The organism is Protaetiibacter mangrovi, assembly GCF_024752305.1.
In the GTDB taxonomy this organism is placed as follows: Bacteria; Actinomycetota; Actinomycetes; order Actinomycetales; family Microbacteriaceae; genus Homoserinibacter; species Homoserinibacter mangrovi.
Genome location: NZ_JANTHX010000004.1, coordinates 224,686 through 282,018 on the forward strand (window position 1 = coordinate 224,686; position 57,333 = coordinate 282,018).

Below are 57,333 nucleotides of genomic sequence, written 5' to 3' on the forward strand. Positions count from 1 at the left end.
GGTTCGGGGTGGCGAGCTCGGGCGCGCGGGCGATGCTCAGCGCCTCGTCGGCGTGGCGATGCCGCAGCGCGCGGCCGAGGGGGGTGAGCAGGGTTTCGACGGGATGCATGGGTTCCTCCGGGGTCAGGAGTCGCCGAGGCGCAGCAGCAGCGGCGCGGCGCGGGCTATGTCGGCGAGCTCGTCCTCGGTGAGCTCGGCGAGGCGGGCGTTCAACCAGTCGCGACGGTGGCGCAGCGATGCGTCGGCGGCGCTGCTGCCCTGGGCGGTGAGCTGGAACACCACGCGCCGGCGGTCGACGTCGTCGCGGCTCTTCGTGAGGTGGCCGAGCGCCTCCAGCCGGCGCACGGTCTGGCTCATCGAGCCGAGCGTGACGTGAGCGCTCGCGGCGAGCTCGGTCAGGCTCATCCCGCCGCGCTTCTCGAGCACGACGAGCACCTGCAGCGCCGCATCCGGCACCTCGCCCTCGAGCCGCTCCGAACGGAAGCGGCTCGCCAGGCGGGTCACGGCTCGACGCAGCTCGGCGCCGACGTCGTCGGTGTGCTCTGCCATGGCTCCTCCAATTGCTGAGTACACCATAGCATTTACTTAGTGTTACTAAGCAAATCGGACGCTAGCCGATGAGCCCCCGCCGCACCATGCTCTCGGCTGCGGATGCGATCGCCTCGACCGCGGGGCGCGCGGTGTAGCCGAGCATGCGGCGTGCCTTTTCGGTCGTGAAGCGCTTGCGGTAGCCGAGGTCGGGCGCGAGCGCGCGGAACTGCGGCGAGAAGAGGGCGCCGAGGCGCACCACGACGTTCGGGATCGCGCGGGTCGGCACCTTCGCGGCCGCGTCGCCCACAGCGGCCCGCACCGTGGCGCCGATCTCCCGGAGCGACATGACGGGGTCGCTCGCGATCAGGAAGCGCTCCCCCGCCGCCTCCGGGGTGGTCATCGCCGCGACGTGGGCGGCGGCGACGTCGCGCACGTCGACGACCGGGATGTACAGCGCGGGGTAGCCCGGCATCCGTCCGGCGAGCATGTTCTGGATGATGTGGTTCGAGCCCGACACGGCGTCGCCCATGACCGGCCCCATGACCGCCACCGGCAGCAGCGTCGTGAGCTCCATGCCCCGCCCCTCGGCGGCGACGAAGTCCCACGCGGCGCGCTCCGCGAGCGTCTTGCTCTTGCCGTAGGCATCGACCCCCGGTCCATCGATCACCGTCCAGTCGTCGTCGGTGAAGACGTGGTCGTCGTGAAGGTGGCCCCAGCTGACGGCGTGGAACGCCGACGTCAGCACGACGCGACGCACCCCCGCATCGCGGGCGGCCCGCAGCACGCGCAGCGCGCCGTCCCGGGCGGGCGCGATCAGCTGCTGCTCGTCGTCGACGTGCCCGGGCATGACCGGCGAGGCCACGTGCATCACGGTGTCGACGCCCGCGACCGCGGCATCCCATCCGGCGTCGTCGAGCAGGTCGGCGGCGACGAACTCGAGGGCGTCGCCCCGGGTCATGCCCGCGTCGGTCAGCACCTCGCGGACCGCGGGCTCCTTCGCGAGCGAGCGGACGGTCGCGCGCACCCGGTACCCGGCGTCGAGCAGCTGCAGGATGACGTGGCCGGCGATGAAGCCCGAGCCACCGGTGACGAGAACGGTCGGAGAGGTCATGCTCCGAGTGTGCGAGGCCGCCGTGCGGGCAGCGAGAGCCCCCGCGATCCTGGGAGTCGGGGGACCAGGATCGGCGCGTTCCGCGGGGTTACGGTGAGACGGTGAGCGACGAGCCGAACCCGCTGGGCGGGTTCCTGCGCGCCCGGCGGGAGCTCGTGACCCCCGACGACGTCGGCATCCCCGTGCTCGGCACGCGGCGCGTCGCCGGATTGCGGCGCGAGGAGGTGGCGATGCTCGCGGGCATCAGCGCCGACTACTACCTGCGTCTCGAGCAGGGCCGCGACCGGCACCCCTCGGCCCAGGTGCTCGAGTCGATCGGGCGGGTGCTGCAGCTCGACGACGAGGGGATGGCGTACCTGCTCGGGCTGGTCGCCGAGAAGCCCCGGCGCACCCGGCGGGTGCGCCGCGAGGTGGTGCCGGCGGGCACGCTCACGCTCGTGCGGCAACTGCCGCTGCCCGCATTCGTGGAGGGCCGCTACCTCGACGTGCTCGCCTCGAACCCGCTCGCGCTCGCGCTGTCGCCGCGGCTGCGGATCGGCGGCAACCGGCTGCGCGACGTCTTCCTCGACCCCGAGGAGCGGGCGATGTTCCCGCAGTCGGAGCAGGCGGCCGCCGGGCTGATCGCCGGATTCCGCGCCTCGATCGGCGCCGACACCGACGACCCGCGGGTGATCGAGCTCGTGGGCGAGCTCTCGGTCGCGAGCCCGCTGTTCCGTCGGCTGTGGGCGCGGCACGACGTGGGACCCCGGCAGGGCGCGGTCGTGCCGTTCGAGCATCCGCAGCTGGGCGAGCTGCGGCTCAACCGCGAGAAGCTGCTGATCGGCGGCACCGATCGCATGACGCTCGTGATCTACCACGCCGATCCGGGTTCGGATGCGGCGGAGAAGCTGGCGCTGCTCGCCTCGATGGGCGCGGAGTCGCCCGCCCGCTGACGGGGCTTGCGGCGTATCGTCGCGGGCATGTGCCGCAACATCCGCTGCCTCCACAACTTCGAGCCGCCCACCACCGACGACGAGGTGCGCGAGGCCGCGCTCCAGTTCGTGCGCAAGGTGAGCGGGTCGACGCATCCGTCGCGCGCCAACACCCCGGCGTTCGAGCGGGCGATCGACGAGATCGCGGTCGCCACCCGCCGGATGCTCGACGAGCTCGTCACGAACGCGCCGCCCAAGAACCGCGAGGCCGAGGCCGTGAAGGGGCGCGCCCGCCACGAGAAGCGCATGGAGCGCGAGGTGCGCATCCGCACCGGTGTCGCGTGAGGCGGGTGCTGCGCGCGCAGAGGCGAGAGGATGAGGAAATGCACGCATCCCACTTGGCGACCCCGGTGCAGACCCTGCCGGCATCGTCGACCGTCGCCGAGGTCGCGAGCCGGGTGCTCGACGCCGCGCTGCCCGGTGTGGTCATCGACGGACCCGAACCTCGACGGGTGCGCTGGGTGTCGACAGCCGACCTGATGCGCCTCATCGCCCCGCGCTACGCCCGCGAGGACCTCGCCGTCGCGGCGGTGCTCGACAGCGCCGACTCGCGGGGCATCGAGGGGGTGCGCGCCTCGCAGATCGGCGCGGTGCTCGACGACGACGACGTGCACTACGAGATCGAGCAGGTCGAGGCCGATGCCGGGCTGCTCGAGCTCGCGTTGCGTCTCGTGCACTCCCGCGCACCGCTGCTGCTCGTCGAATCCGGCGACGACCCTCCCGGTTTCGTGACCGACGCGCAGGTGCTGAGCGCCCTCACAGAGGTGTCCGACGGCGGGGCGGGGAGGCGGTGACGGCGCTCGCGATCGCCGCCCTCGCGATCTTCATCGTCGCCTACATCCTCATCGCGACCGAGAGGGTGCCCCGCATCGCGGTGGTGCTCGGCGCATCCGCGCTGCTCGTGATCCTCGGGGCCACGGACGATCAGGCCATCTTCTTCTCGGAGGAGACCGGCATCGACTGGAACGTGATCTTCCTCCTCTTCGGGATGATGGTCATCGTCGGCGTCGTGCAGCACACGGGCGGGTTCGAGTTCCTCGCGATCTGGGCCGCGAAGCGCGCGCGGGGTCGGCCGATGCGCATCATGATGGTGCTGCTCGTGCTCACCGCGGTGCTCTCGGCGTTCCTCGACAACGTCACGACGGTGCTGCTCATCGCGCCGGTGACGCTGCTCATCTGCGAACGCCTCGACATCCCCCCGGTGCCGTTCCTCATCGCGCAGGCGATGGCGAGCAACATCGGCGGCACCGCCACCCTCATCGGCGACCCGCCGAACATCATCATCGCCAGTCGCAGCGGCCTCACCTTCAACGACTTCCTGCTGAACCTCGGGCCGATCGTGGTGATCCTGCTCGTCGTGTTCCTCGGGTTGTGCTGGCTGCTGTTCCGCAAGCAGCTCCGCTACGACCCGGAGCGTGCCGCGCTCGTGATGGCGCTCGACGCCCGCGAGGCGATCCGCGACCTGCGGCTGCTCATCATCTCGCTCGTGGTGCTCGCGCTCGTGCTCACCGCGTTCGTGCTGCATTCCGCGCTCAACCTCGAGCCGGCCGAGGTGGCGCTGATCGGCGCCGGGCTGCTGCTGCTCGTGTCGAGGTTCGACCCGGTGAAGGCGCTCGCCGAGGTCGAGTGGCGCACCCTGGTGTTCTTCGCGGGCCTCTTCATCATGGTGGGGGCGCTCGTGAACCTCGACGTGATCGGCGTCGCCAGCCGGGCCGTGACCGACGCGGTCGGCGACCAGCACGCGCTCGCGGCGAACGTGCTGCTCGTCGGCTCCGCCGTGCTCTCGGCAGTGGTCGACAACATCCCGTACGTCGCCACCACCGCGCCGCTCACCGCCGACCTGGTGGCCGCCGGCGGCGATCAGGCCGAGCCGCTGTGGTGGGCGCTCGCCCTCGGGGCGGATCTCGGCGGCAACGCGACGGCGATCGGCGCGAGCGCCAACGTGGTGATGCTCGGCATCGCGCGCCGCAACGGGCACCCGATCTCGTTCTGGACGTTCACCAAGTACGGGCTGATCGTCACCGCCGTGACCATCGCGCTCTCGGTGCCGTACCTGTACCTGCGCTACTTCGCCTGAGCTCAGGGAACCGAGCGGATCGCCGCGTCGAGCACCTCGAGGTCGATGTCGGCAAGCTTGCGGAACTTCACGCAGTAGCCGGTGACGGTCGCCTTGCCGATGGTGTCGCCGATCGTGCGCGGCAGGTGGGTGCGATCCTCGAACCCCATCAGGTACACCGAGATGCCGCTCGTGTTGGCGCTGATCCCCACCCGGTAGAAGTCGCGGTCGGCCTGCCGCCCGTAGCCGACGTTCGGGTTTGAGACGACCTTGCCGCTCGCGTCCGTGCCGTCGAGGAACCACAGCTCCGCGTCGGGCATGAGACCCCGGATGCGCTCGTGCAGCTGGGTCAGTTCGGTGCGCTTCGGCTCGGGCTGGCCCGCGAGGTAGGCCTCGATCTGCGACTCGACCGTCATGGGTCTCGGTCTAGCAGATGCGGGAGGGCTACGGTGCGGTCAGATATCGAACCGAGGAAGTCAGACCCGCTCAGCCACGGGCAGGATCGCGACGGGCGCGGTCGCGGGAGCCATGGCGTGCCGACGGCGCGCGAGGCGCCCGGAGCTCAGAGCTGCGGCGGCCAGCGCGACGATCCCCAGCAGGATCGCGTAGCCGGATGCGGCCGGGGCGGCACCGACCAGCCCCACGAGGAGGCCGCCGCCGATGATGGCGCCCGCGAGAGTCACGTACGCGACCGCGAAGAACGCCGCGAACATCCCGGCCCGCTCGTGCGGCTCGACCTGCGGTACCAGCCCGCGGGTGCCGCCCGAGAGCGCCGAACCCGACCCCGCGCCGGCAACGACGGCCGCCACCCAGAGCAGCGGCATCGCATCCGCGGCGAGGCTGCCGAGCAGCAGGATCGCGGCGAGGCTCAGCGCGAGGCCGCCCGCGACCCGCAGCACGTGCGGGCTCACCGCGCTCGTGAACCCGGCCGCGGCCGTCGCGACCGCGAACATCACGAAGTTCAGCCCGCCGCTCACGATCGGGTCGGGCTCGCCGGACACCGTGCCGAGGATCACGGGCAGCAGCCCGAGGAACAGTCCGGTTGTGAGGAACGTGGCGATGATCGTCGGCACGGTGGTGGCGAACAGCCGGCGGGCCGACGCGGGTACCGAGATGCGGGGGAGCAAGGATGCGAGGGCGCCGGGGCGGCGGGTCGACGTCTCGGGGGTGAGCACCGCCAGCACGGTGCCGACCGCCATGAGCACGACCAGCACGGTCCAGACGGTGAGGGCCGCGGCATCCGGGATCGCGAGCGACACGACTCCCGCGAAGAGCGCGCCGAGTCCGAGTCCGGCGGTCGTGGCGAGGCTCGTCATGACCGCGCCCAGCTTCTTGCGACGCTCGGGGGCGAGTTCGACGACCGCGGCGCCGAAGGTAGCGGATGCCACTCCGGTTGCGAGGCCCTGCAGGATGCGGCCGACGATCAGCCAGGTCACCGACGGCGCGACCAGGAAGATCACCATGGCGGCCAGTTCCACCGCGAGCGACGAGATCAGCAACGGGCGACGCCCGACGTAGTCGGAGAGCGAGCCGAAGACCAGCAGCGCCGCGATCAGGGCGATGGCGTAGACGCCGAACGCGAAGGTGAGCGTGGCGGGCGTGAAGCCCCAGTCGTGCTCATAGAGCGGGAAGATCGGGGTCGGCGCTCCCGCGGCGATGAAGAAGGCGAGCAGTGCGCCGGACATACCGACGAAGGCGGCGGTTCGAGAGAGCATGACGAACAGTATGCGCTTCAATCATTGAACTTGCAAGCTTCAATGAATGAATCTTGGTGATAGACTCAGGCCATGCCTCTCGGAACCGACTACGCGGGTCAGGACTGCTCCGTCGCCCGCGCCCTCGAGGTCGTCGGCGAGCGTTGGACGCTGCTGATCGTGCGCGACCTCTTCTACGGCATCCGCCGCTACAACGACCTGCGCAAGCACATCGGCCTGCCGCCGGCCACCCTCACCGACCGCCTCACCTCGCTGATCGCCCACGGTGTGGTGGCGCGCGTCGCGGGCGAGGGCGCGCGCGACGAGTACGAGCTCACCCCCAAGGGCGTGAGCCTGTGGCCCGTCATCTACGGCCTGTCGCAGTGGGGTGGCGCCAACTACGTCGAGGATGACAAGCGGATGCGCTACACGCACCGCTCCGACGGTGGCCTCATCCGCCCCGACGGCATCTGCCCCGGGTGCGGCGAGATCCCCGAGCCCACCGACATCGTCATCCAGAAGCGCTCCACCGCCGACACCGACCCGATCTCTGTCGCCCTGCGCGAGCCGCACCGTCTGCTCGAGCCGCTGCGCAGGTGAGAGCCTGCGCTACATGACGAGAGCCCCGGATCTCGACGATCACAGGGCTCTCCGTGGCGGTACCGGGAGGATTCAAACTCTTTCCCCTTGCGCGCCGGAGTCGGACGACTATTGACCGGGCATGACTCGATTGGAGTCGCTCACGAGCGGCCTCGATGACCACCGTTGGCGCCGAATCGTGGGGACAATGCGGCAGACCCGGATGCGCTACCAGCGGGTGAAGATCTTGGTGTATTCGTCCCGAACCTCCGCAGGCGGCGTCACGGTCCACCCGTGCTGCGCAAGCACTGCGGCAGCTTCTGCCTGAGCGTCCCGCACCGCGGTGCGGAGTTGGAATCGACGCCACTGCACTCGTCCGCTCTCGACTGCGTCCAGCCAATTGGGCTGGGCGTCGATGCCGCATTCGTGCACCAGGAACTGAAGCACGTCCTCCAGACAAGGGCGAAATCTCTCGCCGCCAACCGGAAAGTGAAGGGACGACATGTCGTGAGGCTTCGCTACGACGTCAGGTCGAACGTGATGAGCGCGGGCGAGGAGATGCGACATCGAACCGCGCTCAGCATGGATCTGCCAGTGCGCGATGGGATCGCTGTGCATGTCGGCTCGATACTCAAGCCGGAGAAGAGGAGTGCGATCGAGCGTGGAATGAACTGCGAAATCGGTACGAACTGCCTTGAGCCAGGTTTCGACGCTGTCCATCTCTAGATAGAAGACGACGCGAAGGCTAGCAAGCTCGACACCGCCGACGAACAGTGGGATCTTCTGAAGGTTGTTGTGCGGGTCAACCGGTTGTACGATGTATCGCTCGCCACCCGGCCCGGCGGTCGACGTCACGGTGATTGTTCCCGGCAATACGCCGCGAAGGGTCGTCTGAACCTGATCCGCGAACGCGGCGGACTGCTCCCGTAGCGTTGGCCGCGTCACTCGCCCGTGTCGTCCTCACCCAGAAGAAACGCGATCGCGTCCAGCTCCTCCTTGGCGTCCAGTTCGTCCTCGCTAAGGGTTGTAGTTGCATCGCGCTTGCGCAACTCGATCTCGTCGAATCCGATGCTCGTGAGTATGGCCTGCCGCCGTCCAAGAAGCGCGTCCCGCGAAACGTCCATCACTGGTGCCATCTCAACCTCCCCTTTGTTCGCTCAAGTGAAGCACGACCCGCAGACAAACCAGCGGCTCCCGGTCGAGGAGGGCGCGATCTGGGACAAGTCGGCCTAGAGCCGCGAAACCCCGAGTTACCAGCAGATGCGGGCTCGTGGGCTTCGCGTGGCGGTACAGGTGGCTTCGCGGTGCGCGCCTGCGGCGCGGCACGCTCGTGCCACGTTTCCTGGCGGATAGCACGAAACGCCCGCCCCGAGGGGCGAGCGTTTCGTCCTAGACGCGGTACCGGTGGGATTTGAACCCACGGATGGCGTGAACCATCACATGTTTTCGAGACATGCTCCTTCGGCCGCTCGGACACGGTACCGCCGACGAGTCTAACGGACTCCGCGGGGTGGTCGAGACAGAGGTGTCAGGCCAGGCGCTCGCGCATCCGCTCGAGGTAGGCCACCTCGGCGGTGTTGGCAGCTAGGGCGATCGCCGCGGTGTACGCGGCGCGCGCATCGAGGGTGCGGTCGAGGCGGCGCAGCAGCTCCGCGCGCACCGCGTGGAAGCCGTGATAGCCGTCGAGCGCCGGGGCGAGCGCGTCGACCAGCGTGAGGCCCGCATCCGCGCCGTCGCGCTCCGCGATCGCCACCGCGCGGTTGAGGCGCACGATCGGCGAGGGGTCGAGTCGCGCCAGCTGGTCGTAGAGGGCCACCACCTGCACCCAGTCCGAGCGCTCGCCGTCGGTGTGCACGGCGTTGATCGCGGCGAGCAGCTGGTAGCGGCCGGGGGCCTCGCCGGATGCCAGCCGCGCCCGCACGAGCGCGTGCCCCTCGGCGATGCGCGCCGCATCCCACAGGCCGCGGTCCTGCTCGTCGAGCGGCACGAGCTCGCCGAGCGACGACACCCGCGCCGAGCGGCGGGCGTCGGTGAGCAGCATCAGGGCGAGCAGGCCGGCGGTCTCGCCGTCGTCCGGCAGCAGCTGGTGCAGCATCCGGGTGAGCCGGATCGCCTCGCCGCTCAGCTCCTCGCGCACCGGCTCGGTGTCGGCGCCGCTCGCGAGGTGCCCCTCGGTGAAGATCAGGTACAGCACCGTCAGCACGCCCGCCAGCCGCGCGGGCAGATCGGATGCCGCGGGCACCCTGTACGGGATGCCGGCCGCCGCGATCTTCGCCTTCGCGCGCGTGATGCGGGCCCCCATCGTGGTGTCCTGCACGAGGAACGCCCGCGCGATCTCGGGGACCGAGAGCCCGCCCACCATCCGCAGGGTCAGCGCCACCCGCGCCTCCATCGCGAGCGCGGGGTGGCAGCAGGTGAAGATCAGCCGCAGCCGGTCGTCGTCGATCGCGCCGAGCGGCTCCGTCGCGGTGTCGTACACGAGCATCGCCTCCCGGTGCCTGGCGTCGCGCGTGCTCTCGCGACGGATGCGGTCGATCGTGGTGCGGGTCGCGGTGGTGCTGAGCCAGGCGCCCGGGTTCGGCGGGATGCCGTCCCGCGGCCAGCGCTCGGCGGCCGTCGCGAACGCCTCGGCGGCGCCCTCCTCGGCGAGGTCGAGGCTGCCGAAGCGCTTCGCGAGCGTCGCCACCACCCGCGCCCACTCCTCGCGGTGGGCGCGGGTCAGGGCCTCGCCGGCATCCATCCGGGATACTGCGGGGGCGCCAGCAGCGGGCGCACCTCGAGCTTGCGGTTGCAGGCCCGCGAGCCCTCGGTCATGAGCGCGATCGCCTCGTCGAGGTCGCGGGCCTCGATGATCCAGAACCCGGCCGCCCACTCCTTCGTCTCGACGAACGGCCCGTCGGTCAGCACCGGCGTCTCGCCGCGGTTGTCGATCACCGTCGACACGGTCGGGTCGGCGAGCCCCCCGGCGAACACCCAGTGCCCGCCCGCGATGAGCTTCTCGTTGAACGCGTCGATCGCCACCATCTCCTCGGCGGTGCCCGAGTTGGTGCGGCTGTCGATGACGTTGATGAGGTACTGCATGGTCCGATCCTCCTCCTCGCCGCTCCGGGTGGGCGGCCTCACCTCTGCAACGAACGGGGTGGGGCCATTTCGACACGGATGCCGGAATCCGTCGAGACGATCAGCGGCGGATCGACGCCGTCACCGTGAACTTCGGGCCGCGCGCGAGCTGCCGCGTCGGCCCCACGAGCCGCTCGAGCACCGGCCGGTAGCCGAGGTGCGAGTTCCACACCACCCGCAGCTCGCCGCCCGGGCGCAGCACGCGGGCGGCATCCGCGAACAGCCGGTGCGCGATCTCGGTCGTCACGGCGGCGCCCGCGTGGAACGGCGGGTTCAGCACCACCAGCTCGGCGGATGCGTCGGCCTCGCCCGACAGGCCGTCGTCCTGCCGGGTCTCGACGGCTACACCGTTCGCTGCGGCGGTGAGCGCGGCCGACTGCACCGCGATCGCCGACACGTCGCAGGCGAGCACCCGCGCCCGCGGCAGGCGCCGGGCGAGCTCGACCGCCACGATGCCGGTGCCGCACGCGAGGTCGACGGCGCGGTCCGCATCCGGCAGGGCGTCGAAGGTGGCGAGCAGCGCGCGGGTGCCGATGTCGAGGCTCGCGCCCGCGAACACCCCGGGCACCGCGACCACCTCCACGCCGTCGACGGAGGCACGGCGGGGTTCCGCCGCCTCGACTGCGCGCGGCTCACGGGCGACGATGATGCGCGACTTCGCGCGGGCGTGGCCCACGTCGATGCGGTCGAACGCGGTGGCCAGCACCTCGTTCTGGGTGGGGGTCATGTGCTTCACGCGCCCGCCCGCGAGCACCACCACCTCGGGCCCCGCGGCGCGCGCCACCGCTCGCGCGACCGCGTCGAGGCGGTCGAGCGAGCGCGGCATCCGCAGCAGCACGAGCGAGGTCGCGGGCGTCACGACCGCGGCGAGCGGATGCGGCGCCCACCCGGCCGCGCCGGTCACCTCCGCGTTCCGGGCGAGCGCGCGCTCGCCCACGACCGAATCCTGGTGCACCCGCACGCGGGCGGCCCCGAGCGCGAGCGCGCTGAGCGTCAGCGCGCCGTGGGTGTCGTCGACCACCGCCACCTCGCCCGCGAGCGCGTCCGGGAACTCGCCGGCCGCGTAGTCCAGCAGGTACCGGTCGGCGGCATCCCACGCGCGCAGCCCGGCACCGCCGACATCCGGTTCGCGCGCGAGCGCGTCCAGCAGCGCGTCGAGCTCGTCCACGCCCTCGACGCTAGCCGGGCACCGCACTCAGGACTGCACGTTGCGCACGAAGTTCGCCACGTGCTCGCGCAGCGTCGCGATCCGCCGCTCGCGCTCGGCGTCCAGGTCGAAGCCGACGTAGGCGAGCGTCGGTCGCTTGCGCACGTTCGCCGAGCACTGGAACTCGGCGCACACCAGGGTGCCGACCGTGTCGCCCTTGCGTCCGGCGGCGCCGGCGCGCTTCGTGCTGAACAGCACCACGTCGTTCGGCAGCTGCACGTCCTCGCACCACGAGCACTGGGCCCCGAGCTGCGGCGACTTGCGGTCGCGCCAGCCGAGGAAGTCGAGGCGATCCCAGTCGAGCTCGCCGAAGTCGGCGGGCAGCAGCAGGTTCTGTCGCTCACGGAGCGACGCGTTGAGGAACGATCCGCGGATGGCGGACTCGTCGATGGGGTGCATGGAGGTACTCGTTTCGTGTGGTCTCGCTGCCGCGAGAGGGTGAGGGTGTCGTGCGAAGAGGGCAGCGACTACCTCGTGCCGACGCGGAAAGCGCCGACGACCTCCTGACGCCCTGCGGGCTGAGACGGAACACGATGCACCCGACGAGCCTACGCGGGCCCGCGCTCAGGCGCCCGCGCGCAGCCCCTCGACGAGCGGCGTGGTCGGCCGGCCGATGAGCCGCGAGAGCTCACCCGTGACCTCGCCGAGCAGGCCGTCGCGGATGTTGGCGTCCATCGTCACCACGAAGCCGATCGTTCCGGCGTCGAGCCCGGCCGCCTCGAGGGCCGCGCTCTGCTCCTCGGGGGTCTGCGCCACGTATGCGATCTCGCGCCCCAGCACCTCGCCGATGGCGGATGCCAGCTCCGCGTGGGTCCAGGCGACGTCGCCGCCCAGCTCGTACACGGCCCCCAGGTGCCCGTCCTCGGTGAGCACCACCGCTGCGGCCTCGGCGTAGTCGACCCGCGAGGCGCTCGCCACCTGACCCTCGCCGGTGCTCGACGCGACCACGCCCGACTCGCCCGCCTGGGCGAGGGTGCCGAGGTAGTTCTCCGTGTACCAGTTGTTGCGCAGGATCGTCGCGGGGATGCCGGATGCCGCGATCGCCTCCTCCGTGCCCTTGTGCTCGCCCGCCACGACGAGCTCCGAGGTGGTGGCGCGCGGCGCGCTCGTGTAGACGAGCTGGCCGCCGCCCGCGGCGGCGGCGGCCTCGATGACGGCGGTGTGCTGGGCCACCCGCTGCCCGAAGTCGGTGCCCGAGATCAGCAGCACCTTGTCGGCACCGGCCACGGCATCCGCGATCGAGGCGGCATCCGCGTAGTCGAGGTGCACGGTCTGCACGCCGCGGTCGGCGAGGTCGGCGAGCTTCGCGGTGTCGCGGGCTCCCGCGCGGATGTCGGATGCGGCGACGCCGCGCGCGAGCAGCGCGTCGATCACGAGGCGGCCGAGGTGCCCGGAGGCGGCGGTGACGAGGATGGTCATGGGGTGTCCTTTCGACGGTTCGCGGGGTGCAACCGCCCGGATCGCCCGGTACTTCCCAGCGGAGAGTACCCACTTTTCGGTAAGGTACTGGCATGACGGTAAGCGTCTCCGAGCTGCGCGCCCTTCCCGGCTTCGACGACACCCTGCTCACCGAGGGCTGCCCCACCCGCGTCGTGCTCGACCACGTCACCAGCAAGTGGGGCGTGCTCGTGCTGCTCGCCCTCAGCGACGGCACCCACCGCTGGGGCGAGCTGCGCCGCGCCGTCGACGGCATCAGCGAGAAGATGCTCGCCCAGACCCTGCGCGTGCTCGAAGGCGACTCGCTCGTGCTGCGCGACGCGCACCCCACCATCCCGCCGCACGTCGAGTACTCGCTCACCGCGTCCGGGCGCGAGCTCGTCGACCGCCTGCTGCCGCTCGTCGAGTGGATCGCCCGCAACACCGACCGGATGCTGCCGCCCGCCGAGCGAGCCGCCGGCTGACGCTCCCAGCCGCCGCACGGCATCCGCACAGCGCCCCCGGGGCGCCCGACGCCTAGCGTCGGAGGGTGACCGACATCCTGCCCACCACCGGCACCCCCACCTCCGCCGACCTCGCCGTCTACCGCGGCCTCTTCCAGTCGATGACCGGCTACGACGCCACCACCGCGGGCGCCGACGGCGAGGTGCCGCTGCAGGTGATCAAGAACCTGCAGAAGCGGGTCGCCGCCTTCCACCTCTCCTACAAGTTCGCGATCGACGAGCTCACCACCAAGATCGAGATCCTGCAGGAGGAGTTCGAGCACACCCACGACTACAGCCCCATCGAGCACGTGCGCACGCGGCTGAAGTCGATGGACTCGATCATCGAGAAGGTGCAGCGCACCGGCACCCCGCCGGATGTCGACAGCGTGCGCGCCCGCATCCGCGACATCGCCGGCGTGCGCATCACCTGCGCCTTCGTCGCCGACGCCTACTGGGTCGCCGACATGCTCATGGCGCAGACCGACCTCGAGGTGCTCGAGATCAAGGACTACATCGCCCACCCGAAGGCGAACGGCTACCAGAGCCTGCACCTCATCGTGACGGTGCCGGTGTTCCTCTCCGACCGCACCGAGCTGGTGCCGGTCGAGATCCAGCTGCGCACGATCGCGATGGACTTCTGGGCGAGCCTCGAGCACAAGATCTACTACAAGTACGACCGCGAGGTTCCGGCGCAGCTGGTGGCCGAGCTCACGGCTGCGGCGGATGCGGCGCGCGCCCTCGACGCGAAGATGGCGCGGCTGCGCGAGCAGGTGCGCGCGCTCCCCGAGTGACCGTGTGACGGTGCCGCCTGACACGATGGGGGCATGAGCACCAGCGTCGGCGTCATCTTCACCCCGTCCCGTGAGCCGGAGGCGCTGCGCGACTTCGTGGTCGAGGCCGAACGGCTGGGCCTCGACGAGGTGCTGCTCTTCGAGGACTGCTTCCGCGAGTCGGGCATCGCCACGGCGGTCGCGGCGCTCGCGGCGACCAGCCGCATCCGCGTCGGGATCGGGGTGCTGCCGATGCCGTTCCGCAACGTCGCGCTGCTGGCGATGGAGGTGTCCACGATCGAGCGGCTGTTCCCGGGGCGCCTGCGGCTCGGCGTCGGCCACGGGGTGCAGAGCTGGATGGGGCAGGTCGGCGCACGCCCGGCCTCGCCGCTCACCCTCATGCGCGAGTACGTGCCGGCACTGCGCGCGCTGCTCGCGGGGGAGCGTCTCGACGTCGCCGGTCGCTACGTGACGCTCGACGGCGTGCAGCTGAACTGGCCGCCCGCCTCGCCGCTGCCGGTCTGGGCGGCCGGCGAGGGTCCGAAGACGCTCGTGCTCACCGGCGAGGTCGCCGACGGCACCATCCTCACCACCGGCACCCCGCCCGAGGCGGTCACCGCGGCCGCCGCGCTCGTCGCGCAGGGCCGCGAGTCGGTGGGGCGCGGCGGCATCCAGCCGCTCGCCGCGTTCGTGATGACGGCGTTCGGCGACCGGGCGGATGCGCGCCTCGCCGCCGAGCTCGCCGCCTGGGGCTACGAGGGCGAGCGCGCCGCGGGCGTCGCCGGGTCGGTCACCGAGGTCGCCGAGCAGCTGCGCCCGTGGGTCGACGCGGGGGCGTCGTCCCTGCTGCTGCAGCCCCTCGACGACGAGACCGACCTGCCCCGGTTCCTCGCGAACTGTGCCGAGGTCGCCGCCCTCGTGCGTTAGGGCGCCGGGTACGGCGACGCCGCCAGCACCCCCGCGAGGTGCGCCGCGTTCGCGGCGGCGGTCGCCGTGGCGGCATCCGTCGACTCGCGCGGCGTCTGCAGGTCGACGTAGTCGGTGCCGTGCATCGCCTCGCCGTTCCAGTAGGTGCAGCCCTGGGCGGGGATCGTGAAGCCCACGTCGCCGAGCGCCTGGAACACATCCGCGCAGATGTGGTGCGCGCCGTCCTCGTTGCCGACGACCGCCACGATCGCCACCTTGCCGAACATCGTCGGGCGCCCGGCGGCATCCGTCTCGGCGAGCTCGGCGTCGAGCCGCTCGAGCACCCGCTGGCCGACGCTCGCGGTCTGCCCCATCCAGGTGGGGGTGGCGAAGACCAGGATGTCGGCCGCGAGCACCTTCTCGCGCAGCGCCGGCCACGCGTCGCCGTCGCCCATGTCGGTCTCGACCCCCGGGCGGATGTCGTGGTCGACCACGCGCTCGAGCTCGCCCTCGACGCCGTGGTCCGCGAGGGCGGCGAGCACCTCGCGTGCGAGCTTCTCGGTGCTCGAGGTCTCGGGGCTGGGCTTGAGCGTGCAGTTCAGGGCGAGTGCGGTGAGAGCCATGCCCCGACGCTAGGCAGGGCGTCGGCGCGCGACGAGGGGGTTGACGTGCGCGGCGTCAGGTGAGACCTTCCGCCGTCTGCTCGAGCTCGGACGCCGGGGCCGGCCGCTGCGTGGCGATCGCCGTTCCGGCCGCCGCGCACACCAGCAGGATCGCCACGAGCTGCACCGGCCCGAGGCGCTCGCCGAGCACGATCCACCCGAACACCGCCGCCACGACGGGGCCGAACGAGGTGATGATCGCGTACAGCCGTGCGGTGATGCGGCGCAGGATGAAGGTGTCGAGCGCGTAGGGCAGCGCCGACGACAGCACCCCGATGCCGAGCAGCAGGCCCGCGACCGGCCACGAGAACTCGGCCGACGGCAGGGTGAACGCGGCGATCGGCAGGATCAGCGCGAGGCTCACGATGCTCGCCACGGTGAGCCCCTCGAGGCCCGGCAGGCCGAGCGCCACCCGCCGCGTCAGCAGGATGTAGGCGGCCCACCCGGCGGCGGCGACGAGCGCGAGCACCACACCCCACACGTCGATCGTGCCCTCGAGCCCGGTGAGCAGCACGACCCCCGCACCCGCGACCACGACGCAGCCCACGTCGAGCAGCCGCCGCGAGGTGGCGAGGGCGAGCAGCAGCGGCCCGAGGAACTCGACGGTCGCGGCGATGCCGAGCCCCAGCAGGTGCACGGCCTCGTAGAACGACAGGTTCATGACGGCGAGCGACACCCCGAGCGCGACCGCCGGCCAGAGCCTCCGCCAGGTGAGCAGCGCGCGCCGCGGGCGGTAGAACGGCAGCAGCACGACCACCATCACGAGCTGCCGCGCGGCGACCACGATGGGCGAGCCCACGAACGGGATGGCGACGCCCGCGAGCGCCGACCCCAGGTTGATCGACACCTCGGTGCCAACCTGGGTGGCGGCGCCGACGGTCGTGCGTCGTCTGCTCGCCCCGGGCACCTCGTCCACCTCCCCATTCTGGTGCCCGCCGGTGACGTCGCCCGCACGGGTGCCTATGCTCGGATGCATGGCAGAGGAGCCCGCTCTCGACCCGCGATACGACCCCGCCTTCCAGCGCGGCTACGGCGATCGGCCGGTGAGCACCGGAACCCGTTCCGCGGCGGCGCCGCACGTCACGAGCGCGCTCCAGCGCCCCGCCGTGCGCGAATTCGGCGCGACTCCCGAGCCGGACCGCCCCGAGGCGATCCCGGATGCCGCTCCCGCCGCCGCGCCGCAGACCGCGACCGAGGCGACCCCCGCATCCGTGGTGCAGGTGGCACCCGCGCTGCGCCCGCCGTGGACGAACCCCTTCGCGATCGCGGTGACGATCATCGGCATCGCGGTGTTCGGGGTGGGGGTGTGGCTGCTGCAGGAGACCTACCAGCTCACCCAGTCCGAGACCGGATTCCAGACGCAGGCCGACTACTGGTTCCTGCAGTGGGGCATGATCGGCGGCCCGATCTTCGCGGGCCTCGGGGTGGCGATCCTCGTCGCGGTGCTCGTGCTGTGCGCCGCCTACTGGGCGCGGCGCCCGCTCCCCGACGAGCGGGACTGACGCGCCCCCGTTCTCGCTCTTCCGCTCGGCGGTGCGACGGGCCATGATCTGATCCAGATCCTCGCAGCACCCGTTCGCATCCGCTGTCAACCTCCGAGAGGCTGTCGGCCGTCATAGAGACGTGAGCATCGCCGTGGCCGAGAGCACCCAGGTGGACCTGGATGCCTTCGTCGCGACCGAGTACCCGAAGGTCGTGGCGGCCGTCGGGCTGATCACGGGCAACCGGCAGGATGCGGCCGACGCCGTGCAGGACGCCCTCGTGGGCTTCCTCGCGAAGCCGCCCGCCCGTCCGATCCAGAACCTCGCCGCCTGGATCACCGTGGTCGCCTCGAACCGCGCCCGCGACCTGCAGCGCTCCCGCGCCGCCGAGTCGCGTGCCCTCGAGAAGGTCGGCGTGACCGACGAGTCGGTCGACGCGGAGCTCGCCGGACTCGACATCGACGTGCAGGCGGCGCTCATGGCGCTGCCGCCGCAACAGAAGGAGGTGTGCGTGCTGCACTACCTGCTCGACCACTCGGTCGAGCAGATCGCCGAGGGTCTCGGCGTCAGCATGGGCACCGTCAAGACCCAGCTGCATCGGGCGCGCAAGGCGCTCGCCGCACGATTGGGACCCGACCGGGGAGAGGAGGAGCACGATGGCTGAGCTCGACGAGCTGCTGCGCGATTCGTTCGCACGCATCAGCGAGCAGACCACCACGCCGGCGCGCGACTCCGCCGGTGTCGCCGAGGCCATCCGTGCGCGGGTGGCGGCCGGCGACACCGGCGCCCCGGCCGCGGGGTCGACCGCACCCGGATGGGGCGGGATCGGCCTCGGCGGCGTGCTCGGCGCGATCGGCCTGGTCGTGGTGGCCGGGGTCGCCGGAGCGTCGCTCGGACTCGCGGGGGTCTTCGGGCACCCGCTCGTCGAGCAGCCGACGGTCGCGGATGCCGCGCTCGCGACCACGGCATCCGCCCACCGCTGCGTGGGGGGCGACGTGATCGGGCAGGTCGCCGCCGACACCCGCGTGCTCGCGGTCGCGCGCAGCGACGACGCGAGCTGGATCGGCGTGCGCAACCCGTCGACGCTCACGGGCACCCTCTGGTTCCCGGCGGCGGTCGTCGCGGGCGACTCGGGCACCGACTGGGAGGCGCTGCCCGTGGGCGGCGCGTGCCCGACCACCGTCGTGGCACCGCTGCACCCGACCGAGTCCCCCGCTCCCACCGAGGAGCCCGCACCCGCGCCGAGCCCGACGCAGAAGCCCGCTCCGGCGCCTCCGGCTCCCGCGCCCGACACGACGGCGCCGACGCTGCAGGTCGGCGCTTCGCGCTCGGCGATCGACTACAACTCGTCGACGCAGGCCAACCGGGTGAGCGTTATCACCGCATACGTCACCGACAACGTGGGCGTCACCTCGGTCACGGCCACCTGGGCGGCCTCAGGAAGCGCGCCGGCGGGGAGCGCCGCTCTCACGCCGTCCGGAGGCAACTGGGCGTTCACCTACGGACCGGTCTTCGTTCCCACCGGGACAACGCAGGTCGTGACGATCCTCGTCACGGCGAAGGACGCCGCCGGGAACAGCACGACCAAGTCCATCCCCATCACCGTCGAGGCGGTGCTCGGATGACTCCCCGTTGGCTCCTCCCCGTCGTCGCATCCGGCGCCGCGATCGTCGTCGGCGTCACCGCAGCGGTCGTCGGGGCGCAGTTCGCCGCACCCGAGACGCGCGCGGTGGCGGCGCCCACCGTCGAGGTGCCCGTGCTGGCGCCCGTCACCTCCGGCCTGAGCCTCGCCGACACGATGGCCGCCGCGGGCGACGACGGCATCCCGGTGAGCGTCGAGACCGGCACCCGCGAGGTCGCCGACGCGGGCGCGACCAGCCCCGCGATCCCCGACGATCTGGCGACCCTGCTCGACGACCTCGCCACGGCCGACGACCCGGCCGAGGTGCCGCTGTCGGATGACGCGGGGGGCATCGTGGGCGGCGGCCCGGCGGGCGACCCGTGCGCCGACGGCGGCGCCGACTGCCCCGAGGGGGTGCCCGGCACGATCCTGCCGGTCGACGGCGATCTGCCGCTCAGCTACAGCCTGTACGTCGACACCCGACCCACCTCGAGCTGCCCGAAGGCGACCGCACCCGATGCGGTGCAGTTCACGGTGTTCGTGAGCGAGCCGTCGACCTTCACCGTCACGAGCTCCGACGGCTGGCACCACCCCACCGCGACCATCACCACGACCGACGCCCAGGCCGAGCGGTGGGCCGACGACGGCGGCCCCGCCATCGGCGGGGGGACGCCCGTCTGGATCCCCAACTGCGTCGAGCTCGACGGCTTCCTCTCCGACACCCTCGTGATGATGCGGGCCGTCGGCACCACCGACGACGGCCGCACCAAGGCGTTCGCGTTCTCGCAGCGCACCGACGACGGCCTCGACATCCCGCCGACGCGCATCGTGACCGTGGGCGCGAGCACCGTCTTCGTCTCCGCCGCGCACACCCGCAACGAAGACGTGCAGATCCTGGTGCAGAGCTCGCCCGACGGCACGCCCGCGTGCACCTACGGCGAGGATGCGCCCGGCATCCGCTCGATCGACGGCGTGCGCACCGAGGACGTGTCGGACGACTACCTCGCCGCGCACTCCTACGAACCCGACTACACGAAGCGCACGAGCGCGAGCTTCATCGTGCCGCCGGGCACGAACGTGATCGTCTGCGTCGGCTGGTTCCCGAAGACCGATCACCGCTTCTTCACCCGCCAGCACCCCACGCGCGTGAGTGAGCTGCCGCTCGTCAGCCCGAGCCCGTCGGCGCCGACCGTCACCGTCTCGGCCGTGGAGTACACCCGCGAGGTGGCCGCCCGCACCGCGCGGCTGAGCGCCCGCACCGAAGACGGCACGCCGTGCGGCCTGTGGAACGCGGGCGACGCCGTCGGCAACGTGCTGTGCTCGTTCGGAACGCTGCTCGGCTGGCAGGACGCCGACGGCGCGCTCGTGGTGCGCACCGAGGTCGACACGGCATCCGGCACCGCCGCCAACGACGTGCTGCTCGACATCGGACTGCTCTCGTGCGACGGCGGCTGCGCGGCCCGCGAACGCGACTACGACGTGCCGCTGTCGACCTACATCCGTCCGCGCGGCATCTGCTCGGGCGACTGCCCCGTCGACCCCGGCCAGATCGTCGGCGTCGTGCGCCTCACCGCGAGCTGGCCCGCCAACGACGGCGCACACCCCGGCTGGACGTTCGGCGACTGGTACGAGGGGGGCAACCGCGTCGCCCACGACCCCGCCCCGCCGCTCGACATCACCCAGGAGGTGCGCCTCGGCGCCGTCGACACGGCCGACCGCAGTCAGGATGCGACGCTCAGCGTCGTGAGCGACCGCCCGGTGTCGGTCTCGGCGCGGCTCGAGGACGGGTTCGGGGGTGCGGCCTGCGTGCGGGCCGGCGGCTCGGCCGTCTGGGAGTCGACCTTCGCCTCCGCCACCCAGACGGTGGTGTTCCCGAAGCTCTGCACCGGGTCGGGGTTCGTGCTCACGCTGACGCTCACGGATGCCGCCGGAGGCACCTCGGTCTACTCCTGGCACCGCGACGGCACCCGCAACTGGTGGCCCGCCCAGTTCCAGACCGCATCCGTGCCGAGTCCGGTCGTCATCGACGACCTCACGATCAGCGACGGCACCGACGCGGCCTGGTGGGTGGAGTCGGCGCGCGTCGAGGTGAACTACGACGACGCCCGCCTCGGGCTGCCCGCGGAATCGCAGCGCTGCTGGGTGGGCGGCATCCACGGACTGCACTCCGGCTACACGACCATCGCGCTGTCGGAGCGGTTCCCGGTGCGGGTGCGCGCCTCGCTCCGACCGGCCACCGCCGCCCCGGGGGTGACGACGCCCGACTTCCCGACCCACGCCTGCACGACGGACTGGGACTACCGCAACCGGGTGAGCGTCGAGCTCGAGGGCTGGATCAGCTACGACGACTACCTCGTGGGCTCCGAGGTGACCCTCACCGATCCCGACACCGGCTGGACGGCCGTCGTGCGTCTGAGCCCCGAGCTCTGACCCGCGGGCCGCGGGCGCGAGCTGTCGAGACCCCTCAGCGGGACTCGGGCGTCTCGTCCGTCGGCGCCGGCTCCTCCGCGAGGGGGGAGGGCATCACGAATCCGGGCGGGGCCTGCGGAACCTGCGGAGCCGGCGGTCCGGCGAACCCCGCCGCGGGCTGCTGCGGGGCGACGACGTCTGCGGCCGGGGCGGGCGGGGTCGCCACGTAGGGTGCAGCGGATGCCGCGGCGGCGTTCGCCTGACGGAAGGCGGAGCGCAGCACGGCGAAGCATCCGATCGCGCCGAACAGCAGCGCGAGCAGCAGGTCGCCCACGTAGTCGCCGAGGGCGGAGGGGAGCACCTCCCCGAACCAGCTCCAGAAGTCGGGCAGCGTCACGATCTCGACCCAGCCGAGTCCGGTCTCCTCGGACACGATCTGCACGGCGTCGAGCACGATGCCGGCGAAGAACGCGATCAGGAGCGTGCCGGCGGTGATGCCGGTCACCACGAAGGCGCCGGCGCGGCTGATCGGACCGCGGGCGCCGAACCGGTAGAGCCACAGGGCCGCGAACGCGACGCCGAACGCGACGATCGACGCGATGAAGCCGAAGCTCCAGATGAGCAGCCAGACCGCGACTCCCACGGGAAGCGCGATGAGGGCGAACAGGGCCCCGCGCAGAACCTCCTCACGCGGTTCGAAGGGAGGGAGGTAGCCGGGTGCGGTGGATTCGTAGCTCACGCGTTGAGGCTAGGGTCACCGTGTACCCGAGGGGTACCAGGCGCTGTACCCCATTGCTGGGGTCAACTCTGGCAGCTCGGGCACCAGGTGACGACGCGCTCCTGGCCCTCCACGCGTCCGAGCTCCCCGCCCTCGAGTCGTGTGCCGCACCGCAGGCAGGTCTGGCCGGTGCGGCCGTAGACCCAGCTGCGACGCCCGGGTCGCAGGTCGCCCGTGGTCGAGCGGGTCCAGCGGCCGCTGTTGGCCAGCAGCATCCGGTGCGCGAGGGCGGCCAGGCCCGGCACGTCGTCGACCTCGCCCATGGGGCGGGTCGGCAGCACACCGCGCACGAAGCACAGCTCGTTCGCGTAGACGTTGCCCACCCCGGCGAGGTTGCGCTGGTCGAGCAGGGCGGTGAACACCGTGGCCGACGGGTCGGAGGCGAGCCGCCGGGCGGCCTCGTCGGCATCCCAGTCGGCCCCGAGCAGATCGGGGCCGAGGTGGCCCACCGCCCGGTCCTCCTCGGCGGTCGGCAGCACCTCGAGCACGCCGAGCTGGAAGCCCACCGACTGCGTCTCGCCCGCCGTCAGCACCGCGCGCGCCTGGTGGGCGGGGCGCGTCCACCGTTCGCCCCCGCGGAACAGACGCCAGGCGCCCTCCATCTTGAGGTGCGAGTGCACCGTCCGGTCGCCGATCCGGTGCAGCAGGTGCTTGCCGCGCGAGACCACCTCGCGCACCGTCTCGCCGGTCAGGTCGATCGTCGCGAAGGCCGGAACCCGGAAGTCGGATGCGGTGAGCACGCGCCCCGCGAGCGCGTCGTGCTGCTGACGCGCGGTGCGGTAGACGGTGTCCCCCTCGGGCATGTTCGCACCGTACCCCACCTGCCCGCCGTTGCTGCATTTCTGGGGCGTGCGCTCGGCACCGGATGCGCGCCCCGCCGCCCACGGCGGATCCGCCCCGGGCGGATACCGCCCCACGGCCGCGCCCGGCCGCGCAGCATGGCCCCATGAGCGACGAACCCCGCCCCATCCGCTTCACCGACACCGTGCGCCGCGAGCTGTACGAGCAGCGCGTCATCGTGCTCGACGGCGTGCTCGACGACGACAACGGCACCCTGCTCGCCACCCAGCTGATGGGGCTCGCGTCCGCCGACCCGGCATCCGACATCGCGCTGTGGATCAACTCGCCCGGCGGCTCGGTGCCGTCGATGCTCGCCATCCGCGACCTCATGCGGCTCGTGCCGTGCGACGTCTCGACCCTCGCGATCGGGCTCGCCTGCAGCGCCGGGCAGTTCCTGCTCTCATCCGGCACGCCCGGCAAGCGGCGCGCGCTGCCGCACGCGCGCATCCTGATGCACCAGGGCTCGGCGGGCATCGGCGGCACCGCGGTCGACGTCGAGCTGCAGGCCGCCGACCTGCGCTACACGCGCGACGTCGTGCTGGGGCTCATCGCGGCCGACACCGGCCAGAGCCTCGAGCGCGTCTTCGACGACTCGCTGCACGACCGCTGGTACTCGGCCGAGGAGGCGCGCGACTACGGCTTCATCGACGAGATCGTCGACGACTTCGCCCGGATCGCACCCCCGCGTCGCACGCGCGGCACCGGCTTCACGGTGGGGAGCGCGGCATGACGAGCTACACGATCCCCAACGTCATCGCCCAGCACCCGCGGGGCGAGCGGATCATGGACGTCTACTCGCAGCTGCTCACCGAGCGCGTCGTCTACCTCGGCACGCCGATCGACGCGGGCGTCGCGAACGTGCTCGTGGCGCAGCTGCTGCACCTGGAGGCCGACAACCCCGACCGTGACATCCAGCTCTACATCAACTGCGAGGGCGGCGACCCGAGCGCGATGCTCGCCGTCTACGACACGATGCGCTACATCCGCCCCGCCGTCGCGACGACGGTCGTCGGGCAGGCCGTCGCCGTGGGGGCGGTGCTGCTCGCCGCCGGCGCTGAGGGCAAGCGCGCGGCGCTCCCGCACGCGCGGGTGGTGCTGCACCAGCCGGTGTCGCAGGGGCGGGGGGCGATCCCCGACCTGATCCTGCAGGCGGATGAGGTGGTGCGGGTGCGCGCCGACATCGAGGGCATCCTGGCCCGCCACACCGGGCAGACCGTCGAGCGGCTGCGGGCCGACACCGACCACGACCGCGTGTTCACGGCATCCGCCGCCCGCGACTACGGCCTCGTCGACGTCGTGATGGAGGAGCGCGGTCAGGCGGCGAGCGCGAGGGTCGCCCGCACGTCCGCCTGAGCCGGTTGCGCGGGGGCGAGCTCGCGCAACCGCTCCGAGACGCCGAGCGTGAGGTCGACGAGGCCCGTGTCGAGGGCGCCGGCGACGGCCGCGATCATCTCGCTCGAGGGCTCCTTGAGCCCCCGTTCCATCTCGGAGAGGTACTGCGGTGAGACGCCTGCGCGTCGTGCCGTCTCGGTGAGGGTCTGCCCGCGGTCCTGACGGATGCCGCGCAGCTGGTCGCCGAGGAGGTGCCGCCACAGCGGCTCGGGGTCGGTGCTCGCCATGGCCTCACCCTAGGCGCGGGGTCGAGGCCGCGTCCCGCCCGTCCGCTCACAGCAGACGCCGCATCCGTGCCGCGCGACGCCGCATCCGGTCGCCGCATCGGGCAGACCACCCTCACCGCCACCTCAGAAATGCAGGAGATCCTGCCGCAGACCCCCGCAGCTGCAGGGACGGGTGCCCGGAGCACGAGGGATCTCCTGCATTTCTGTGGGTGAGGTCAGCGCAGTCGCAGGCCCTGGGGGGTGGGGGCGAAGCCGGCGCGCTGCAGCGCGTCGCCGAGCGGGGTGCCGACCGCGAAGACGCCGTCGATGCGCTCGACCCGCAGTCGCCCGCCCGCGGCGCGCACGGTGCCGGCGAGGGATGCGGCGGCGGCCTCGATCGCCGCCTCGGCATCCGGATCGAGGAAGTTCAGCACCGTCTTGCCGCCCTTCTCGACGTAGAGCCCGAGCGCCCCGTCGACGAGCACCACGAGGGCGCCCGCCTTGCGACCGGGGCGGTGGGATCTCGATACGCCGGCTTCGCCGGCTACTCGATCGGCGGGGGCGCCGTTCGCCGGCGATCGATCAGCGGGGGTGCCGTTCGCCGGCGATCGATCAGCGGGGGCGTCGCGGGACGGCCACCCGAGGGCCGCGCCGTAGGGGTTCGCGGGATCGGTCGCCCCGAGCGTCACCGCGACCGGCGGCGCCTCGTCGTCGCGGTCGCCGTGGAACGCGCGCAGGCGGTCGACGGTCGCCGGCGTCGCGAACTGCGCCGCCCCGAGGCCCTCGACGAAGTAGCCGCGCCGCACCCGCCCGGTCTCCTCGAGCGTCGACAGCACCTTGTAGACGAGAGCGAACCCGCCCTCGACCCCCTCCGCCTGCACGGCGCCGCGGGTGACGACGCCGTAGCGCTCGAGCAGCTGCTCGACGAGCGCCGTCGCGCGGGCGGTGGGCACGGCATCCGGGGCGGGCAGCATGCTCCAGCGTCCGGCGACGGTGGGGGGCGCGGATGCGGCGAGCGATGCCGCCACGCGTGCGCGCGCCCGGTGCGCGCGGCTGCGCGGGGTCGCCCGGGTGCGCGTGGTGGTCGCGCCGAGCCGCGCCCGCAGGGCCGTGAAGGTGTCGCCCGTCACGCGGCCCGCCCACACCAGCTCCCACAGCGCCCGCGCGACATCCGTGTCGGTGAGGGGCTCGGCACCGGGGTCGGCCACCGCGGTCGCGAGCTGGCGGAAGAAGTAGCCGCCGCCGCCCACGAGCGCCTGCTCGAGGCGGTCGCGCAACGGGTCCGGTTCGAGCGCGAGCGGTTCGGGGAGGGTGAGGGTCGCCGCGTCGGCGAGGTGCAGGCTGACCCAGCCGTCGCCGCCCGGCAGCTCGCCCCGCCCGGCCCAGATCACCTCGCCGGATGCCATCAGCTCGTCGAGCATCGCCGGGCTGTAGTCGCGCACGCGGCCGGGCAGCACGAGGCTCTCCCAGCTGGTCGCCGGCAGCGGCAGCCCCGCGAGCTGGTCGATCGCCGAGACGAGCCCGTCGATGCCGCGCAGGCCGCCGGATGTGTGCTGCCAGTCCGGCAGGAACCGCCCGAGTGCCGCCTGCGGCACGGGCTCCACCTCGGCGCGCAGCGCGGCGAGCGAGCGGGCGCGCAGCCGCCGCAGCACCTCGGGGTCGACCCATTCGGTTCCGGATGCGCCGGGCCGGAACTCGCCCTCGACCGCCCGCCGGTCGGCGGCGAGGCGCCGCAGCGCATCCGCGACCACGGCGACCCCGAGGCCGAGGCGCGACGCCGCATCCGCCGCCGTGAACGGGGTGTGGGTGCGCAGGTAGCGCGAGACGAGGTCGCCGACGGGGTCGGCGACGGGCTCGAGGAAGGCGGTCGGCACCCCGATCGGCAGCGGCACCCCGAGCGCGTCGCGCAGGCGGGCGGCGTCTTCGACGACCGCCCAGCGCTCGACGCCGGCGAGCTGCACCCGCAGCACGCGATTGGCGCGGGCGAGGTCGTGCAGCCACGTGGCGGGGTCTCGAGACGCGTCCGGCTGCGCCGGGCGCTCCTCGACCACCTGAACCCGCTCCGCCACCTCATCCACCGAGAGCGGGCCGAGCACGCGCAGCAGGTCGACGACGCCCTCGGCGTCCTTCGCCCGGCGCTCCGGATCGAGGCGCTGCAGCTCGCGCTCGACCTGCGCGATCACCTCGGGGTCGAGCAGCTCGCGCAGCTCCGCGCGCCCCAGCAGCTCGGCGAGCAGCGACGGGTCGAGCGAGAGCGCGGCCGCCCGCCGCTCGGCGAGCGGCGAGTCGCCCTCGTAGAGGAACGCCGCCACGTAGCCGAACAGCAGGGTGCGCGCGAAGGGGGAGGGCGCATCCGTCTCGACCTCGACGAGCCGCGCCTGCCGGTTCTCGATCGAGGTCGCGAGCTCGTGCAGAGACGGCAGGTCGTAGACGTCCTGCAGCACCTCGCGCACCGTCTCGAGGATGATCGGGAAGCTCGGGTACTTGCGCGCCACCTCGAGCAGCTGCGCGGAGCGCTGCCGCTGCTGCCAGAGCGGCGAGCGGCGTCCGGGGTTGCGGCGCGGCAGCAGCAGGGCGCGCGCCGCCGACTCGCGGAACCGCGCCGCGAACAACGCCGAGCCGCCCACCTCCTCGGTCACGAGCGTCTCGAGCTCGCCCGGCTCGAAGGCGAACAGCTCCGCTCCCGGCGGGTCGGCATCCGTCTCGGGCAGTCGCACCACGATGCCGTCGTCACCCGCCATCGCCGAGCCCTCCACGCCGAGGCGCTCGCGGATGCGCGCCGTCACCGCCAGCGCCCAGGGCGCGTGCACGGGGGTGCCGAAGGGGGAGTGCAGCACGAGCCGCCAGTCGCCGAGCTCGTCGCGGAACCGCTCGACGAGCAGCGTGCGGTCGCTCGGCACCACCCCGGTCGCGGCCTTCTGCTCGGCCACGAACGCGAGCAGGTTGCGGGCGGCCCGCTCGTCGAGCCCGTCGGCCTCGAGCCGGTCGGCGCCGACGGTTCCGGATGCCAGCTCGGCCTGGAACGCGCCGATCGCGCGTCCCAGCTCGGCCGGTCGCCCCAGCCCGTCGCCCTTCCAGAACGGCACCCGCCCGGGCTGCCCGAACGCGGGCGAGACCAGCACGCGATCCGAGGTGATCTCCTCGATGCGCCAGCTCGTGGCGCCGAGCGCGAACACGTCGCCCACGCGCGACTCGTAGACCATCTCCTCGTCGAGCTCGCCGACTCGGCGCGCGCCCTCTTCGCCGCCCACGATGAACACCCCGAACATGCCGCGGTCGGGGATCGTGCCGCCGCTCGTCACCGCGAGCCGCTGCGCGCCTGGGCGCCCGGTGATCGTGCCGGCCACCCGGTCCCACACGATGCGCGGCCGCAGCTCGGCGAACTCGTCGGACGGATACCGCCCCGCCAGCAGGTCGAGCGTCGCCTCGTAGGCGCTGCGCGGCAGCGTCGCGAAGGGCGCCGAGCGGCGCACCGTCTCGAACCACTCCTCGACGTCTAGGCCCTCGAGCGCGACCGCCGCGACGGTCTGCTGGGCGAGGATGTCGAGCGGGTTCTGGGGAACGGCGATCGCCTCGATGAGCCCCTCGCGCATCCGCTCGGTCGCGATCGCGGTGTGCAGCAGGTCGGCGCGGTGCTTGGGGAACAGCACGCCCTTCGAGATCTCGCCCACCTGGTGGCCGGCGCGGCCGACGCGCTGCAGGCCGCTCGCGACCGAGGGCGGCGACTCGACCTGGATCACGAGGTCGACGGCGCCCATGTCGATGCCGAGCTCGAGCGAGCTCGTCGCGACCACGCACCGCAGCCGGCCCGACTTCAGGTCGTCTTCGATCTGGGCGCGCTGCTCCTTCGACACCGAGCCGTGGTGGGCGCGGGCGAGCACGGGCTCGGCGCCGCTCGTGGAGCCGGATGCCCCCATGAGCGCTGCAGGCGGTCTTTGCGGGGCTGGTTTCGACACGCGATCCTGCGGATCGCTACTCAACCAGCGGGGTGTGCCCCCACCCGCTGGTTGAGTAGCCCGCGCAGCGGGCGTGTCGAAACCAGCCCCTTCGGTCTCGAGCTCCTCCTCGTAGATCTCGTTCATCGACGCCGTGATCCGCTCGGCGAGCCGCCGCGAGTTCGCGAACACGATCGTCGAGCGGTGCCGCAGCACCTCCTCGACGATCGCCCGGTCGACGTGCGGCCAGATCGACCCGCCCGAGGCGAGGGCCTTCTCGTCGTCGTCGAGCTCGGCATCCGTGGCGCGCGCGCCGAGCTCGGTCATGTCCTCGACGGGCACCACGACCCGCAGCTCGAAGGTCTTCTGGATGGGCGGCGACACGATCTCGACCCGCTCGCGCCCGCCGAGGAACCGCGCCACCTCCTCGAGGGGACGCACCGTGGCCGACAGCCCGATGCGCTGCGCCGGTTTCGGCAGCATCGCGTCGAGCCGCTCGAGCGTCACCGCGAGGTGCGCCCCGCGCTTGGTCGCGGCGACGGCGTGGATCTCGTCGACGATCACCGTCTCGACCCCGGCGAGCGTCGAGCGGGCCGCGCTCGTGAGCATCAGGTAGAGCGACTCGGGGGTCGTGATGAGGATGTCGGGGGGCTCCCGCACGAGCAGCCGCCGGTCGGCCGAGGTGGTGTCGCCGGAACGCACGCCCACCCGCACATCCGGCGGCGCCGTCCCGAGTCGTTTCGCGGTCTGGGTGATGCCGACGAGCGGTGAGCGGAGGTTGCGCTCCACGTCGACCCCGAGCGCCTTGAGCGGGGAGATGTAGAGCACCCGCGTCCGTCGGGCCGGGTCGGCGGGCGGCGAGGTCAGCAGCCGGTCGAGCGACCAGAGGAACGCCGAGAGCGTCTTGCCGGATCCGGTGGGCGCCACCACGAGCGCGTGCCCTCCCGACGAGATCGCCTCCCACGCCCCCGCCTGTGCGGCGGTCGGCTGGGGGAACGCCCCGGCGAACCACTCCCGCGTCGCGGGGGAGAAGCGCTCGAGCGCGGGGTCCATCCCCCTATCTTCGCGCCCGCCCCCGACGCGCGTCAGAGGCTGAGGTTCAGCCCCACCTCCTTGGCCTTGATGCGCGCGAGGGCGAGGTTCGCCTTCTTCGAGTCGAGCACGAGGTACAGGAAGGTCTCGGGGTGCGCCGCGAGCGGGCGGATCACGTGGTACTGGCTGCTCAGGGTGATCAGGATGTCGTCGATCGCGTCGTCGAGGCCGAGGGCCTTCATGGTCGAGAGCTTCGCCCGCACGACCTCGGTGTTGCCGGCGGCGGCCACCTCGATGTCGATCCCCCGGCCGGCGTCGCCGAGGATCATGCCGCTGCCGCTGTCGACCACGGCGGCGACCATGGCGCCGTCGAGGGTCAGGAGCGAGTCGAGGGATTCGGGGATCGTGGGCATGGCTGTCTCCGGGTACGTGCGGCTTCGGGTGGGTCGCGCGCCTGCGGGGAGGGAGCATCGCGGCAGCGTGCGGAACTCCACGCTACGGAGCGGCCCGACCCGGGTGCAGGGCCGGGACCGCCCCCGTACGGGGTCGTCCCCCGATCGCCTCGTCGGCACCCGAACACACTTCTGACTTGGGGTTTCTTGCCCCACGCGGCACAGATTCCGCAGATCGCTAGTTAAGTTGACTATCGATTCCCCGGCGCGGGTGCCCTCATCGACCGACTCCGACGGGTCGCGACACGTCCGGCGACGCCGGGGGCCAGTCGCGTTGGATCCGCTCGACGAGGTCTTTCGCCACGCGATCCAGTCCACGGAGGTCGTCGAGCGCGGCCCCCTCCACGGCGCCGACCACCGCCTGGTGGAAGGCCCCGTAGCTGGCCTGGATCTTGGCGGCGCCCGCGGGGGTGGGCATGAGCAGACGCACCCTGCCGTCGGTTCCGTGCGGCATGCGGCGCACGTCGCCCTTCGCCTCCAGATGGTCCACGATCTTGGTCACCGATGCCGTGGAGACGTCGAGCATCACGGCGAGCTCGGACGGGCTCGCGAAGCGTCCCTCGCGCTGGGCCTGCAGGAGGAAGCGCAACGCCAGGAACTCGTTGTGCCCGAGGCCGCTCGCCGCGCGAGCATGCTCGACCTCGAGCTCGGTGACCCGGATGAGGTCGAGGATCGTGTGCAGCACGTCCTCGACGAAGGGGCTCGCGGGCGGGTCCGCGTACAGGTGCTGGGACTCCCGGCGAACGAGGTTGCGTGGCACCGGCGACTCCCTCTCCCGGCGGACCGGCGCGTGTCCGCCACCCGATCACAGGCTATCGCGAGCCATCCCGCACCCGGCCGCGCGCGGCCCGCGTCGCGCTCGTACGATGAAGCCCATGCTGGAGCCGGATGCCGTCGCCGCCGGCGAGGGCTGGCGGGCGGATCCCGCGGATGCGACGCGCGAGCGCTGGTGGGACGGCGTGGCCTGGACGGAGTTCACCCGCGACGCCCCGCGTCCCGTCGAGGGGCCGGCCCGCCGCATCCCGGTGCGCGAGACGTTCCACCGTCCGCCCGACCCCGACACCCGGGCCGTCGCGTGGATCGCGTGGTCGCCGGGCTGGGTGACCTTCGGGCTGCTGCCGTTGGCGCTGCTGGGCCTCGCGAGCGCGCTCGCGTCGTTGCTCGTGCCGGTCACGGCGGGCCTCGTCGTGGTGGTCCTCGCGGCGCTCGCGGTGCGCGATCGGCGACAGCTCTACGATCGCGGGTTCCCCCGGCGACCGGCGCTCGCCTGGATGCTGCTCGGACCGGTCGGCTACCTGGCGGCGCGGTGGCGTGCCATCGGCGAGGGGCGCGCGCACCTCGTGCTGTGCGTGGTGCTGCTGGTGCTGATCGGGGGAGGGGTGTTCCTGTACCAGGCCATCACCCTGGGAATCGGCGCGCTGGCGGAGCTGCAGGGCACCGAGGTCTGATCAGACCCGCGCCCGCAGGAAGTCGACCACGTCGCCCAGCATGTCGTCCGACACGGAGTGGCCGAGACCGGAGTAGACGGCGCTCTCGAGGGCGGTGTGCATCGGAAGCCACGACTGCGCCCGCGCGACCAGCTCGGGGGTGAAGAACGGATCGACGCTGCCGCGACCCCAGTAGACGGGCGGCAACTCGGCGATGAGCGCCGCATCCGAGCGGTGCGCACCCGAGACGACGAAGCCCGACATGTTGACCGCGAACGACACGACGCCGTGCCCTTCGCGCAGCAGATGGGTCGCCATCGCGCCGCCCTGCGAGAAGCCGAGCGCGCCCACCCGCGTCGGATGCCAGGGCAGCTCGCGCAGCCAGTGCAGCACCGCCTGGGCCATCGCGTCGGCCGACACGATCCGCGGGTTGCCCGCCTCCTCGACCGCGTCGTCGAACCACGCGAAGCCCGGTCCGAACCCGAACGGCGCCCGCAGCGAGGCGTAGACGAAGTCGGCGGGCAGCAGGGGGAACAGCGACGCGAGGTCGCGCTCGTCGGAGCCGCGACCGTGCATCACGACGACGAGCGGATGCTGGTGCCGGGCCTCGGGCTCCACGCTCCAGACCACCGCTCCGGGATCGATCGACAGCTCCGTCACCCTTCCATGGTGCCCCGTTCCGCCCTCGCGTGGTGCAGAAATGCAGGAGGTCTCTCCACCGACGGCAGCATCCGCGGGTGCGTCGGATGCCGGATCCCCGTTTCTCCTGCATTTCTGCGACTCGGGGCGGGCGCCGAGGCGGGCCCGGCCGCACGGTGCGACACAATGAACGCATGAGCACCGTGGGCGCCGGCATCCCCGAACCTCCGCGCGACGAGCCGAACTCGGCGTGGCTGAGCGACGGCGAGCTCGACTGGGTGCGCGGTCGCATCCCGCTGCTCTACGTCGAGGCGGTCCCCGTGCGGGTCGACGGGCTCGGCGTCGTCACCCAGGTGGGCGTGCTGCTGCGGGCCAACGCGGCGGGCGAGATCACGCGCACCCTGGTGTCGGGCCGTGTCATGTACGGCGAGACGATCCGCGACGCGCTCTTCCGCCATCTCGAGAAGGACCTCGGTCCGATGGCGTTCCCCCAGCTCCCGCCGAGCCCGGTGCCGTTCCAGGTGGCCGAGTACTTCCCCATCCCGGGGCTGTCGGCGTACGTCGACGATCGGCAGCACGCCGTGTCGCTCGCCTTCGTCGTGCCGGTGACCGGCACCTTCGAGCCCCGGCAGGACGCCCTGGAGCTCACCTGGGTCACCCCGGCGGAGGCGTCGAGCCCGGCGTTCCACGCCGAGCTCGAGGGCGGTCGCGGCACGCTGCTGCGCGCGGCGCTCGCCTCGGTCGGCGTGCTCGGCTGAGACGGGGGACAAAGCCCCGGATTCCGGGGGAAGACAGCCGGGTCTGCCCACCCCCTGGGGGCTTCGGGGACGTGTCAACGGTCGATAGGTTCTGATCACCGGCACCCGAAGCCCGGCGACGCGCCGCGTCGCACCTCGGTCGGTTCCCTCCCGACGTCCTCGGGGCTCTCGTGTGCCGCGAGGTAGGGGCTGTACTTCTGTGATCGCTGGGCGTCGTCGTCTGAGATTCTTCGCCGCCGTCGCGGCGTTCACCGCCGTGATGGCGGGCGTCGTGGCCGCACCGGCCGCCGCGGCCGAGATCACCGCGGTGCTCGACATCACCAAGTCGGTCGACAAGTCGACCCCCGCTCGCGGTCAGGTCTTCACCTACACGATCACCGTCGACTGCTCGAGCGACGACTGCGTCGACGCCCAGGTCGTCGACCCGATCCCGGCCGAGTTCTCGACGTTCGCGCTCAACCCGACCGTGGTCGTCACCGGGGCGCCCGCGAGCTACGCCTGGGGCGGCTCGGACGGGCGCACCCTCACCGTGTCGTTCACGCGTGCGCTCGACTCGGGCGGCGTGGGCCTCGCCTCGGGCGACGGCCCCTCGATCCAGGTCTCGCTCACGGTCCCGGCGGGGCTCTCGCCCGACTGGCCCTCCAACGGCGTCCCGGTGGTCAACACGGCGACCGTGTCGGCGGACAACGCCCTCCAGAAGCCGGCGGACGCGCCGGTCACCATCACGGTGCCCTACACGGTCGCCACCTCGGTGGGCGTCGACTGGACGCCGCCGTCGGCGCAGTTCAAGGTGGGCGAGCCCTCGACCGCGACCGTGACCACCCGCAACACCTCGAACGCCCGGGCGACCTCGCTGCAGGTGCTCGCGCCGACCGACCCCACGGCATCCGGCAACCCCTTCGACCTGGTCGACCTCACCGGATTCGGGACCCTCACGTTCCCCGAGGGCGCCGACCTCGTGCAGATCGACGCCTACGTCGCCGGCGCCTGGGTCACCGGCACCCCCGCGGCCACCGCGACGCTCCCCGCCCTGACGGGCGGCGCGACCATCGCCGACGTCACCGGACTCCGGGTGACCTTCACCTCCTCGGCCGGGACGACGCTCGTCGCCGGCGGGACCGCCGGCTCGCTCGTGCTCGAGGTCGCCCAGCGCGCGACCAACCGCAGCACCTCCGCCTCCCTCGTGCTCGGCGACTCCACCACGCTGAACGTGCGCGGCACCGTCGCCGTCCCGGGCCACGGGACCGCGAGCGCCACCGCCTCCGACGGCTACGTCATCCAGCCGCTCACGGTCGCCGTGACCGGCACCACCTCGTTCGGCGCCTCGGTCATCGCCGCGGGCACCGGCACCACCGCGACCCTCCGCGGCACCAACACCTCGAACGGGCCCGTGGGGGTGCTGCGCCTCACCCAGCAGCCGGCCGAGCTGCTCGCCGACACCCACCTCACCTTCACCCGCCTGGTCGACACCGGTTCGGGCTGGCCCGACGGGGCGACCGCGGCCACCATCACCTGGATCGTCGACTCGGGCACCGCCCCCGCCGCCGACACGATCGCAGAGGGCGACCCCTGGCCCGCGACGCCCGCGCTCGCGTCCGGGCAGCGCATCGTCGGCTTCACGGTCGACTACACGGGCGCGATCGCGGCCGGCGAGACCGCCGTGGTGCCGTTCCGCTTCGAGGTCGCTCCCGACATCGTGGCCGATCCGTCGGACGTCGCGACCCTCTCGAACACCATCCGCGTGGACGCCCACAACGACGCGGGCGACGCGACCCCCGCGTATCCGAACGCGACCATGCAGGTGATCTACCCGCAGATCGACGTGGCGCTGAAGAAGACCGTCACCCCGTCGGCGGCCGTTCCGCCGGGCGGTCGCTCGGTCACCCAGCTGCGCGCCTCGGTGGGCACCCAGTCCGGATTCGTGTCGCCGACGAGCCTCGTCATCACCGACGTCGACGCGTCCGGCGTCGACTACTGGGATGCCTTCGACGTCGTCGCGATCGCGCCCACCCAGGTTCCGGCCGGGGCGACCCTCGTCATCTGGACCACGACCGACGGCACGAGCTGGTCGGTCTTCGACACCGTCGTCGCCGGCGCCGTCGCGACGACCTACGCGTCGGCGCTGCCCGGCGGCCTCGTCGGCGTGCGCTTCGCCTTCAGCAACGAGGACGGCTTCGCCCAGTCCACCTCGGTGCAGGGCAACCTCGCGTTCGTCGCGCGCGCCACCCTCCGCGGCACGAGCGACCCGGTCGCGAGCGGCGCGACCCCCACGAGTTACCCGAACGCCGCCACGGTCGACGCCGGCGGCGACGTCGAGCTGCCGGGCGGCGGCACGGTCAGCGCGGGAGACGGCGACACCGGCGCCGGCCCGGTCAAGGAGCTGCCGGGCGGCGGCGGGCTGCAGGCGTCGAAGAGCTGGCAGCTCGTGAACGGATCCGCCACCGTGTCGAGCCAGTCGGGTCAGCAGCGCACCGCGACGCTCGGCTGGGGAACCGAGATCACCGGCCACCCGACCGTCGTCGTGTCCGACCCGGCCGACCCGGATGCGCCGGTCGCCTCGACCGTGTTCCAGGCGTTCGATCTCGTGCGCATCGGCGCGATCACGCCCGCGAGCGACCCGTACATCGCCTACGACCAGGTGCAGGACATCCGGCTGTACGACGGAACCTCCTGGACCTCCGTGATGGGCGCGGCCTGCGCCACCGCGAGCGACTGCCAGGGGCGTTTCGCCGGGTACACGCTGACCGCGGCGCAGCGCGCGAGCACGGTCGCCGTGGAGATCACCTTCGCCGAGTGGGACGGCGGGCGCGGCACCGCGACCACCGACCCGCTCGCACCGCCGGTCGGCTCGGGCGTCGCCTCCTCGCCCGAACTGCGCCCGATCGACCTCGTGTTCCAGCTGCGCAACCGGCTGCGCGACGCGACGGCCACGCCGAGCGACCCGTGGGTCACCGACGAGCGGGTCTACAACCGCGACCCCGACGCGGGTCTCGTCGAGAACTCGGTCGAGGTGCGCGCGGGCTCCGACGCCACCACGGCGGCCGACACGATCATGATCCTCGACCGGCCGCCGGGGGTCGGCCTCACCAAGACCGCGAGCGCCACGAGCCTCGCGATCCCCGTGCTCGGCGACGTCGCGGCGAGCGGCTACCCCACGACGAACTTCGTGCTCACCGCGCGCAACACCTCCGACGCGCGCGCCTGGTATCTGCGGGTGACCGACCAGATGCCGTGCTCGAGCTCCGACATCACCAGCTGCGTCCACGCGACCACGGGCGGGGTCTCCGGGTCGACGGTCAACCCGTACGCGGGGCGCGCCTGGGACCCGACGACGAGCCCCTTCGACGCGTTCACGATCACCGGCATCACGATGCCCACGACCTCCGAGCTGTCGTCCGCGGGAGTGACCGGCGCCGTCATCACCGTCTGGCATCAGGACGGCACGACGACCGACTACACCTACAACGTCTCGACGGGCGGCGGCAGGCCGAGCACCGCGCAGCTCGCCGACGCGGTCGGCGTGAGCGTGCTGTTCACGGGCGTCACGGTCGACGGCGGCACCATCGCGAGCGGCGCCGACCTCAAGATCACCCTCGCCACCCGCCTGCGCGAGTACCTGCGCAGCGACTCCGCGGCGCGCCCGCAGCCGGGCGTCGTCACCAACAGCGCGTTCACCCAGGTGTGGGACGGCGTGCTCGACGACACCGGCGTCGACGCCTATGCGTCCAAGAGCGCCACCGTCACCCTCGCGAACGCGATGATCGACGTGACCGCCACCAAGGCCATCTCGCCCACCACCCTGCTCGAGAGCGCGCGCGCGAACGACGTGACGGTCACGCTGAGCGCCACCCGCGGGACCTCCACCGCCTCGCCGAACCTCGTGGCGATGGAGGACACGGCCGCCACCTTCTGGAACGTCTTCGAGCTGCGCGGGCTGGCCGCGTCGAGCCCCGTGACGCTCCCGACCGGGGCGACGCAGGTGCGGGTGCTGCTCGACACCCCGGGCGGACGCGTCGCCGGCCCGTGGGGGGCGACCCCCGCCCTGCCCGCGACGACGCTCGCCGACGTGACCGGCATCCGCTTCGAGTTCCGCAAGGCCGACGACTCGATCTTCTCGAGCACGACGAACGTGAACTGGGGCACCGCGCAGGCGAAGTTCGTGGTGGGCGTGCGCGCCGGCTACACCTTCGGCTCGGCGAGCGCCGCCGTCGCCGACTCGATGACGACGAGCGCCACCAACCCGAGCTGGGGCACCGACACCGCCACGGCGTCGGCCTCGATCACCCTCGACCCGGGCACCTTCCGCGTCGCGATCTCGAAGACCCCGGCGGTCACGAGCTCGCCCGCCGGCGAGACCGTCGACTTCACCCTCGTCGCGCGCAACACGGGCACCGGCTACCTCGACAACCCCGTCGTGGTCGACCAGCTGCCGACGGATGCGTCGATGCCGTTCGGCGGCTCGCTGCTGTACGACCCGACGAGCGAGATCACCTACTCCACCTCGAGCGGCGGCATCCTGCCGGTCACGGGGCAGACGGTGAGCTACGACGACGCGGCCCGGCGCATCACGATCACCTGGCCCGCCGGGGCGCGCCTGGCGCCCGGTGAGACCTACACGATCGTCATCCCGCTGCAGCTCGCCCCGGGGCTGCGCACGATCGACCCGGCCGCCCTGAACACCTACACCTTCTCGAGCGACCGCACGCTCGCCGCCTGCACGCTCGCGACGGCGAACGGGCGCACGGTGAGCTTCGCCTCCGGGTCGAAGAGCTGCCGCACCGATGCGCTCGTCACCACCTACGACGCCTCCGCGATCAGCTCGTTCAAGGGCGTGAAGGGCGACGTCGGCACCGGCACCACCTCGACCCGCGGCGCGATCAACGTCAACAACGCCGCGACCCCGTGCGTCTCCGACAGCCAGGGCTTCTACCGGCAGCCCTGTGCGGCGAACACCGTCGTGGGCGGCACCGACCTCTGGAAGCTCCAGTTCACCAACGGCGGCAACATCGACGCCTCGAGCGCCTCGCTCGTCGACGTGCTGCCGACCCCGGGCGACGCCTACCTGCGCTCCGGTCTGCCGCGCCTCTCGACGTTCGACCCGGTCTTCGCGGGCGACGTCGTGCTGCAGACCTCCGGCGAGTCCGTCGGCACCACGATGACCTGGCAGGTCACCACCTCCGCGAACCCGTGCCCGAGCTTCGAGAGCGACTCCACCTGCTCCACCGCGAGCTGGGTCGACGGCGCGAGCTTCCCGACGGCCGACTACGGCCTCGTCACCGCGGTGCGCGTCGTCTTCGACTTCACGGGGGCGACCGGAGGCGTGCTGAAGCCCGGCGCGACCGTCGGGGTGACCTACCGCACCGTGAACACCCCCACGACCGCGGCCGGCGACAACCGCGCCCCGGTCACGGCGAGCACGGCGCCCGCGCGCGCCTGGAACAGCTTCGGCGTCTACGCCCGGTTCACCAACGGCGACTCGCGTCGCGTCGAGCCGATCCGTGCCGGCGTGCAGCTCGCCACCGGCCCGATCCAGGTCGCGAAGGCGATCGCCGGGGTCTCGGCCGCCTTCGCGCCGACCAGCTACTCGGCCACCGCGAGCTGCACCGTCGCCGGGGTCCCGGTGCCGCTGCCGGCGAGCGGTGCGCTGACGCTCGCCGCCGCGAACGCCGTGCCCTACACGGCGCGCATCGACGGCATCCCGGTCGGGGCGGTGTGCCGCATCGTCGAGGGCGCGACCGACGCGGTGACGGTCGACTACGCACCGGCCGCCTCGAGCGGCGCGGGCGCCGAGCTCACCGTCGGAACGGCCGCGACCGCGAGCGCCGCCGTGCCGACGGCTCAGCGCGCGACGATCACCAACACCTTCGGCACCACGTCGCTCACCATCGTCAAGTCGGTCGACACCGAGGCGACCGTCGGCTCGTTCGGTCCGTTCGACTTCACCCTGTCGTGCGCATCGGACACCGGCTCGGGGGTCGTCGACGTGGTGCTCGACCCGGCGGATGCCGCGTTCACCCTGGGCGGCGGCGAGTCGAAGACCGTGACGAGCATCCCCGCTCCCGCGGACTGCACGCTCACCGAGACCGACAGCGACCACGCCGACAGCATCACGGTGAGCACGGGGTCCGACTCCGACACCGTCGCCGAGGGCGAGGCGGCCGCGGTCGTGCTCGGTTCGGCAGCCGCCTACACGACGACCGTCGCGAACCGCTATGAGGCGGGCACCCTGTCGGTGCGCAAGGTCGTCACCGGCGGCACCTCCTACGGCGACGCCGAGTTCGACTTCGACGTCACCTGCACCTACGACGGCCAGACCCTGCTCGACACGTCGATCACCCTGCTGGCCGACGAGACCCACGACTTCACCGAGCTGTTCCCGGCCGGCACCTCGTGCGCGATCTCCGAGACCGACGCGGGCGGCGCGAGCGACCCGGCCGACGACGCCACGGTCATCATCCCGGCGCCCGGCTCCGGCGACACCGTCGGCGCCGTCACGGCCGTCATGACGAACCAGTTCGACACCGGCAGCGTGCGCATCACGAAGGAGCGCACCGGCGACGGGGCGGACGCCTACGGGGACGGTCCCTTCACCGCCCAGCTCAGCTGCAGCTGGGTGCGCGGGGGCGACGCCCTCGCCATCCCGCTGCCGGACGGCGGCCGGGTCGTGCTCGACGCGGGCAACTCGTACACCGCGACCGTCACGGGGCTCATCGCGGGCGCGTCCTGCGTCGTCACCGAGCCCGAGGCCGGCGCTGCGACGGCGACGACGATCGGCACGGTTCCCACGGTCACCGACGGCGGCACCGCGGACGTCACCATCACCAACCGCTTCGACGTCGCCGGGCTGCACATCACCAAGGTGCGCACGGGCGAGGGCCTCGACCGCTGGGGCGCGGGTCCGTTCACCGTCGAGGTGGTCTGCGGGTACGACCGCGACGGCACCTGGGTCGACATCGACCTGGGCGCGGATGCGACGCAGCAGCTCACCGCGGCGAACGGCTACGAGGCGCAGCTCGACGACCTGCTCGTCGGCGCCGAGTGCACCGTCACCGAATCGGATGCGGGCTACGCCGTCGCGAGCGAGGTCAGCACCGACGACGCGCCCGCGGTGATCCCGGCCACGGGTTCGGCGACGGTGACCGTCACCAACACCTTCCTCCTCGGCTGGCTGCACATCGAGAAGACGTCGTCCGCCGCGATCGTGCAGGGCGACGACACCTTCGACTACTCCCTCGCCGTGTCCAACCCCGGCCACATCGACGCCGCCGGCGTGCACGTCGACGACGAGCTCGACGCCGATCTCTCGTACGTCGACGTCGTGGCCCCCGGGTGGACCTGCGCGGTGACCGGACAGGACGTCGACGGCTACGGCGGCACCCTCGACTGCGACGCCGACACCGTGCTCGTCGCGGGAGCCTCGGCATCCGCGATCGTCGTCACGGTGGCCGTGCGGGCCGGCATCGCGAAGGACGAGCTGCCGAACGCCGCGGTCGTCACCTCGACGACGCCCCAGGTGGACGGCGACGACGACGACATCGTGACGCCCGTCAAGTGGCTCGATGTGACCGCGACCCCGCAGTGCCTCCGCGACGCGCCGTGGCTGTACTACGACATCGACGCGCGCAACGTCGACCTCGACGGCAAGACGCTGACGATCGACTGGAACGACCCGGACGGCGCGGTCGTGCACACGGATGTCATCCCGATCTCGTCCGACATGCTCGACGGCGACGGGGTCATCCACGGACGCATCCTGTGGCCGGGCGCGACGGTCGACGCCGACGACTACGGCATCGGCTGGCCCGGATACCGCAAGGCGCTGCCCGGCGAGACCCCGGACTTCGAGGAGCTCGTGTACGACCCGACCCTCGCCGAGGCGGCGCTGCGCACCGGTGCCACCGTGACGCTCAGCATCAACCCGACGACCACGGTCACGGCCGAGTACCCGCCGGAGTCGGCGACGTGCCCCGAGACGCTCGGGTCGCGCGACGCCGGACTGTGGATCCAGAAGGACGCCGACCGCCCGGTGGTCGCGGCGGGAGACGACTACCGGTACACGATCGTGGGCGGCAACGACGGCTACGGCGCCGCGCAGGATGTGGTGCTCGAGGACCCGATCCCGTCGGCCCTGAAGGTGCTCGGCGTGGTGCCGGCGGCCGCGGCCACCGTCGACGACCCGGCCTGGCTCGGCTGCGCGGTCACCGGCCGCGACGACGACGGGTACGGCGGCGTGCTGCGCTGCGTGCTCGACCGTCCGCTCGGGGTCGGCGAGCGCACGCCCGAGGTCGCCCTCGCGGTGCAGCTCTCCACCCGGGCGGGGCTCGGTCCGATCGTCAACGTGGCGACGCTGAGCGGCATCGAGGTCGAGGCGGATCCGACGCGTGCGGCCACGCTGCCGACCCTCGCGGTCGACGACGACGCCGTGACGATGAGCCTCGGGCTCCCCGACACGGGAGTCGAGGGCGTGCTCGCCGGAGCGGCAGCTGCTCTCCTCGCCCTCCTGCTCGGGATCGGAGTGCTGCTGCTCGTCGGACGCCGCCGCCGGGCGGGCTGATCCGGGGTCAGCCCGCGGGGCGTGCGGCCCGACGGCCGCCGCGCCGCGGGTTGCCCTGCGGGGCGCCCGACGACGAGCTGTAGACGGGCGTGCTGCCGCCGCGCGTGGCGGCGCCGCGACCGGAGCCGCCGCTGCGGCCCTGACCCGCGCGCGTCTGAGCGGATGCGCCGCCCCCCTGCGCCTTCTGCGCGGGCCGGCCGGAGCGGTCGCGCCGCGGGCGGTCCGAACGCGGCTGCTGCGCCGTGTCGCGGGCCTCGCGCGCCGCGCGCTTGCGCTGCGCGTTCGCACCCTGGCTGCGTCCGCCGCCCCCCTGCTGCTGCCGGGGCGCACGCGGCTCGGGCTTCACGTACGCGGCGACCTCGCCGACGAGCGCCGTGACGGCCGCGGCATCCGCGGTCACCTTCTGCGCCGAGGCGGTGATGCCGGCCTTGCGCATGAGCTGCGCGACGTCCTTCTCCTGCGCGGGCAGCACGAGGGTGACGACGTCGCCCTCCGACCCGGCGCGGGCGGTGCGTCCCGAGCGGTGCAGGTACGCCTTGTGCTCCGTCGGCGGGTCGACGTGCACGACGAGCTCCACGTCGTCCACGTGCACGCCGCGCGCCGCCACATCCGTGGCGACCAGCACGCGCACCGAGCCGTCGGCGAACGCCGCGAGGTTGCGGTCGCGCTGCGGCTGCGAGAGGTTGCCGTGCAGGTCGACGGCCGGGATGCCGGACGCGGTCAGCTGCTGGGCGAGCTTCTTCGCGTGGTGCTTGGTGCGCATGAACAGGATGCGGCGCCCGCGCCCCGAGGCGAGGGCCTGCACGAGCGCCTTCTTGCTCTCGACGTCGGCGGTGCCGAAGACGTGGTGGGTCATCTTCACCGGCGGCTGGTCGATCTCGTCGACCGAGTGCAGCACGGGGCTCTGCAGGAAGCGGTTCACGAGCTTGTCCACGCCGTTGTCGAGCGTCGCCGAGAACAGCAGGCGCTGTCCGCCCGCGGGCGTCGCCGCGAGGATGCGGGTGACCCCCGGCAGGAAGCCGAGGTCGGCCATGTGGTCGGCCTCGTCGATGACGGTGATCTCGATCGCGTCGAGGCGCACGAGCCGCTGGCCCATCAGGTCCTCGAGGCGGCCGGGGCACGCCACGATGATGTCGACGCCGTCGCGGAGCGCCGCGACCTGACGGTTCTGCGAGACGCCGCCGAAGATGGTCGTCACGCGCAGGCCGTACGCGTCGGCCAGCGGGGTGAGGGTCGCGGCGATCTGGGTGGCGAGCTCGCGGGTGGGGGCGAGCACGAGGCCGAGCGGCAGGCCACCGCGGCGGCCGCCTCCGGCGAGCTTGGTGCCGAGACGGGCGACGAGCGGCAGCGCGAACGCGATGGTCTTGCCGGAGCCGGTGCGGCCGCGGCCGAGCACGTCGCGTCCCGCGAGCGTGTCGGGCAGGGTGTCGGCCTGGATGGGGAAGGCCTCGGTCTTGCCGTCGGCCGCGAGGGCGGCGACGAGGGGAGCGGGCACGCCGAGCGTGCGGAAGTCGGTGGTCATGGAGGTGCTTTCGGGTGGTGTGCGCGCGAGCGCACGATGGGCGAGCGTGCCGGACGGCACGTCGGTTTCGCCGTGAAGAGATGTCAGCCGCGCGGCGATCCGATCGGATCGGGCGGCGAGGGATGCGTTCGACGACGCGGGCGCGGAACTGCGCCGGAGCAACCCTAGCGGGTTTCATCGTGTGACGACGCGTTTCGGGGCGGATGCTCAGCCGTGGATACCCTCGATGGCATGAGCTCGCACCGCGCCCAGAGCAGCTACCAGGTCCGCTTCGAGTGGGGGGCCGACGGCGCCCGCGCGATCGCCGACGGCGTGCACGCCGTCGTCTGGGTCGACGAGCTGGGCGTCGAGCAGGTGCCCGAGCTCGGGGTCGAGGTGGTGGCCGGGGCCCTGCGCAGCGCGGATGCCGTCGCCCGCTGGTCGCTCGCGCGGCAGGCCGAGCTGGGCGGCCGCTTCGTCATCGCCGTCGTGGCCGCGGGGGTCCGCCAGTCGGACGGGACCCTGCGGTTCGCGGTCGAGGACCTGCTCGCCGCCGGCGCCGTGATCGACGCGATCGCCGAGCTCGGCATCGACCACCAGTCGCCCGAGGCCGCGGCCGCGGCATCCGCCTACAGTGGTCTGCGCAACGCGACCCGGCACCTGGTCACCGCATCCGTCTCCGCGCGCGAGCTCGGCGGTGTGCAGCTCGAGCTGACCCCCGAGCCCGAGGTGCGGCGCCTCAGGTGATCGAGGAGCGCCCGCGAAGCGGACGCGTCTCGAGATCAGCTCCCACCCAGCGCACCATGCCGCCGTGCGCATACCCTCGAAACATGTTCGAGGCGAAGCTCGGGGACCAGGTCATCGCACGCGCCCACGCGGATGACGTCATCCACATCGAGGGCAATGTGTACTTCCCGCCGTCCGCGGTGGTCGACGGGGTGCTGCGCGACAGCCCCACCCCCTACACCTGCCCCTGGAAGGGCGCCTGCCAGTACTTCAGCGTGCGCGACGGCGAGGACTGGCTGACGGACCGCGCGTGGAGCTACCCCGAGATCCTGCCGACCGCGGTCGACCGCGTGGGTCGCGACTTCGCCGGCTATGTGGCGTTCTGGAAGGACGTCCAGGTGGAGCGGGTCGCCGCGTAGCTCTCAGCCGAGAGCGGCGACGGCCTCCACGCCGACGAGTGCACCGGGTCGGCCGAGACCGGCGACCTTCAGCACCGTGACGGCGGTCGCACGCGGCCCCCACACCTCCATCGACGCCGCGTAGGCCGCGTTCGGGTCGACCGCCGCGTCGAGGTAGATGGTGAGCTTGGCGACGTCCTCGGGCGAGGCGCCCGCCTCCTCGAGCACGGCGAGCACGTTCCGCAGCGCCTGCACGGTCTGCTCGCCGAGTCCCGGCCCGACGAGCTCACCCGAGCCGTCGACGCCGTTCTGCTCGCCGACGAACAGCAGCCGTCCGGCGGGGACGATGGTGCCCTGCGAGAAGGCGGGGTTGCGGTGCAGGGTGCCGGGGTTGAGGTGTTCGATCACGATGATGTCCTCTCGTCACCCGACCGCCGAGACGGCGGTCGGCGCTGGCGCCGCGCGGAGGTCAGAAATGACCTCCGCCTCGAGCGGAGCGCGCGCGATGCGCACGCACCTTGGCGCGGTTGCCGCACCGCTGCATCGAGCACCAGCGGCGGCTGTCGGTGCGTGATTCGTCACGGTAGACCATGCGGCAGTCATCGGCGTCGCATCGGCGGATGCGACCGTCGGAGCGCCCGGCGAGGTTGACGACCGCCTCGCGGGCGAGCATCGAGAGTGCCTGCGCCGCGCGGATGCGGCCGGCGCCCGCCTGCCGGCGCCCGCCGTCGAGAGCGGGCGGGACGTCGGGGGTGGCCGCGAAGAGGTTGAGGGTGTCGATGTCGTCGGGGGCGAGGGGCTGCCCGTCCGCCGCCGCGATGTAGAGGCGGGTGAGCGCCGCGCGCAGGATGAGGGCGTCGGCGAGGTCGCGCTCGCCCGGCTCGTCGGCGGGCGCGGTCGTGACGTGCTCGGCGAGCCAGGCGCCGAGGTCGTGCGGCGAGTGCAGTCGCTCCCACGCCGGCACCCCGCGCCCCATGTCGCCCGTGTAGGCGAAGTCGAGGCTCTCGGCTCCCGCGTCGAAGAACCAGGCGGGGCCGTCGGCAGGATGCATCCACTGTCCCGTGCTCACGGTAACCACCGTAGTCGGTTAGGCGGAATCACCCACGCGCCATCATCCGGCGGATGCGGAGGCCGCGGGCCTGCCACACCAGCCACAGCCCGAACCAGACGAGCGGCGTCGCGATGCCGGCCGACACGTCGAGCCGGTCGCGGTACCGGGTGCCGCCCGACGCGAGCGGGGTCACCGCCATGCGATGCCGCCAGGAGGTCACGATCGCGAGCGGTCCGCTGATCGGCCCGCCCGCGTCTTCCAGGATGCGGGTGCCGTCGAGGCGCCGGGTGCGCACGAGGATGCGCTGGCGCCCGAGCGGGAGCACGCCCGCCCCGCGCAGGCGCACCACCGCGTCGTCGCCGTCGCTCCAGCGCTGCGGCAGCTCGGTCTCGGGCGTCATGACGAGCAACGGCGCGTACGCGCTCGCGGCGGCATCGGGCGAGGTGACGATCGCCCACGCGCGATCCGCGTCGCACCCGACGCGGAAGCTGAGCTGCACCCTCATGCGCGGCGCGCCCAGCTGATCCCGAGCGACGGGTCGAATCGGCGCGAGCACACGCCGCACGAGGTCGGCCGGGTCGGTCGCCGGTAGCGGTAGCTCACGTGGCCGTTCGGGCAGGTGCCCACCCACGGCGCGAGCTCGGTGGGCACCGGACCCTCGTGGGTGCGGCCGCCGACGTAGCCGAGCTCCGCCGCCACCTGCTTCCACGTCGGGCCGTGGCCCGCCCGCTGACCCGCGATCGCGTGCGCCACCTCGTGCAGCAGGGTCTGGTGGATGTCGTCGTCGTCCGAGCGCAGGGCGATGTGCCGCGACACCGAGATGCGCTTCGCCGTGTAGTTGCACAGCCCCGCCCGGGTCTTCGCGTTGTCGAAGGCGAAGGTCCACGACGGGTCGAGGTGCAGCTTGATGAGGGCGTCGGCCCAGGTGCGCACGCGCGGGAGGTCGGCCATCGTCAGCCCTCCTGCAACTCGACGAGGCGCACCGACAGGATGCGGTCGTCGCCCGCCTGCGGCGAGCCGCGCCCGTCGGTGTTGTCGGTCACGAACCACAGGGTGCCGTCGGCGGCCGGCAGCACCTCGCGGATGCGGCCGTACTCGCCGGTGAACCAGGCGACCGGATCGAGCGTGCCGTCGAGTCGCGGATAGAGGGCCCACACCCGTTCGCCCCCGAGCCCGGCGAGGAAGAAGGTGCCGTCGACGTAGCTCAGCGCGCTCGGGCTCGCGTCGTCGGTCGGCCATTGCGCGACCGGGTCGATGAAGCGGGGGTCGCCCGCCCGGCCCTCGACGATCGGCCAGCCGTAGTCGGCACCGGGTTCGATGCGGTTCACCTCGTCCCAGGTGTCCTGCCCGAACTCCGCCGCGTAGAGCTGCCCGTCGTCGTCCCAGGCGAGACCCTGCGGATTGCGGTGCCCGAGCGAGTAGACGAGCGACCCGGCTGTGGGGTTGTCGGCGGGCACGCCGCCCTCGGGGGTCATGCGCAGGATCTTGCCGTTGAGGCTCGCCGGGTCCTGCGCCCGCTCGGGCACGCCCGCGTCGCCGACCGTCGCGTACAGCATGCCGTCGGGCCCGAACGCGATGCGCCCGCCGTCGTGGTTGCGGGCGCGGGCGAGGCCCGTGAGCACCTCCTGCGGCGCGCCGAGCGACAGGTCGTCGCCGAGCGGCATCCGCACGATCCGGTTGTCGGATGCCGTGGTGAGGTAGGCGTACAGCCAGCGCCCGTCGTCGTCGGTCAGCAGCGCGAGCCCCAGGAGCCCGCCCTCGCCCTCGTGCACGACTCCGGGCACGGTGCCGATCGGGTGGAGCGAGCCGTCGAGCGCGAGATGCTCGATCGCACCGGTGTCGCGTTCGCTCACGAGCGCCTCACCGGGCGCGTCGGGCAGCAGCACGACCGACCACGGACTCGTGAGGCCCGAGGCCACCACCACCGGATCGCCCGCCGGCTGCACGGGGCCCCGCGGTTCCGGACTCGGGGTGGCGGAGGGCGTCGCCGGGGCCGTCGATCCGGGCCGCGGGGTCGGCGCCGTGCACCCGGCGAGCAGCGCGACGAGCACGAGGGCCGTCGGAAGCGCGGCGCGGGGGATCACGCCTCCATTTCAGCACCGCGCGCCGACGTGCGCCGGACGGCTCAGCGCTTCGGCGGGATCTGGAAGACCCCGCGCCCCGGGGGAGGAGATGCGACCGCCGTCGCATCGGTCACCACGGGCGCCCCCGCGATCCACTGCCGCAGCGGGTGACCGTGCACGAGCTGGCCGGGATGCGGTCCGCCGGCCAGCAGCCGCGGCATCCAGTCGAGCGGCAGCTCGGTGGGCGAGGCGGCGAGCACGAAGTTGCCGAAGCGGCGCCCCTTGATCACCTGCGCCTCCCCGAGCACCGCGACATCCGCGAACACCATGCCGAGCGTCGCGGCCTGACCCCGTGCGAAGGCGGCGCCCTGGCCGTCGGCGATGTTCGCGAGCAGCACCCCGTCGGGGGCGAGGAACGCGGCGCACTCGGTGTAGAACTCGACGCTCGTGACGTGCGCCGGCGTGCGCGCGCCCGAGAACACGTCGACCACCAGCAGGTCGACCGTGCCGCGCAGGCCTGCGGGCAACCGGCCGAGCACCTCGCGGGCGTCGCCGTAGCGCACCCGGATCGACGCGCCGCGCGGCAGCGGCAGCTCCTCGCGCACGAGCTCGACGAGCGCCGGTTCGAGCTCGATCACCTGCTGCCGCGAATCGGGGCGGGTCACGGCGATGTAGCGCGGGATCGTGAGCGCCCCGGCACCGAGGTGCAGCGCGGTGATCGGGGCGCCGGGTTCGCGCAGCTCGTCGATCACGTGCCCCATCCGGGCGATGTACTCGAAGAACAGGTGGGTGGGGTCGTCGAGGTCGACGTGCGACTGCGGGGTGCCGTCGACCACGAGCTCGTAGCCGGAGGTGAGGCGGTCCGGGCGCACCTCGGCCCGCATCCCGTTCGACAGGCGCACGCCCGGCAGCTCCTCCACATCCCCATTCTGGTCGCGAACCGTCCCGACCGCGGATGCGGGGGTCAGCCCCACCCGATCCGGGGGTCACCTCCCTGCCCGGCCGCTCGGGCGCGGAGCAGGCTCGATGCGGAACGAGAGGAGTCCCCCATGACCACCACCCCCCGCCGCACCCTGGCCGCCGCGGCCGCCCTCGCCGTCGCCGCCGTCGCGCTCGCCGGCTGCGTGCACCTGCCCTCCGCGGCGGGTGCGCCCCGGGTCGACGAGACCTACGCCGTCTCGGACGACGTGCACGCCCTGCGCCTCGAGACCGCGGGCGACGTCGTCGTGCAGCTCGGCGACGAGCCGGGACTCACCGTGCGCGCGCCCCGCTCGGTCGTCGACCGGCTCACGGTCGACGAGGAGGACGGCACCCTCGTGCTCGGCATGACCGGTCCGGGCATCTGGGCCGGCCGCATCGACTACACGCTCACGGTGCGCACGCTCGACGACGTCGAGGTCGAGGGCTCCGGCGACGTGCGCGCCGACCTCTCCGCGGCCCATGACGTCGCGATCGACATCACCGGCTCGGGTGACGTGCGGGCCACGGGCGTCGACGCCGACTCGGTCGACGTGGCGGTCGAGGGATCGGGTGACGTGCGCATCGAGGGGACCGCGGATGCCGGGCGGCTCTCGGTGAGCGGGTCCGGCGACATCGACGCCGCCCGGCTCGTGCTGCGCACCGCATCCGCCGAGACCTCCGGCTCGGGCGACGTCGCCGTGCACGCCACCGGCACCCTCGACGCCCGCATCTCGGGCTCGGGCGACATCCGGGTGACCGGCTCGCCGCGCGTCACCCGCGACGTCTCCGGCTCGGGCGACCTCGTCGGCGCCTGAGCGCGGCCGCCCGCCCGCTGCTCCCCGCATCCGTCCACCCCGCCTTCGCCCGAATCAAGGAACCGAGCAACCCGAATCAAGGAGTCGGTGTTGCCGGTGGGGCGGGCGGGACGGATGGGGCGCTTCCGGGAGGCGGGTTCCTTGATTCGGGTTGCTCGGTTCCTTGATTTGGGATGCCGGGGACGTCGATGGGAGACGCCCGAGTGGGAGGCGCAGGCGGCCCCGACGCGCGGTTATAGACCCGTCCGGGATGGATGTCAAGGAATAGCTGGACACGGCGCGTCGTTTCGTCCTATAGTTGTTCTTTGCGCTCCCCCATCACCCCTGCCCTCATATCGCGGTCGGCCGGTGTGTGCCCGGAGGCGGTTCCCGAAAATAGCGGCGGGACGCCTGCGACGAACCGGAGTGATTCCCACTGACCGACACGAACTGGGACCGACGGGTCCCACGGAGGTTGTTTTCCTTTGGCTGCTGCGCGCTCCGCATCCAGTAAGAACTCCCCTAAGAACGGTCGCGGCGCTTCGCGGCTCTCGTTCGCCAAGATCACGGACACCCTGACGGTTCCGGATCTCCTCGCCCTGCAGACCGAGAGCTTCGACTGGCTCGTCGGCAACGACGCGTGGAAGGCGCGCATCGCGGACGACCCCGCTGCGCCCACCACGACGGGTCTCGACGAGATCTTCGAGGAGATCTCCCCCATCGAGGACCTCGGCGAGACGATGCAGCTGAGCTTCTCGAACCCCGAGCTCGAGGAGCCCAAGTACACGATCGAGGAGTGCAAGGAGCGCGGCAAGACCTTCGCCGCCCCCCTGTACGTCAACGCCGAGTTCATGAACCACATGACGGGCGAGATCAAGACCCAGACCGTCTTCATGGGCGACTTCCCGCTCATGACCGAGAAGGGCACCTTCATCATCAACGGCACCGAGCGTGTCGTGGTCTCGCAGCTCGTCCGCTCGCCGGGCGTCTACTTCGAGCGCACCCCGGAGAAGACCTCCGACAAGGACGTCTTCTCGGCGCGCGTCATCCCGAGCCGCGGTGCGTGGCTCGAGTTCGAGATCGACAAGCGCGACCAGGTGGGCGTGCGCATCGACCGCAAGCGCAAGCAGTCGGTCACCGTGTTCCTCAAGGCGCTCGGCATGACGAGCGAGGAGATCCTCGAGGCCTTCGCCGGCTACGAGTCGATCGCCTCCACCCTCGAGAAGGACGCCATCCTCACCAAGGAGGAGGCGCTCAAGGACATCTACCGCAAGCTCCGTCCGGGCGAGCAGGTGGCCGCCGAGGCCGCCCGCGCGCTGCTCGACAACTTCTACTTCAACCCGAAGCGCTACGACCTGGCCAAGGTGGGTCGCTACAAGATCAACCGCAAGCTCGGCCTCGACGCCCCGCTCGGCGACTCGGTGCTCACGATCGACGACATCATCGCGACGATCAAGTACCTCGTGGCCCTGCACGCCGGCGAGACCACGCTGCCCGGCGTGCGCGACGGCAAGAAGGTCGACATCCGTCTCGACACGGACGACATCGACCACTTCGGCAACCGCCGCATCCGCGCGGTCGGCGAGCTCATCCAGAACCAGGTGCGCACCGGCCTCAGCCGCATGGAGCGCGTCGTGCGCGAGCGCATGACCACCCAGGACATCGAGGCGATCACGCCGCAGACGCTCATCAACGTGCGTCCGGTCGTCGCCGCGATCAAGGAGTTCTTCGGAACCTCGCAGCTCTCGCAGTTCATGGACCAGAACAACCCGCTCGCGGGTCTCACCCACAAGCGCCGCCTCTCGGCGCTCGGCCCGGGTGGTCTGTCCCGTGAGCGCGCCGGCGTCGAGGTGCGCGACGTGCACCCCTCCCACTACGGCCGCATGTGCCCGATCGAGACGCCGGAAGGCCCCAACATCGGTCTCATCGGATCGCTCGCGAGCTTCGCGCGCATCAACTCCTTCGGGTTCATCGAGACCCCGTACCGTCGCGTCTCGGGCGGCAAGGTGTCGAGCACGATCGACTACCTGACCGCCTCGGAGGAGGACGACTTCGTCGTCGCCCAGGCGAACGCGCCGCTCGAGGCCTCGGGCAAGTTCAGCGAGCCCAAGGTCCTCGTCCGCAAGAAGGGCGGCGAGGTCGAGCTCGTCGACGCCGACCAGGTCGACTACATGGACGTCTCGCCGCGCCAGATGGTGTCGGTGGCGACCTCGCTCATCCCGTTCCTCGAGCACGACGACGCGAACCGCGCCCTCATGGGTGCGAACATGCAGCGCCAGGCCGTGCCGCTGCTGCGTTCCGAGTCGCCGCTCGTCGGCACCGGTATGGAGGGCTACGCCGCGATCGACGCCGGCGACGTCATCACCGCCCAGAAGGCCGGTGTGGTCGCCGAGGTGTCGGCCGACGAGGTCGTCGTGCAGCTCGACGAGGGCGGCACGCAGTCCTACTTCCTGCGCAAGTTCGACCGCAGCAACCAGGGCACGAGCTACAACCACCGTGTGATCGTCTCCGCGGGCGACCGGATCGAGGCCGGCGAGGTCATCGCCGACGGTCCGGCGACCGAGGCGGGCGAGCTCGCGCTCGGCAAGAACCTGCTGGTCGCGTTCATGCCGTGGGAAGGCCACAACTTCGAGGATGCGATCATCCTGAGCCAGCGCCTCGTCTCCGAGGACGTGCTCAGCTCGATCCACATCGAGGAGTACGAGGTCGACGCCCGCGACACGAAGCTCGGCAAGGAGGAGATCACCCGTGATCTCCCGAACGTCAGCCCGGAGCTGCTCGCCGACCTCGACGAGCGCGGCATCATCCGCATCGGCGCCGAGGTGCGCCCCGGCGACATCCTCGTCGGCAAGGTCACGCCGAAGGGCGAGACCGAGCTGTCGGCCGAGGAGCGCCTGCTGCGCGCCATCTTCAACGAGAAGAGCCGCGAGGTGCGCGACACCTCGCTCAAGGTTCCTCACGGCGAGGAGGGCACCGTCATCGGCGTCAAGGTGTTCGACGCCCAGGACGGCGACGACGAGCTCGGCTCGGGCGTCAACCAGCGGGTCGTGGTGTTCATCGCGCAGAAGCGCAAGATCACCGAGGGCGACAAGCTCGCCGGCCGCCACGGCAACAAGGGCGTGATCTCGAAGATCCTCCCCGCCGAGGACATGCCGTTCCTCGCGGACGGTACCCCGGTCGACGTCATCCTCAACCCGCTCGGCATCCCCGGCCGCATGAACTTCGGCCAGGTGCTGGAGACCCACCTCGGCTGGATCGCCAAGCAGGGCTGGAAGGTCGAGGGTTCGCCCGAGTGGGCCGCGAAGCTGCCGAAGGAGGCCCATGAGGCCGCCCCCGGCACCAAGGTCGCGACCCCGGTGTTCGACGGCGCGGCGGAGGAGGAGATCGAGGGTCTGCTCGACTCGACCCTGCCGAACCGCGACGGCGACCGGATGATCGACTCCTCGGGCAAGACCCGGCTGTTCGACGGCCGCTCCGGCGAGCCGTTCCCGCACCCGGTCTCGGTCGGCTACATGTACATCCTGAAGCTGCACCACCTGGTGGACGACAAGATCCACGCCCGCAGCACCGGTCCGTACTCGATGATCACCCAGCAGCCGCTCGGTGGTAAGGCGCAGTTCGGCGGCCAGCGCTTCGGCGAGATGGAGGTGTGGGCCCTCGAGGCCTACGGCGCCGCGTACGCGCTGCAGGAGCTGCTCACCATCAAGTCGGACGACATCCTCGGCCGCGTGAAGGTGTACGAGGCGATCGTCAAGGGCGAGAACATCCAGGAGCCCGGCATCCCCGAGAGCTTCAAGGTGCTCATCAAGGAGATGCAGTCGCTGTGCCTGAACGTCGAGGTGCTCGGCGCGGACGGCTCGGCCCTCAGCCTCAAGGACACGGATGACGAGGTCTTCCGCGCCGCCGAGGAGCTGGGCATCAACATCTCCACCCGCTTCGAGTCGTCGTCGATCGACGACATCTGATCCGGGCCACACCAGGTTTTCGTAGAGAAAAGAAGCGAGAGAGAACACACACGTGATCGACGCAACAACTTTCGACCAGCTGCGCATCGGCCTTGCCACGAGCAAGGACATCCGCGAGTGGTCGTACGGCGAGGTCAAGAAGCCCGAGACCATCAACTACCGCACGCTCAAGCCCGAGAAGGACGGTCTCTTCGGAGAGCAGATCTTCGGGCCGAGTCGCGACTGGGAGTGCTCGTGCGGCAAGTACAAGCGCGTGCGCTTCAAGGGCATCGTCTGCGAGCGCTGCGGCGTGGAGGTCACCAAGAGCTCCGTCCGTCGTGAGCGCATGGGCCACATCGAGCTCGCCGCCCCGGTGACGCACATCTGGTACTTCAAGGGTGTGCCGAGCCGCCTCGGCTACCTGCTCGACATGGCGCCGAAGGACCTCGAGAAGGTCATCTACTTCGCCGCGTACATGGTCATCGACGTCGACGAGGAGGGCCGCCACGCCGACCTCCCCGGCCTCGAGAACGAGCTGCGCCTCGAGATCAAGACCCTCGAGCAGCAGCGCGACGACCGCCTGAACGCACGTCTCGTGCAGCTCGAGGGCGACCTCGCAGCGCTCGAGGAGGAGGGCGCCAAGGCCGACCAGAAGCGCAAGGTCAAGGACGCCGGCGAGAAGGAGATGGCGCAGATCCGCCGCTCCTTCGACGAGCAGATCAAGCAGCTCGAGGAGGTGTGGGACCAGTTCCGCAACCTCAAGGTCGGCGACCTGAAGCCCGAGGACTCGGTGTTCCACGAGCTGCAGGACCGCTTCGGCCTGTACTTCGAGGCGCACATGGGCGCGGAGGCGATCCAGCGTCGCCTGCAGGCCTTCGACCTCGAGGCCGAGGCCGAGCTGCTCCACGAGCAGATCGCCAACGGCAAGGGCCAGAAGAAGATCCGCGCGATCAAGCGCCTCCGGGTCGTCAACTCGTTCCTGCAGACCGGCAATTCGCCGGCCGCCATGGTGCTCGACGTCGTGCCGGTGATCCCGCCGGAGCTGCGCCCGATGGTGCAGCTCGACGGCGGTCGCTTCGCGACCTCCGATCTCAACGACCTCTACCGTCGTGTGATCAACCGCAACAACCGTCTTCGTCGTCTGCTCGACCTCGGCGCCCCCGAGATCATCGTCAACAACGAGAAGCGGATGCTGCAGGAGGCCGTCGACGCGCTGTTCGACAACGGCCGCCGCGGCCGCCCGGTCACCGGTACCGGCAACCGTGCGCTCAAGTCGCTCTCCGACATGCTCAAGGGCAAGCAGGGCCGGTTCCGTCAGAACCTGCTCGGCAAGCGCGTGGACTACTCGGGCCGTTCGGTCATCATCGTGGGTCCGCAGCTGAAGCTGCACCAGTGCGGTCTGCCGAAGCAGATGGCGCTCGAGCTGTTCAAGCCGTTCGTCATCAAGCGCCTGATCGATCTGAGCCACGCCCAGAACATCAAGGCCGCCAAGCGCATGGTGGAGCGTTCGCGCCCGCAGGTGTGGGACGTGCTCGAGGAGATCATCCGCGAGCGCCCCGTGCTGCTGAACCGCGCGCCCACCCTGCACCGTCTCGGCATCCAGGCGTTCGAGCCGCAGCTCGTGGAGGGCAAGGCCATCCAGCTGCACCCGCTCGTCTGCACCGCCTTCAACGCGGACTTCGACGGCGACCAGATGGCCGTGCACCTCCCCCTCTCGGTGGAGGCGCAGGCCGAGGCCCGCATCCTGATGCTCGCCTCGAACAACATCCTGAAGCCGTCGGACGGCCGCCCGGTGACCCTGCCCTCGCAGGACATGATCATCGGTCTGCACCACCTGACGACGGTCACCGAGGGTGCCGCAGGCGAGGGCCGCGCGTTCTCGTCGCTGTCCGAGGCGATCCTCGCCAAGGACGAGGGCACGCTCGACCTGAACGCCCAGGTGCGCATCCGCCTCGAGGGCGTCTACCTCGAGGACGCGCCCGAGGGCTTCGTGCAGGGCTCGACCAAGGTGCTCGAGACCACGCTCGGCCGCGCCCTGTTCAACCAGGCGCTTCCGGTCGACTACTGGTACACCGAGGCCGTCGCCGACAAGGGCAAGATCTCCGCGATCGTCAACGATCTCGCGGAGCGCTACCCCAAGGTGGAGGTCGCCGCGGCGCTCGACCGCATCAAGGACGCCGGCTTCCACTGGGCCACGCGCTCGGGTGTGACGGTCGCCCTCTCGGACATCCTGACCCCGGCCGACAAGCCCGTCATCGTGGCCAAGCACGAGAAGCAGGCTGCCAAGGTCCAGTCCGAGTACGACAAGGGTCTGATCGACGACGCCACGCGCCGCAAGGAGCTCATCGACATCTGGACCGAGGCGACCGCCGAGATCGCGGCCTCGATGCAGGCGAGCTACCCGAAGGACAACAACATCTTCCGGATGGTGTCGTCGGGCGCCCGTGGTAACTGGCTGCAGGTGCGCAACATCTCGGGTATCCGCGGCCTGGTCGCGAACCCGAAGGGTGAGACCATCGCGCGTCCGATCATCTCCTCGTACCGCGAGGGGCTGAGTGTGGCGGAGTACTTCATCGCCACGCACGGCGCCCGCAAGGGTCTCGCCGACACCGCCCTCCGCACCGCGGACTCGGGCTACCTGACGCGTCGTCTCGTCGACGTCTCGCAGGATGTGATCATCCGCGAGGACGACTGCGGCACGACCAAGGGTCTCGAGATCCGCATCGCGCAGAAGGTCGGCGACGAGCTGATCCGCGACGAGAACGTCGAGAACTCGGTGTTCGCGCGTTCGCTCGCGGAGGCCGCGGTGGACGCGAAGGGCGAGGTGATCGCGGAGGCCGGCTCGGACGTCGGCGACGTGCTGATCAACAAGCTCATCGCGGCCGGTGTCGAGAGCATCAAGGTGCGCTCGGTGCTCACCTGCGAGTCGGCGGTCGGCGTCTGCGCCGCCTGCTACGGACGCTCCCTCGCGACCGGCAAGCTCGTGGACATCGGCGAGGCGGTCGGCATCATCGCCGCCCAGTCGATCGGCGAGCCCGGCACGCAGCTCACCATGCGTACCTTCCACCAGGGTGGTACCGCCGGTGCGGACGACATCACGCAGGGTCTGCCGCGTGTCACCGAGCTCTTCGAGGCCCGGACTCCGAAGGGCGCGAGCCCGATCGCGGAGGCCGCCGGTCGCATCGAGATCGAGGACACCGACAAGCAGCGCCGGATCATCCTCACGCCCGACAACGGCGACGAGCCGCAGATCTACCCCGTGCTCAAGCGCGCCACCCTCCTCGTGGAGGACGGCCAGCACGTGGAGCTCGGCCAGCAGTTCGTGGTCGGAAACCTCGACCCGAAGGAGGTGCTGCGCGTGCAGGGCGTCCGCGCCGTGCAGCAGCACCTGGTCGACGGCGTGCAGGGCGTCTACCGCAGCCAGGGTGTGCCGATCCACGACAAGCACATCGAGGTCATCGTGCGCCAGATGATGCGCAAGGTGACCGTCGTGGAGCACGGCGACACCGACCTGCTGCCGGGCGAGCTCGTGGACCGCGCGCGGTACACGGAGCTCAACCGGGCCGCGATCGTCGAGGGCAAGAAGCCCGCGTCGGCGCGCCAGGAGGTCATGGGCATCACGAAGGCGTCGCTCGCGACGGAGTCGTGGCTGTCGGCCGCGTCGTTCCAGGAGACCACCCGCGTGCTCACGCAGGCGGCGATGGAGGGTCGCTCCGACCCGCTCGTCGGTCTCAAGGAGAACGTCATCATCGGTCAGCTCATCCCCGCCGGCACCGGACTCTCGAAGTACCGGAGCGTGGCGGTGGACGCGACCGAGGAGGCGAAGGCGGAGCGCTACCCGAACCGCATCTTCGCGGACGACTCGGCGTTCTCGGAGGCCGACCTGAGCTTCGTCGACTTCGACAGCTTCAGCTCGGACGACTTCCAGCCCGGCACCTACAGCTGAGCTGCGGCGCGGGGGTTCCACGCCCCCGCGCCCGGCTCACTTTCACAACGAAGGCCCCCGTGTCAACGGGGGCCTTCGTCATTCTCGCCGTGCGGGTGGGCGCTCTAGGCTGGGGTGCACCACGCGAAGGAGCCCTCATGGCCGAGCCCACGGACCCGAACACCCCCACCGAGCCCGAGGTCGTCGCCCCCGCGACGGTCGAGCCGGTATCCGCCGCCGAGCACGTCGGCGTCGACCCCGTCGTGCCGGAGGTCGACGAGGCCGAGGTCGTCGACGACGTCGCCGAGCCGGTCGTGGTCGAACCCGAGCCGGTGGTCGTCACCGCCGAGCCCGTGGTCGAGGCCGCACCCGCCGCGGTGCCGGTGGAGGCGCGCGAGGTCGTCTACGTGCAGGCGCCCACCCCGCCCACCGCCCGCCACAACCGCGGATTCGGCGTGCTGATCTCGCTGCTCGGCGCGGCGGCGTTCGCGCTCGCCTACCTCGGCGTGGTGGCGATCCTGATCGCCCTGACGGGCGCGTCCGTCGACTCCTCGCTGCCGCAGTTCCTCACGAGCCTCTCGTTCTGGGTGCCGGTCGGCGTCTACGCGGTGTTCGCGTGCCTGTTCGCGCTGATCGTGAACCGCGCCGCCTGGTGGGCCCACGTGCTCGGCAGCCTGTTCGTCGCGATCCTGACCTACGCGATCTCGGGCGGCATCATCCTGCTCGCCCTCGGCGCGATCGGCATGACCGCCGAGGAGGGGGTCGCGAAGGCCGCCGAGGTCTTCGGCTCCCCGCTGCTGATCACCGCCCTCGTGCTGGCGCGGGAGATCTCCCTCTGGTTCGGCCTCGCGATCGCCGCACGCGGTCGGCGCGTGAAGGAGCGCAACGCCGCCGAGCGCGCCCAGTTCGAGCAGAGCG

At 72.0% G+C, this 57,333-nt stretch carries 51 protein-coding genes and 1 tRNA gene (2 of these 52 cut by a window edge); 23 read left to right on the plus strand and 29 right to left on the minus strand.

What is annotated here, in order from left to right:
- From NUH29_RS03270 to NUH29_RS03280, 3 genes are all read right to left on the minus strand, one after another.
- A protein-coding gene (locus tag NUH29_RS03270) for a YbhB/YbcL family Raf kinase inhibitor-like protein (RefSeq protein WP_258797528.1) crosses the window boundary here: on the minus strand, positions 1-109 show its beginning. 461 nt of this gene lie to the left of the window's left edge; the window shows 109 of its 570 coding nt (coding positions 1-109); the start codon lies at positions 107-109; the stop codon falls past the left edge of the window.
- A gap of 14 nt (positions 110-123) precedes the next feature.
- On the minus strand, positions 124-549 hold the full coding sequence (locus tag NUH29_RS03275) for a MarR family winged helix-turn-helix transcriptional regulator (protein ID WP_258797529.1): 426 nt from the start codon (positions 547-549) through the stop codon (positions 124-126).
- Between the two features lie 61 nt (positions 550-610).
- Positions 611-1,642, minus strand: coding sequence for an SDR family oxidoreductase (locus NUH29_RS03280; protein ID WP_258797530.1), 1,032 nt, complete (start codon positions 1,640-1,642; stop codon positions 611-613).
- A gap of 101 nt (positions 1,643-1,743) precedes the next feature.
- Here NUH29_RS03280 and NUH29_RS03285 point away from each other — a divergent pair, with 101 nt between their 5' ends.
- Genes NUH29_RS03285 through NUH29_RS03300 form a run of 4 tightly spaced genes read left to right on the plus strand, consistent with a single transcriptional unit; the run spans position 1,744 to position 4,690 of the window.
- Complete coding sequence (locus tag NUH29_RS03285; protein ID WP_258797531.1) at positions 1,744-2,574, plus strand: helix-turn-helix transcriptional regulator; 831 nt, start codon at positions 1,744-1,746, stop codon at positions 2,572-2,574.
- A gap of 27 nt (positions 2,575-2,601) precedes the next feature.
- Positions 2,602-2,898: a DUF2277 domain-containing protein gene (locus NUH29_RS03290; RefSeq protein ID WP_258797533.1), complete on the plus strand. Its 297-nt coding sequence runs from the start codon at positions 2,602-2,604 to the stop codon at positions 2,896-2,898.
- 38 nt (positions 2,899-2,936) lie between these two features.
- Positions 2,937-3,407: a CBS domain-containing protein gene (locus NUH29_RS03295; protein ID WP_258797534.1), complete on the plus strand. Its 471-nt coding sequence runs from the start codon at positions 2,937-2,939 to the stop codon at positions 3,405-3,407.
- Positions 3,404-4,690 carry an ArsB/NhaD family transporter gene (locus tag NUH29_RS03300; protein WP_258797536.1) on the plus strand — a complete coding sequence of 429 codons (1,287 nt, stop codon included), beginning with the start codon at positions 3,404-3,406 and terminating at the stop codon, positions 4,688-4,690. The genes NUH29_RS03295 and NUH29_RS03300 overlap by 4 nt, the downstream gene beginning before the upstream one ends.
- A 2-nt stretch (positions 4,691-4,692) precedes the next feature.
- Here NUH29_RS03300 and NUH29_RS03305 read toward each other — a convergent pair whose 3' ends face one another.
- Positions 4,693-5,085 (minus strand): DUF1801 domain-containing protein, encoded by a 393-nt coding sequence (locus tag NUH29_RS03305; RefSeq protein ID WP_258797537.1) that lies wholly within the window; start codon positions 5,083-5,085, stop codon positions 4,693-4,695.
- A 60-nt stretch (positions 5,086-5,145) separates the two neighbouring features.
- Positions 5,146-6,384 carry an MFS transporter gene (locus NUH29_RS03310; RefSeq protein ID WP_258797538.1) on the minus strand — a complete coding sequence of 413 codons (1,239 nt, stop codon included), beginning with the start codon at positions 6,382-6,384 and terminating at the stop codon, positions 5,146-5,148.
- A 72-nt stretch (positions 6,385-6,456) separates the two neighbouring features.
- Between NUH29_RS03310 and NUH29_RS03315 the strand changes: the two genes are divergently transcribed.
- Positions 6,457-6,963: a winged helix-turn-helix transcriptional regulator gene (locus NUH29_RS03315; RefSeq protein ID WP_258797539.1), complete on the plus strand. Its 507-nt coding sequence runs from the start codon at positions 6,457-6,459 to the stop codon at positions 6,961-6,963.
- A 207-nt stretch (positions 6,964-7,170) separates the two neighbouring features.
- Here the strand turns inward: NUH29_RS03315 and NUH29_RS03320 are convergent, their stop codons facing one another.
- From NUH29_RS03320 to NUH29_RS03355, 8 genes are all read right to left on the minus strand, one after another.
- Entirely contained in the window at positions 7,171-7,797 is a 627-nt protein-coding gene (locus NUH29_RS03320; protein ID WP_258797540.1) for a hypothetical protein, read from the minus strand.
- Positions 7,798-7,883: 86 nt separating this feature from the next.
- The gene (locus NUH29_RS03325; RefSeq protein ID WP_258797542.1) at positions 7,884-8,078 is read right to left on the minus strand and encodes a hypothetical protein; all 195 of its coding nucleotides are present in this window, start codon (positions 8,076-8,078) and stop codon (positions 7,884-7,886) included.
- Positions 8,079-8,338: 260 nt separating this feature from the next.
- Positions 8,339-8,425, minus strand: a tRNA-Ser gene (locus NUH29_RS03330).
- Positions 8,426-8,470: 45 nt separating this feature from the next.
- Entirely contained in the window at positions 8,471-9,682 is a 1,212-nt protein-coding gene (locus NUH29_RS03335) for an RNA polymerase sigma factor (RefSeq protein ID WP_258797543.1), read from the minus strand.
- Entirely contained in the window at positions 9,661-10,023 is a 363-nt protein-coding gene (locus NUH29_RS03340) for a YciI family protein (protein WP_258797545.1), read from the minus strand. The genes NUH29_RS03335 and NUH29_RS03340 overlap by 22 nt, the downstream gene beginning before the upstream one ends.
- A gap of 100 nt (positions 10,024-10,123) precedes the next feature.
- Positions 10,124-11,230 (minus strand): class I SAM-dependent methyltransferase, encoded by a 1,107-nt coding sequence (locus NUH29_RS03345; RefSeq protein WP_258797547.1) that lies wholly within the window; start codon positions 11,228-11,230, stop codon positions 10,124-10,126.
- Positions 11,231-11,257: 27 nt separating this feature from the next.
- The gene (locus NUH29_RS03350; RefSeq protein WP_258797548.1) at positions 11,258-11,668 is read right to left on the minus strand and encodes an FBP domain-containing protein; all 411 of its coding nucleotides are present in this window, start codon (positions 11,666-11,668) and stop codon (positions 11,258-11,260) included.
- 165 nt (positions 11,669-11,833) lie between these two features.
- Positions 11,834-12,688, minus strand: a complete 855-nt coding sequence (locus tag NUH29_RS03355) for an SDR family oxidoreductase (RefSeq protein ID WP_258797549.1) — start codon at positions 12,686-12,688, stop codon at positions 11,834-11,836.
- A gap of 92 nt (positions 12,689-12,780) precedes the next feature.
- Between NUH29_RS03355 and NUH29_RS03360 the strand changes: the two genes are divergently transcribed.
- The 3 genes from NUH29_RS03360 (at position 12,781) to NUH29_RS03370 (ending at position 14,888) form a co-directional block, all read left to right on the plus strand.
- Positions 12,781-13,170, plus strand: a complete 390-nt coding sequence (locus tag NUH29_RS03360; protein WP_258797551.1) for a winged helix-turn-helix transcriptional regulator — start codon at positions 12,781-12,783, stop codon at positions 13,168-13,170.
- Between the two features lie 65 nt (positions 13,171-13,235).
- The gene (locus NUH29_RS03365) at positions 13,236-13,982 is read left to right on the plus strand and encodes a GTP pyrophosphokinase (protein ID WP_258797552.1); all 747 of its coding nucleotides are present in this window, start codon (positions 13,236-13,238) and stop codon (positions 13,980-13,982) included.
- 33 nt (positions 13,983-14,015) lie between these two features.
- Positions 14,016-14,888, plus strand: coding sequence for an LLM class flavin-dependent oxidoreductase (locus NUH29_RS03370; protein ID WP_258797553.1), 873 nt, complete (start codon positions 14,016-14,018; stop codon positions 14,886-14,888).
- Here the strand turns inward: NUH29_RS03370 and NUH29_RS03375 are convergent.
- Both NUH29_RS03375 and NUH29_RS03380 read right to left on the minus strand, forming a co-directional pair.
- Positions 14,885-15,490: a flavodoxin family protein gene (locus NUH29_RS03375; protein WP_258797554.1), complete on the minus strand. Its 606-nt coding sequence runs from the start codon at positions 15,488-15,490 to the stop codon at positions 14,885-14,887. The genes NUH29_RS03370 and NUH29_RS03375 overlap by 4 nt on opposite strands.
- A gap of 55 nt (positions 15,491-15,545) precedes the next feature.
- Complete coding sequence (locus tag NUH29_RS03380) at positions 15,546-16,445, minus strand: EamA family transporter (RefSeq protein ID WP_258797556.1); 900 nt, start codon at positions 16,443-16,445, stop codon at positions 15,546-15,548.
- A 58-nt stretch (positions 16,446-16,503) separates the two neighbouring features.
- Here NUH29_RS03380 and NUH29_RS03385 point away from each other — a divergent pair, with 58 nt between their 5' ends.
- The 4 genes from NUH29_RS03385 to NUH29_RS03400 all read left to right on the plus strand — a co-directional run bounded on the left by NUH29_RS03385 (position 16,504) and on the right by NUH29_RS03400 (position 21,061).
- Entirely contained in the window at positions 16,504-17,031 is a 528-nt protein-coding gene (locus tag NUH29_RS03385) for a tetraspanin family protein (protein WP_258797557.1), read from the plus strand.
- Positions 17,032-17,152: 121 nt separating this feature from the next.
- Positions 17,153-17,674, plus strand: coding sequence for an RNA polymerase sigma factor (locus tag NUH29_RS03390; RefSeq protein ID WP_258797558.1), 522 nt, complete (start codon positions 17,153-17,155; stop codon positions 17,672-17,674).
- Positions 17,667-18,635, plus strand: a complete 969-nt coding sequence (locus tag NUH29_RS03395; RefSeq protein WP_258797559.1) for a hypothetical protein — start codon at positions 17,667-17,669, stop codon at positions 18,633-18,635. The genes NUH29_RS03390 and NUH29_RS03395 overlap by 8 nt, the downstream gene beginning before the upstream one ends.
- The gene (locus NUH29_RS03400) at positions 18,632-21,061 is read left to right on the plus strand and encodes a hypothetical protein (RefSeq protein ID WP_258797560.1); all 2,430 of its coding nucleotides are present in this window, start codon (positions 18,632-18,634) and stop codon (positions 21,059-21,061) included. The genes NUH29_RS03395 and NUH29_RS03400 overlap by 4 nt, the downstream gene beginning before the upstream one ends.
- A 34-nt stretch (positions 21,062-21,095) precedes the next feature.
- Here the strand turns inward: NUH29_RS03400 and NUH29_RS03405 are convergent, their stop codons facing one another.
- Both NUH29_RS03405 and NUH29_RS03410 read right to left on the minus strand, forming a co-directional pair.
- Complete coding sequence (locus NUH29_RS03405) at positions 21,096-21,779, minus strand: hypothetical protein (protein WP_258797561.1); 684 nt, start codon at positions 21,777-21,779, stop codon at positions 21,096-21,098.
- Between the two features lie 62 nt (positions 21,780-21,841).
- Complete coding sequence (locus NUH29_RS03410; RefSeq protein ID WP_258797562.1) at positions 21,842-22,621, minus strand: DNA-formamidopyrimidine glycosylase family protein; 780 nt, start codon at positions 22,619-22,621, stop codon at positions 21,842-21,844.
- Positions 22,622-22,764: 143 nt separating this feature from the next.
- Here NUH29_RS03410 and NUH29_RS03415 point away from each other — a divergent pair, with 143 nt between their 5' ends.
- Both NUH29_RS03415 and NUH29_RS03420 read left to right on the plus strand, forming a co-directional pair.
- Positions 22,765-23,388 (plus strand): ClpP family protease, encoded by a 624-nt coding sequence (locus tag NUH29_RS03415; RefSeq protein ID WP_258797563.1) that lies wholly within the window; start codon positions 22,765-22,767, stop codon positions 23,386-23,388.
- Positions 23,385-24,011 carry a ClpP family protease gene (locus NUH29_RS03420; RefSeq protein WP_258797564.1) on the plus strand — a complete coding sequence of 209 codons (627 nt, stop codon included), beginning with the start codon at positions 23,385-23,387 and terminating at the stop codon, positions 24,009-24,011. Before NUH29_RS03415 ends, NUH29_RS03420 begins: the two co-directional genes overlap by 4 nt.
- Here the strand turns inward: NUH29_RS03420 and NUH29_RS03425 are convergent.
- The 4 genes from NUH29_RS03425 to NUH29_RS03440 all read right to left on the minus strand — a co-directional run bounded on the left by NUH29_RS03425 (position 23,972) and on the right by NUH29_RS03440 (position 30,435).
- A complete protein-coding gene (locus NUH29_RS03425; RefSeq protein WP_258797565.1) occupies positions 23,972-24,277 on the minus strand; it encodes a helix-turn-helix domain-containing protein in 306 nt (101 codons plus the stop codon). The genes NUH29_RS03420 and NUH29_RS03425 overlap by 40 nt on opposite strands.
- Positions 24,278-24,492: 215 nt before the next feature.
- On the minus strand, positions 24,493-29,244 hold the full coding sequence (locus NUH29_RS03430; protein ID WP_258797566.1) for an ATP-dependent helicase: 4,752 nt from the start codon (positions 29,242-29,244) through the stop codon (positions 24,493-24,495).
- Positions 29,245-29,276: 32 nt separating this feature from the next.
- A complete protein-coding gene (locus NUH29_RS03435) occupies positions 29,277-29,636 on the minus strand; it encodes a hypothetical protein (RefSeq protein ID WP_258797568.1) in 360 nt (119 codons plus the stop codon).
- 256 nt (positions 29,637-29,892) lie between these two features.
- A complete protein-coding gene (locus NUH29_RS03440) occupies positions 29,893-30,435 on the minus strand; it encodes a MarR family winged helix-turn-helix transcriptional regulator (RefSeq protein ID WP_258797570.1) in 543 nt (180 codons plus the stop codon).
- Positions 30,436-30,550: 115 nt separating this feature from the next.
- Here NUH29_RS03440 and NUH29_RS03445 point away from each other — a divergent pair, with 115 nt between their 5' ends.
- Positions 30,551-31,123, plus strand: a complete 573-nt coding sequence (locus tag NUH29_RS03445; RefSeq protein ID WP_258797572.1) for a DUF2510 domain-containing protein — start codon at positions 30,551-30,553, stop codon at positions 31,121-31,123.
- On the opposite strand, the gene NUH29_RS03450 is transcribed toward NUH29_RS03445, so the two are convergent.
- Positions 31,124-31,762 carry an alpha/beta hydrolase gene (locus NUH29_RS03450; RefSeq protein WP_258797573.1) on the minus strand — a complete coding sequence of 213 codons (639 nt, stop codon included), beginning with the start codon at positions 31,760-31,762 and terminating at the stop codon, positions 31,124-31,126.
- Between the two features lie 173 nt (positions 31,763-31,935).
- Between NUH29_RS03450 and NUH29_RS03455 the strand changes: the two genes are divergently transcribed.
- Both NUH29_RS03455 and NUH29_RS03460 read left to right on the plus strand, forming a co-directional pair.
- A complete protein-coding gene (locus NUH29_RS03455; RefSeq protein ID WP_258797574.1) occupies positions 31,936-32,499 on the plus strand; it encodes an NUDIX hydrolase family protein in 564 nt (187 codons plus the stop codon).
- Positions 32,500-32,698: 199 nt separating this feature from the next.
- Positions 32,699-41,053, plus strand: a complete 8,355-nt coding sequence (locus NUH29_RS03460; RefSeq protein ID WP_258797575.1) for a DUF5979 domain-containing protein — start codon at positions 32,699-32,701, stop codon at positions 41,051-41,053.
- A 7-nt stretch (positions 41,054-41,060) separates the two neighbouring features.
- On the opposite strand, the gene NUH29_RS03465 is transcribed toward NUH29_RS03460, so the two are convergent.
- The gene (locus tag NUH29_RS03465) at positions 41,061-42,575 is read right to left on the minus strand and encodes a DEAD/DEAH box helicase (protein ID WP_258797576.1); all 1,515 of its coding nucleotides are present in this window, start codon (positions 42,573-42,575) and stop codon (positions 41,061-41,063) included.
- A 231-nt stretch (positions 42,576-42,806) separates the two neighbouring features.
- Here NUH29_RS03465 and NUH29_RS03470 point away from each other — a divergent pair, with 231 nt between their 5' ends.
- Both NUH29_RS03470 and NUH29_RS03475 read left to right on the plus strand, forming a co-directional pair.
- Entirely contained in the window at positions 42,807-43,301 is a 495-nt protein-coding gene (locus tag NUH29_RS03470) for a 2-phosphosulfolactate phosphatase (RefSeq protein ID WP_258797578.1), read from the plus strand.
- An 83-nt stretch (positions 43,302-43,384) separates the two neighbouring features.
- Positions 43,385-43,699 (plus strand): DUF427 domain-containing protein, encoded by a 315-nt coding sequence (locus NUH29_RS03475; RefSeq protein WP_258797579.1) that lies wholly within the window; start codon positions 43,385-43,387, stop codon positions 43,697-43,699.
- A 3-nt stretch (positions 43,700-43,702) separates the two neighbouring features.
- On the opposite strand, the gene NUH29_RS03480 is transcribed toward NUH29_RS03475, so the two are convergent.
- The 6 genes from NUH29_RS03480 to NUH29_RS03505 all read right to left on the minus strand — a co-directional run bounded on the left by NUH29_RS03480 (position 43,703) and on the right by NUH29_RS03505 (position 47,712).
- A complete protein-coding gene (locus NUH29_RS03480) occupies positions 43,703-44,086 on the minus strand; it encodes a RidA family protein (protein WP_258797580.1) in 384 nt (127 codons plus the stop codon).
- A gap of 61 nt (positions 44,087-44,147) precedes the next feature.
- On the minus strand, positions 44,148-44,747 hold the full coding sequence (locus tag NUH29_RS03485; RefSeq protein ID WP_258797581.1) for a CGNR zinc finger domain-containing protein: 600 nt from the start codon (positions 44,745-44,747) through the stop codon (positions 44,148-44,150).
- A gap of 28 nt (positions 44,748-44,775) precedes the next feature.
- Positions 44,776-45,234 carry an SRPBCC family protein gene (locus NUH29_RS03490; protein WP_258797584.1) on the minus strand — a complete coding sequence of 153 codons (459 nt, stop codon included), beginning with the start codon at positions 45,232-45,234 and terminating at the stop codon, positions 44,776-44,778.
- Positions 45,231-45,680 carry a SprT-like domain-containing protein gene (locus NUH29_RS03495; RefSeq protein WP_258797585.1) on the minus strand — a complete coding sequence of 150 codons (450 nt, stop codon included), beginning with the start codon at positions 45,678-45,680 and terminating at the stop codon, positions 45,231-45,233. Before NUH29_RS03495 ends, NUH29_RS03490 begins: the two co-directional genes overlap by 4 nt.
- 2 nt (positions 45,681-45,682) lie before the next feature.
- Positions 45,683-46,813, minus strand: a complete 1,131-nt coding sequence (locus NUH29_RS03500) for a PQQ-dependent sugar dehydrogenase (RefSeq protein ID WP_258797588.1) — start codon at positions 46,811-46,813, stop codon at positions 45,683-45,685.
- Between the two features lie 41 nt (positions 46,814-46,854).
- Positions 46,855-47,712, minus strand: a complete 858-nt coding sequence (locus NUH29_RS03505; protein ID WP_373317430.1) for a spermidine synthase — start codon at positions 47,710-47,712, stop codon at positions 46,855-46,857.
- A 129-nt stretch (positions 47,713-47,841) separates the two neighbouring features.
- On the opposite strand from NUH29_RS03505, the gene NUH29_RS03510 reads away from it, so the two are divergent.
- The 4 genes from NUH29_RS03510 to NUH29_RS03525 all read left to right on the plus strand — a co-directional run.
- Positions 47,842-48,567, plus strand: coding sequence for a head GIN domain-containing protein (locus NUH29_RS03510; protein ID WP_258797589.1), 726 nt, complete (start codon positions 47,842-47,844; stop codon positions 48,565-48,567).
- A 464-nt stretch (positions 48,568-49,031) separates the two neighbouring features.
- Entirely contained in the window at positions 49,032-52,511 is a 3,480-nt protein-coding gene (rpoB, locus tag NUH29_RS03515; RefSeq protein ID WP_258797592.1) for a DNA-directed RNA polymerase subunit beta, read from the plus strand.
- A gap of 52 nt (positions 52,512-52,563) precedes the next feature.
- The gene (rpoC, locus tag NUH29_RS03520; protein WP_258797593.1) at positions 52,564-56,436 is read left to right on the plus strand and encodes a DNA-directed RNA polymerase subunit beta'; all 3,873 of its coding nucleotides are present in this window, start codon (positions 52,564-52,566) and stop codon (positions 56,434-56,436) included.
- A 137-nt stretch (positions 56,437-56,573) separates the two neighbouring features.
- A protein-coding gene (locus NUH29_RS03525) for a hypothetical protein (RefSeq protein ID WP_258797595.1) crosses the window boundary here: on the plus strand, positions 56,574-57,333 show its 5' portion. The gene runs 47 nt beyond the window's last position; 760 of the gene's 807 nt are visible here — the first part of the coding sequence; its start codon is at positions 56,574-56,576; its stop codon lies off the right edge, out of view.

Coding starts and splice junctions, on each gene's coding strand:
- NUH29_RS03315 (WP_258797539.1), top strand. CDS start 6,457: ATGCCTCTCGGAACCGACTACGCGGGTCAGGACTGCTCCGTCGCCCGC.
- NUH29_RS03410 (WP_258797562.1), bottom strand. CDS start 22,621: ATGCCCGAGGGGGACACCGTCTACCGCACCGCGCGTCAGCAGCACGAC.
- NUH29_RS03385 (WP_258797557.1), top strand. CDS start 16,504: ATGGCAGAGGAGCCCGCTCTCGACCCGCGATACGACCCCGCCTTCCAG.
- NUH29_RS03325 (WP_258797542.1), bottom strand. CDS start 8,078: ATGGCACCAGTGATGGACGTTTCGCGGGACGCGCTTCTTGGACGGCGG.
- NUH29_RS03360 (WP_258797551.1), top strand. CDS start 12,781: ATGACGGTAAGCGTCTCCGAGCTGCGCGCCCTTCCCGGCTTCGACGAC.
- NUH29_RS03415 (WP_258797563.1), top strand. CDS start 22,765: ATGAGCGACGAACCCCGCCCCATCCGCTTCACCGACACCGTGCGCCGC.
- NUH29_RS03295 (WP_258797534.1), top strand. CDS start 2,937: ATGCACGCATCCCACTTGGCGACCCCGGTGCAGACCCTGCCGGCATCG.
- NUH29_RS03290 (WP_258797533.1), top strand. CDS start 2,602: ATGTGCCGCAACATCCGCTGCCTCCACAACTTCGAGCCGCCCACCACC.
- NUH29_RS03335 (WP_258797543.1), bottom strand. CDS start 9,682: ATGGATGCCGGCGAGGCCCTGACCCGCGCCCACCGCGAGGAGTGGGCG.
- NUH29_RS03445 (WP_258797572.1), top strand. CDS start 30,551: ATGCTGGAGCCGGATGCCGTCGCCGCCGGCGAGGGCTGGCGGGCGGAT.
- NUH29_RS03495 (WP_258797585.1), bottom strand. CDS start 45,680: ATGGCCGACCTCCCGCGCGTGCGCACCTGGGCCGACGCCCTCATCAAG.
- NUH29_RS03395 (WP_258797559.1), top strand. CDS start 17,667: ATGGCTGAGCTCGACGAGCTGCTGCGCGATTCGTTCGCACGCATCAGC.
- NUH29_RS03465 (WP_258797576.1), bottom strand. CDS start 42,575: ATGACCACCGACTTCCGCACGCTCGGCGTGCCCGCTCCCCTCGTCGCC.
- NUH29_RS03420 (WP_258797564.1), top strand. CDS start 23,385: ATGACGAGCTACACGATCCCCAACGTCATCGCCCAGCACCCGCGGGGC.
- NUH29_RS03350 (WP_258797548.1), bottom strand. CDS start 11,668: ATGCACCCCATCGACGAGTCCGCCATCCGCGGATCGTTCCTCAACGCG.
- NUH29_RS03355 (WP_258797549.1), bottom strand. CDS start 12,688: ATGACCATCCTCGTCACCGCCGCCTCCGGGCACCTCGGCCGCCTCGTG.
- NUH29_RS03340 (WP_258797545.1), bottom strand. CDS start 10,023: ATGCAGTACCTCATCAACGTCATCGACAGCCGCACCAACTCGGGCACC.
- NUH29_RS03425 (WP_258797565.1), bottom strand. CDS start 24,277: ATGGCGAGCACCGACCCCGAGCCGCTGTGGCGGCACCTCCTCGGCGAC.
- NUH29_RS03510 (WP_258797589.1), top strand. CDS start 47,842: ATGACCACCACCCCCCGCCGCACCCTGGCCGCCGCGGCCGCCCTCGCC.
- NUH29_RS03490 (WP_258797584.1), bottom strand. CDS start 45,234: ATGAGGGTGCAGCTCAGCTTCCGCGTCGGGTGCGACGCGGATCGCGCG.
- NUH29_RS03305 (WP_258797537.1), bottom strand. CDS start 5,085: ATGACGGTCGAGTCGCAGATCGAGGCCTACCTCGCGGGCCAGCCCGAG.
- NUH29_RS03375 (WP_258797554.1), bottom strand. CDS start 15,490: ATGGCTCTCACCGCACTCGCCCTGAACTGCACGCTCAAGCCCAGCCCC.
- NUH29_RS03455 (WP_258797574.1), top strand. CDS start 31,936: ATGAGCACCGTGGGCGCCGGCATCCCCGAACCTCCGCGCGACGAGCCG.
- NUH29_RS03275 (WP_258797529.1), bottom strand. CDS start 549: ATGGCAGAGCACACCGACGACGTCGGCGCCGAGCTGCGTCGAGCCGTG.
- NUH29_RS03280 (WP_258797530.1), bottom strand. CDS start 1,642: ATGACCTCTCCGACCGTTCTCGTCACCGGTGGCTCGGGCTTCATCGCC.
- NUH29_RS03400 (WP_258797560.1), top strand. CDS start 18,632: ATGACTCCCCGTTGGCTCCTCCCCGTCGTCGCATCCGGCGCCGCGATC.
- NUH29_RS03370 (WP_258797553.1), top strand. CDS start 14,016: ATGAGCACCAGCGTCGGCGTCATCTTCACCCCGTCCCGTGAGCCGGAG.
- NUH29_RS03470 (WP_258797578.1), top strand. CDS start 42,807: ATGAGCTCGCACCGCGCCCAGAGCAGCTACCAGGTCCGCTTCGAGTGG.
- NUH29_RS03475 (WP_258797579.1), top strand. CDS start 43,385: ATGTTCGAGGCGAAGCTCGGGGACCAGGTCATCGCACGCGCCCACGCG.
- NUH29_RS03310 (WP_258797538.1), bottom strand. CDS start 6,384: ATGCTCTCTCGAACCGCCGCCTTCGTCGGTATGTCCGGCGCACTGCTC.
- NUH29_RS03430 (WP_258797566.1), bottom strand. CDS start 29,244: ATGGACCCCGCGCTCGAGCGCTTCTCCCCCGCGACGCGGGAGTGGTTC.
- NUH29_RS03435 (WP_258797568.1), bottom strand. CDS start 29,636: ATGCCCACGATCCCCGAATCCCTCGACTCGCTCCTGACCCTCGACGGC.